The 55,907-nt window shown below is 63.6% G+C and carries 59 protein-coding genes (2 of these 59 running past the window's edge); 41 read left to right on the top strand and 18 right to left on the bottom strand.

Annotated features, from left to right (window positions below):
- On the bottom strand, positions 1-1,284 hold the 5' portion of the coding sequence (cckA, locus tag A3OO_RS0110645) for a cell cycle histidine kinase CckA (RefSeq protein ID WP_018407832.1). It extends 1,245 nt beyond the left edge of the window; the window shows 1,284 of its 2,529 coding nt (coding positions 1-1,284); the start codon lies at positions 1,282-1,284; the stop codon falls past the left edge of the window.
- A 252-nt stretch (positions 1,285-1,536) separates the two neighbouring features.
- Between cckA and A3OO_RS0110640 the strand changes: the two genes are divergently transcribed.
- Positions 1,537-2,418 (top strand): flagellar biosynthetic protein FliO, encoded by an 882-nt coding sequence (locus A3OO_RS0110640; protein ID WP_018407831.1) that lies wholly within the window; start codon positions 1,537-1,539, stop codon positions 2,416-2,418.
- A gap of 53 nt (positions 2,419-2,471) precedes the next feature.
- On the opposite strand, the gene dksA is transcribed toward A3OO_RS0110640, so the two are convergent.
- On the bottom strand, positions 2,472-2,888 hold the full coding sequence (gene dksA / locus A3OO_RS0110635; protein ID WP_014890379.1) for an RNA polymerase-binding protein DksA: 417 nt from the start codon (positions 2,886-2,888) through the stop codon (positions 2,472-2,474).
- An 82-nt stretch (positions 2,889-2,970) separates the two neighbouring features.
- On the bottom strand, positions 2,971-4,182 hold the full coding sequence (locus A3OO_RS0110630) for an NADP-dependent isocitrate dehydrogenase (RefSeq protein WP_018407830.1): 1,212 nt from the start codon (positions 4,180-4,182) through the stop codon (positions 2,971-2,973).
- A 148-nt stretch (positions 4,183-4,330) separates the two neighbouring features.
- Between A3OO_RS0110630 and A3OO_RS0110625 the strand changes: the two genes are divergently transcribed.
- Complete coding sequence (locus A3OO_RS0110625) at positions 4,331-5,161, top strand: RNA methyltransferase (protein WP_018407829.1); 831 nt, start codon at positions 4,331-4,333, stop codon at positions 5,159-5,161.
- A 29-nt stretch (positions 5,162-5,190) separates the two neighbouring features.
- On the opposite strand, the gene A3OO_RS0110620 is transcribed toward A3OO_RS0110625, so the two are convergent.
- Positions 5,191-5,583 (bottom strand): nuclear transport factor 2 family protein, encoded by a 393-nt coding sequence (locus A3OO_RS0110620; RefSeq protein ID WP_018407828.1) that lies wholly within the window; start codon positions 5,581-5,583, stop codon positions 5,191-5,193.
- Between the two features lie 81 nt (positions 5,584-5,664).
- On the opposite strand from A3OO_RS0110620, the gene A3OO_RS0110615 reads away from it, so the two are divergent.
- From A3OO_RS0110615 to A3OO_RS0110515, 20 genes are all read left to right on the top strand, one after another.
- On the top strand, positions 5,665-5,910 hold the full coding sequence (locus A3OO_RS0110615) for a hypothetical protein (RefSeq protein ID WP_018407827.1): 246 nt from the start codon (positions 5,665-5,667) through the stop codon (positions 5,908-5,910).
- Between the two features lie 83 nt (positions 5,911-5,993).
- Positions 5,994-6,551, top strand: coding sequence for a NifU family protein (locus tag A3OO_RS0110610; protein WP_018407826.1), 558 nt, complete (start codon positions 5,994-5,996; stop codon positions 6,549-6,551).
- A gap of 59 nt (positions 6,552-6,610) precedes the next feature.
- Positions 6,611-7,351: a tRNA (adenosine(37)-N6)-threonylcarbamoyltransferase complex dimerization subunit type 1 TsaB gene (gene tsaB, locus A3OO_RS0110605; protein ID WP_018407825.1), complete on the top strand. Its 741-nt coding sequence runs from the start codon at positions 6,611-6,613 to the stop codon at positions 7,349-7,351.
- A 10-nt stretch (positions 7,352-7,361) separates the two neighbouring features.
- Positions 7,362-7,850 (top strand): GNAT family N-acetyltransferase, encoded by a 489-nt coding sequence (locus tag A3OO_RS0110600; protein ID WP_026222884.1) that lies wholly within the window; start codon positions 7,362-7,364, stop codon positions 7,848-7,850.
- A 304-nt stretch (positions 7,851-8,154) separates the two neighbouring features.
- On the top strand, positions 8,155-9,576 hold the full coding sequence (gene miaB, locus A3OO_RS0110590; RefSeq protein WP_425338974.1) for a tRNA (N6-isopentenyl adenosine(37)-C2)-methylthiotransferase MiaB: 1,422 nt from the start codon (positions 8,155-8,157) through the stop codon (positions 9,574-9,576).
- Positions 9,573-10,616 (top strand): PhoH family protein, encoded by a 1,044-nt coding sequence (locus A3OO_RS0110585; protein ID WP_018407821.1) that lies wholly within the window; start codon positions 9,573-9,575, stop codon positions 10,614-10,616. Before miaB ends, A3OO_RS0110585 begins: the two co-directional genes overlap by 4 nt.
- Positions 10,617-10,618: 2 nt before the next feature.
- Complete coding sequence (ybeY, locus tag A3OO_RS0110580) at positions 10,619-11,110, top strand: rRNA maturation RNase YbeY (protein ID WP_018407820.1); 492 nt, start codon at positions 10,619-10,621, stop codon at positions 11,108-11,110.
- A 9-nt stretch (positions 11,111-11,119) separates the two neighbouring features.
- Positions 11,120-12,067, top strand: a complete 948-nt coding sequence (locus A3OO_RS0110575) for a hemolysin family protein (protein WP_018407819.1) — start codon at positions 11,120-11,122, stop codon at positions 12,065-12,067.
- Positions 12,068-12,148: 81 nt separating this feature from the next.
- Positions 12,149-13,792, top strand: coding sequence for an apolipoprotein N-acyltransferase (gene lnt / locus A3OO_RS0110570; protein ID WP_018407818.1), 1,644 nt, complete (start codon positions 12,149-12,151; stop codon positions 13,790-13,792).
- Between the two features lie 282 nt (positions 13,793-14,074).
- Positions 14,075-14,494: a helix-turn-helix domain-containing protein gene (locus A3OO_RS0110565; protein WP_040573812.1), complete on the top strand. Its 420-nt coding sequence runs from the start codon at positions 14,075-14,077 to the stop codon at positions 14,492-14,494.
- A gap of 127 nt (positions 14,495-14,621) precedes the next feature.
- A complete protein-coding gene (gene metK, locus A3OO_RS0110560; RefSeq protein WP_026222883.1) occupies positions 14,622-15,812 on the top strand; it encodes a methionine adenosyltransferase in 1,191 nt (396 codons plus the stop codon).
- A 149-nt stretch (positions 15,813-15,961) separates the two neighbouring features.
- Positions 15,962-16,645, top strand: a complete 684-nt coding sequence (gene trmB, locus A3OO_RS0110555) for a tRNA (guanosine(46)-N7)-methyltransferase TrmB (RefSeq protein WP_018407815.1) — start codon at positions 15,962-15,964, stop codon at positions 16,643-16,645.
- Positions 16,646-16,712: 67 nt separating this feature from the next.
- Complete coding sequence (locus A3OO_RS0110550; RefSeq protein WP_040573408.1) at positions 16,713-17,606, top strand: thioredoxin family protein; 894 nt, start codon at positions 16,713-16,715, stop codon at positions 17,604-17,606.
- 16 nt (positions 17,607-17,622) lie between these two features.
- Positions 17,623-18,291, top strand: coding sequence for an LON peptidase substrate-binding domain-containing protein (locus tag A3OO_RS0110545; RefSeq protein WP_018407813.1), 669 nt, complete (start codon positions 17,623-17,625; stop codon positions 18,289-18,291).
- Positions 18,292-18,305: 14 nt separating this feature from the next.
- The gene (locus A3OO_RS0110540; RefSeq protein ID WP_026222882.1) at positions 18,306-18,530 is read left to right on the top strand and encodes a Trm112 family protein; all 225 of its coding nucleotides are present in this window, start codon (positions 18,306-18,308) and stop codon (positions 18,528-18,530) included.
- Positions 18,531-18,544: 14 nt separating this feature from the next.
- Positions 18,545-19,420, top strand: coding sequence for an acyl-CoA thioesterase (locus A3OO_RS0110535; protein ID WP_018407811.1), 876 nt, complete (start codon positions 18,545-18,547; stop codon positions 19,418-19,420).
- A 351-nt stretch (positions 19,421-19,771) separates the two neighbouring features.
- Positions 19,772-20,110, top strand: coding sequence for a P-II family nitrogen regulator (locus A3OO_RS0110530; protein WP_026222881.1), 339 nt, complete (start codon positions 19,772-19,774; stop codon positions 20,108-20,110).
- 32 nt (positions 20,111-20,142) lie between these two features.
- A complete protein-coding gene (locus A3OO_RS0110525; RefSeq protein ID WP_018407809.1) occupies positions 20,143-21,618 on the top strand; it encodes an ammonium transporter in 1,476 nt (491 codons plus the stop codon).
- 160 nt (positions 21,619-21,778) lie between these two features.
- Complete coding sequence (locus A3OO_RS0110520) at positions 21,779-22,138, top strand: endonuclease domain-containing protein (protein ID WP_018407808.1); 360 nt, start codon at positions 21,779-21,781, stop codon at positions 22,136-22,138.
- Between the two features lie 138 nt (positions 22,139-22,276).
- Positions 22,277-23,776, top strand: coding sequence for a bifunctional metallophosphatase/5'-nucleotidase (locus tag A3OO_RS0110515; RefSeq protein ID WP_018407807.1), 1,500 nt, complete (start codon positions 22,277-22,279; stop codon positions 23,774-23,776).
- Here the strand turns inward: A3OO_RS0110515 and A3OO_RS0110510 are convergent, their stop codons facing one another.
- A complete protein-coding gene (locus A3OO_RS0110510; protein ID WP_018407806.1) occupies positions 23,777-25,225 on the bottom strand; it encodes an NAD-dependent succinate-semialdehyde dehydrogenase in 1,449 nt (482 codons plus the stop codon).
- Positions 25,226-25,372: 147 nt separating this feature from the next.
- Between A3OO_RS0110510 and A3OO_RS0110505 the strand changes: the two genes are divergently transcribed.
- From A3OO_RS0110505 to A3OO_RS0110490, 4 genes are all read left to right on the top strand, one after another.
- Positions 25,373-27,283, top strand: coding sequence for an extracellular solute-binding protein (locus A3OO_RS0110505; RefSeq protein ID WP_018407805.1), 1,911 nt, complete (start codon positions 25,373-25,375; stop codon positions 27,281-27,283).
- Between the two features lie 66 nt (positions 27,284-27,349).
- Complete coding sequence (locus A3OO_RS0110500; protein WP_018407804.1) at positions 27,350-28,462, top strand: microcin C ABC transporter permease YejB; 1,113 nt, start codon at positions 27,350-27,352, stop codon at positions 28,460-28,462.
- Positions 28,459-29,631 (top strand): ABC transporter permease, encoded by a 1,173-nt coding sequence (locus A3OO_RS0110495; protein ID WP_018407803.1) that lies wholly within the window; start codon positions 28,459-28,461, stop codon positions 29,629-29,631. Before A3OO_RS0110500 ends, A3OO_RS0110495 begins: the two co-directional genes overlap by 4 nt.
- Positions 29,628-31,277, top strand: coding sequence for an ABC transporter ATP-binding protein (locus A3OO_RS0110490; RefSeq protein WP_018407802.1), 1,650 nt, complete (start codon positions 29,628-29,630; stop codon positions 31,275-31,277). Before A3OO_RS0110495 ends, A3OO_RS0110490 begins: the two co-directional genes overlap by 4 nt.
- Here A3OO_RS0110490 and A3OO_RS0110485 read toward each other — a convergent pair.
- From A3OO_RS0110485 to A3OO_RS0110475, 3 genes are read right to left on the bottom strand one after another with little or no spacing between them, the layout of a single operon-like run.
- Complete coding sequence (locus A3OO_RS0110485) at positions 31,260-31,769, bottom strand: MaoC/PaaZ C-terminal domain-containing protein (RefSeq protein WP_018407801.1); 510 nt, start codon at positions 31,767-31,769, stop codon at positions 31,260-31,262. The genes A3OO_RS0110490 and A3OO_RS0110485 overlap by 18 nt on opposite strands.
- A complete protein-coding gene (locus tag A3OO_RS0110480; protein WP_018407800.1) occupies positions 31,766-32,629 on the bottom strand; it encodes a C40 family peptidase in 864 nt (287 codons plus the stop codon). The genes A3OO_RS0110485 and A3OO_RS0110480 overlap by 4 nt, the downstream gene beginning before the upstream one ends.
- Positions 32,626-34,014 carry a leucyl aminopeptidase family protein gene (locus A3OO_RS0110475; RefSeq protein WP_018407799.1) on the bottom strand — a complete coding sequence of 463 codons (1,389 nt, stop codon included), beginning with the start codon at positions 34,012-34,014 and terminating at the stop codon, positions 32,626-32,628. The genes A3OO_RS0110480 and A3OO_RS0110475 overlap by 4 nt, the downstream gene beginning before the upstream one ends.
- A 285-nt stretch (positions 34,015-34,299) precedes the next feature.
- On the opposite strand from A3OO_RS0110475, the gene A3OO_RS0110470 reads away from it, so the two are divergent.
- The 4 genes from A3OO_RS0110470 to rpsI all read left to right on the top strand — a co-directional run bounded on the left by A3OO_RS0110470 (position 34,300) and on the right by rpsI (position 37,402).
- Entirely contained in the window at positions 34,300-34,650 is a 351-nt protein-coding gene (locus A3OO_RS0110470; RefSeq protein ID WP_280642594.1) for a P-II family nitrogen regulator, read from the top strand.
- 31 nt (positions 34,651-34,681) lie between these two features.
- A complete protein-coding gene (locus tag A3OO_RS0110465) occupies positions 34,682-36,049 on the top strand; it encodes an ammonium transporter (RefSeq protein ID WP_018407797.1) in 1,368 nt (455 codons plus the stop codon).
- A 400-nt stretch (positions 36,050-36,449) separates the two neighbouring features.
- Positions 36,450-36,920, top strand: a complete 471-nt coding sequence (gene rplM / locus A3OO_RS0110460) for a 50S ribosomal protein L13 (RefSeq protein ID WP_018407796.1) — start codon at positions 36,450-36,452, stop codon at positions 36,918-36,920.
- Positions 36,921-36,922: 2 nt separating this feature from the next.
- Positions 36,923-37,402 carry a 30S ribosomal protein S9 gene (gene rpsI, locus A3OO_RS0110455; protein WP_018407795.1) on the top strand — a complete coding sequence of 160 codons (480 nt, stop codon included), beginning with the start codon at positions 36,923-36,925 and terminating at the stop codon, positions 37,400-37,402.
- A gap of 61 nt (positions 37,403-37,463) precedes the next feature.
- Here the strand turns inward: rpsI and A3OO_RS0110450 are convergent, their stop codons facing one another.
- The 6 genes from A3OO_RS0110450 to A3OO_RS21475 all read right to left on the bottom strand — a co-directional run bounded on the left by A3OO_RS0110450 (position 37,464) and on the right by A3OO_RS21475 (position 41,565).
- Positions 37,464-37,814, bottom strand: coding sequence for a hypothetical protein (locus tag A3OO_RS0110450; RefSeq protein ID WP_026222879.1), 351 nt, complete (start codon positions 37,812-37,814; stop codon positions 37,464-37,466).
- A 35-nt stretch (positions 37,815-37,849) separates the two neighbouring features.
- Positions 37,850-39,145: an MFS transporter gene (locus tag A3OO_RS0110445; protein ID WP_018407793.1), complete on the bottom strand. Its 1,296-nt coding sequence runs from the start codon at positions 39,143-39,145 to the stop codon at positions 37,850-37,852.
- A gap of 58 nt (positions 39,146-39,203) precedes the next feature.
- The gene (locus tag A3OO_RS0110440) at positions 39,204-40,553 is read right to left on the bottom strand and encodes a peptide MFS transporter (RefSeq protein WP_018407792.1); all 1,350 of its coding nucleotides are present in this window, start codon (positions 40,551-40,553) and stop codon (positions 39,204-39,206) included.
- Positions 40,554-40,623: 70 nt separating this feature from the next.
- Entirely contained in the window at positions 40,624-41,088 is a 465-nt protein-coding gene (locus A3OO_RS0110435) for a flavodoxin family protein (protein ID WP_018407791.1), read from the bottom strand.
- A 9-nt stretch (positions 41,089-41,097) separates the two neighbouring features.
- Complete coding sequence (locus A3OO_RS0110430) at positions 41,098-41,283, bottom strand: hypothetical protein (RefSeq protein ID WP_018407790.1); 186 nt, start codon at positions 41,281-41,283, stop codon at positions 41,098-41,100.
- 78 nt (positions 41,284-41,361) lie between these two features.
- Positions 41,362-41,565: a DUF1289 domain-containing protein gene (locus tag A3OO_RS21475; RefSeq protein WP_051080408.1), complete on the bottom strand. Its 204-nt coding sequence runs from the start codon at positions 41,563-41,565 to the stop codon at positions 41,362-41,364.
- 144 nt (positions 41,566-41,709) lie between these two features.
- Here A3OO_RS21475 and argC point away from each other — a divergent pair, with 144 nt between their 5' ends.
- On the top strand, positions 41,710-42,645 hold the full coding sequence (gene argC / locus A3OO_RS0110420; RefSeq protein ID WP_040573806.1) for an N-acetyl-gamma-glutamyl-phosphate reductase: 936 nt from the start codon (positions 41,710-41,712) through the stop codon (positions 42,643-42,645).
- Between the two features lie 27 nt (positions 42,646-42,672).
- Here argC and A3OO_RS0110415 read toward each other — a convergent pair whose 3' ends face one another.
- Together A3OO_RS0110415 and A3OO_RS21470 are read right to left on the bottom strand one after the other, a co-directional pair.
- Complete coding sequence (locus A3OO_RS0110415) at positions 42,673-43,749, bottom strand: transglycosylase SLT domain-containing protein (RefSeq protein ID WP_018407787.1); 1,077 nt, start codon at positions 43,747-43,749, stop codon at positions 42,673-42,675.
- Between the two features lie 249 nt (positions 43,750-43,998).
- Positions 43,999-44,445, bottom strand: a complete 447-nt coding sequence (locus A3OO_RS21470) for an outer membrane protein assembly factor BamE (RefSeq protein WP_040573805.1) — start codon at positions 44,443-44,445, stop codon at positions 43,999-44,001.
- 179 nt (positions 44,446-44,624) lie between these two features.
- Between A3OO_RS21470 and A3OO_RS0110405 the strand changes: the two genes are divergently transcribed.
- From A3OO_RS0110405 to A3OO_RS0110365, 9 genes are all read left to right on the top strand, one after another.
- Positions 44,625-45,182: a YceD family protein gene (locus tag A3OO_RS0110405; RefSeq protein ID WP_040573804.1), complete on the top strand. Its 558-nt coding sequence runs from the start codon at positions 44,625-44,627 to the stop codon at positions 45,180-45,182.
- 152 nt (positions 45,183-45,334) lie between these two features.
- The gene (plsX, locus tag A3OO_RS0110400) at positions 45,335-46,411 is read left to right on the top strand and encodes a phosphate acyltransferase PlsX (protein ID WP_018407784.1); all 1,077 of its coding nucleotides are present in this window, start codon (positions 45,335-45,337) and stop codon (positions 46,409-46,411) included.
- Positions 46,412-46,419: 8 nt separating this feature from the next.
- Positions 46,420-47,397 carry a beta-ketoacyl-ACP synthase III gene (locus A3OO_RS0110395; protein ID WP_026222876.1) on the top strand — a complete coding sequence of 326 codons (978 nt, stop codon included), beginning with the start codon at positions 46,420-46,422 and terminating at the stop codon, positions 47,395-47,397.
- A 244-nt stretch (positions 47,398-47,641) separates the two neighbouring features.
- Complete coding sequence (locus A3OO_RS0110390) at positions 47,642-47,995, top strand: integration host factor subunit alpha (protein WP_018407782.1); 354 nt, start codon at positions 47,642-47,644, stop codon at positions 47,993-47,995.
- Between the two features lie 64 nt (positions 47,996-48,059).
- On the top strand, positions 48,060-49,460 hold the full coding sequence (gene radA, locus A3OO_RS0110385; RefSeq protein ID WP_018407781.1) for a DNA repair protein RadA: 1,401 nt from the start codon (positions 48,060-48,062) through the stop codon (positions 49,458-49,460).
- A 215-nt stretch (positions 49,461-49,675) separates the two neighbouring features.
- Positions 49,676-50,311 carry a CvpA family protein gene (locus tag A3OO_RS0110380; protein WP_018407780.1) on the top strand — a complete coding sequence of 212 codons (636 nt, stop codon included), beginning with the start codon at positions 49,676-49,678 and terminating at the stop codon, positions 50,309-50,311.
- Between the two features lie 99 nt (positions 50,312-50,410).
- The gene (purF, locus tag A3OO_RS0110375; protein ID WP_018407779.1) at positions 50,411-51,907 is read left to right on the top strand and encodes an amidophosphoribosyltransferase; all 1,497 of its coding nucleotides are present in this window, start codon (positions 50,411-50,413) and stop codon (positions 51,905-51,907) included.
- A gap of 38 nt (positions 51,908-51,945) precedes the next feature.
- Positions 51,946-52,506, top strand: coding sequence for a Uma2 family endonuclease (locus A3OO_RS0110370; RefSeq protein ID WP_018407778.1), 561 nt, complete (start codon positions 51,946-51,948; stop codon positions 52,504-52,506).
- A 5-nt stretch (positions 52,507-52,511) separates the two neighbouring features.
- Positions 52,512-53,240 carry an SDR family NAD(P)-dependent oxidoreductase gene (locus tag A3OO_RS0110365; protein WP_018407777.1) on the top strand — a complete coding sequence of 243 codons (729 nt, stop codon included), beginning with the start codon at positions 52,512-52,514 and terminating at the stop codon, positions 53,238-53,240.
- Between the two features lie 21 nt (positions 53,241-53,261).
- Here the strand turns inward: A3OO_RS0110365 and A3OO_RS0110360 are convergent, their stop codons facing one another.
- Positions 53,262-53,813, bottom strand: a complete 552-nt coding sequence (locus A3OO_RS0110360) for a DUF992 domain-containing protein (protein WP_018407776.1) — start codon at positions 53,811-53,813, stop codon at positions 53,262-53,264.
- A 247-nt stretch (positions 53,814-54,060) separates the two neighbouring features.
- Between A3OO_RS0110360 and A3OO_RS0110355 the strand changes: the two genes are divergently transcribed.
- The gene (locus A3OO_RS0110355) at positions 54,061-54,915 is read left to right on the top strand and encodes an EcsC family protein (protein ID WP_018407775.1); all 855 of its coding nucleotides are present in this window, start codon (positions 54,061-54,063) and stop codon (positions 54,913-54,915) included.
- A 9-nt stretch (positions 54,916-54,924) separates the two neighbouring features.
- Here the strand turns inward: A3OO_RS0110355 and A3OO_RS0110350 are convergent, their stop codons facing one another.
- Positions 54,925-55,907, bottom strand: partial view of an alginate O-acetyltransferase AlgX-related protein gene (locus A3OO_RS0110350; RefSeq protein WP_018407774.1) — the 3' portion only. 325 nt of this gene lie beyond the right edge of the window; 983 of the gene's 1,308 nt are visible here — the last part of the coding sequence; its start codon lies beyond the right edge, outside the window — the gene reads right to left on this strand; the stop codon is at positions 54,925-54,927.

Below are 55,907 nucleotides of genomic sequence, written 5' to 3'. Positions count from 1 at the left end.
CGTCGCCGCGCCGGCGGCGTCTTCCTCGAAAACGACATTGATCGGCCGCACTTCGCCTTTGCCTTCGATTGCGTCTTCGATCGCGGCGCGCAGGGCGGCGCCGTCGCGTTCGCCGAGCCCCGTCAGAACCGACCATGGCGCCGCGGCTTGTCCCTGGCCCGACTTCAGCGCCTGCGGCAACAATTTCGCGAAGGCCGCGTTCGATGTCAGCACGCGGCCCTCGCCGTCCAGCGTCGCCATCGCCATCGGCGTCGAGTTGAAGAAGCGCGCGAAACGCACCTCGGCCGCGCGCAAATTCTCTTCCGGCTGTTCGCCAGAGGCGCGGTTGAGCACCAGGGTGCGCGAGGCGCCGGATTCGCCGTCCTGACCGAACGCGACCTGGTGCAGCAGCCTGACGGGCAGCGACTTGCCGTTGCGGCATCGCAGGTCGAGGTCGATCTGCTCAGTGCGCACGTCGCCAGGCGCGCCCGACATCGCGGCGAGAAGCGCCGCGCCGCTATGGGCGACGATGGAGGACAGCGTCGCGCCGCCAGATCCGACCTGCGTGAGATCGTAGCCCAGCCATCCGGCGAGCGTTTTGTTCATATAAGAGACGGCGCCGTCCGGACTCGCGGAAAAAAACCCCGCCGGCGCATGATCAAGAAAATCGATCGCGTGCTGGAGCTCCTGGAAGACGTTCTCCTGCCGCTGTCGATCGGCCGTCACGTCGGCCACCGCCCATAGACACAAGCGCCCGCCCGACGTCGTCGGCAGCGGCCGAACGCGGATTCGGTACCAGCCGACTGCGCCCTGCCCCGACAGCGGCGGCGAAAGCCGCAGATCTTCGCTATGCGAAACGCCGCCGCGCGCCGCCTGGACCAGTCTATAGATCGCCTCCGAGACCTCGGGCGGCCCTGAGAACAGCCGCTCGACCAGCTGAACGCCGGAAGCGTCCTTCGCGTCGCACATCGCCGTATAGGCTTCGTTGGCGTATACGATGCGCACATCGCCTCTGGTGACGAGCAGCCCTTCGCCGGATGTGTCGGCGATGAATTTCGTCACGTCGTTGCCCGCGACTCGGCCGGAGAAGTGAATCAATCCGACCGCATAGGCGAAGAGAAAAAAGATTCCGGCGACGCCGAAAACAGCGAGCGCCAAAATGGTGACGCGCGGCGCGAGGTCCGAAGGCGTCAGGTAATAGGCGGCGACGCCTGCGACCAACGCGATGACGAGGGCGAGCGTCAATCCAATATTCGCGGGCCGCTCGCTGCGTCCCAGGGCGGCCGCTTCGGTCCTGTCGCTCATTTCTTAACCACCCGCGTCATAAATCGCCGATCGCGACGGCCATGCTGACGCCGGCGCGCCGATTATTACTCTGCCGACGCTTACAGAATCATCTAAAACAATGGCTGTGAACGCCAATAATAGCAACGCCGGACGTCGGAAGGGCGCTGATTCATCAAACATTAACCATTCATTAACCTTTTTTCGGCGCTTGCCATGAAAGCTGTTAATTTGGCAAGGTTCACGCGCGTTCGAACGAGAGACTAGCCGTTCATGCCCGATAAATTCACTCAACTGCTGCCGGCGCTCGCGGCGCTCGTTGCGTTCCTCGTCGCTGCGGTGCTGCTGCTTTATATTTTCCGTCTGTTGTTCGGACGCCGCCTCCGTTCGCCCGGAGGCCGCAATCGCGCGCGCCGGCTGGACGTTGTCGATGTCTATGACCTCGACCGCGAGCGCCAGCTCGTCATTGTGCGGCGCGACAATATCGAACATCTGCTCCTGATCGGCGGCCCGAACGACATCCTCGTCGAAGCGACGATCAACCGGCTCGAAGGCGCTGTCAGCCGCGGACCCGAGCAGCGCCCCGGAGCGCCGGCCGCCGCGAACTGGCCTGCCGAGCCCTCGGCTCCGCCTCGAGAGCTAGAAGCGCCGCTGCCGAAACCCGCCGCGGCGGGCGCCGTCAATCTGCCGCCCGACCTCTTCGCGCCGGCGCCCACGCGGCCTGCAGCGCCGCCGCCTCCTCCGCCACCGCCGGCCGGACCAAGAGTTTCAAGTCCGGCCGCCCAGCCGCAGCGCCCGGCTCCGCCCCGCTCGCCGACGCCGCCTTTCCTCGCGCGCGCTCAGCAGCGGCTGGCGCCTAAGCCCGCGCCGGCGCCTGAAGCAGCGGCCCCGGCGCCGCCGCCTCCGCCCCCTGTGGCTCCTCCGAGGCCGGCAGAACCCCCGCCGGCGCCAAGGCCTGCAGCGCCGCCGCCGCCTCCCGCTCCGCCGCCGGCCGCCGCGAGGCCTGCAGCGCCTCCGCCTGCGCCCCCGCCGCCGCCCAAGCCCGCAGCGCCGCCGCCTCCCCCGCCGCCGGCGGCTCCGGCCGACGTGGATCCGCTGGACTCGCTTGAGGCGGAGATGGCGCGGCTGCTCGGCCGCTCGGATCAGAAGGAATGAAAAAGGGCGTCGCCAGCGGCGACGCCCTTCACTTTTCCCCCGAAGGTTTCGGACTAATCGTCTCGATATACTTTTTCGCGCCGTTCGTGACGCTCCTGCGCCTCAATCGACAGTGTCGCGATCGGACGGGCGTCGAGGCGCTTGAGGGAGATCGGCTCCCCAGTTTCCTCGCAATAGCCGTAACTGCCGTCGTCGAGGCGCGTCAGCGCCGCGTCGATTTTGGCGATGAGCTTGCGCTGCCGGTCGCGCGCGCGCAGTTCGATGGCGCGATCGGTTTCGGACGACGCGCGATCTGCAAGATCAGGATGGTTTTCGTTTTCATTCTGCAGAGTGGCCAGCGTTTCGCGACTCTCTTGCAGAATGTCCTCCTTCCAAGCCAGCAGTTTGCGCCGGAAATATTCGCGCTGCCGATCGCACATGAAGGGTTCGTCTTCGGAAGGCTTATACGTTTCTTCCAGATCCACCGCCATCTCGCGAATCCTTAATTGGCCTATAGGCGACGCCTATATAGCCGCGACGGGCGCCACATACAATCATTCCCCGCGCCGCCGCTCACTCCATGGCTCTGCGCAGATTTTCGTCGATCTTGTCCAGGAAGCCTGTCGTCGACAGCCATTTCTGATTGCAGCCGACAAGCAAGGCCAGATCCTTGGTCATGAAGCCCGACTCGACGGTCGCGACGCACACTTCTTCGAGCGTGCGGGCAAAACGGACCAGATCCTCGTTCCCATCGAGCTTGCCGCGATGCGCGAGCGCACGCGTCCAGGCAAAAATCGAAGCGATCGAATTCGTCGAGGTCTCGTGCCCCTTCTGATGCTCACGATAGTGGCGCGTGACCGTGCCGTGAGCGGCTTCGGCCTCGACGGTCTTGCCGTCGGGCGTCATGAGCACGCTCGTCATCAGGCCGAGCGAACCGAAGCCCTGCGCAACGGTGTCTGACTGCACGTCGCCGTCGTAATTCTTGCACGCCCAGATGTAGCCCCCCGACCATTTGAGCGCCGAGGCGACCATATCGTCGATCAGACGATGCTCGTAGGTGAGGCCGAGCCCCTGGAATTTCGATTTGAACTCGGCGTCGTAAATCTCCTGGAACAGATCTTTGAAACGGCCGTCATAGGCTTTCAGGATCGTGTTCTTGGTCGAGAGATAGACCGGATATCTGCGCGTGAGCCCGTAGTTGAACGTCGCGCGCGCGAATTCGCTGATTGACTCGTCAAGATTGTACATCGCCAGCGCGACGCCGGAGCCAGGAAAGTTGAAGACTTCCTTCTCGATAACGTCGCCGTCGACGCCTTCGAATTTGATCGTCAGGCGACCCTTGCCCGGCACTTTGAAGTCAGTGGCCTTATACTGATCGCCGAATGCATGGCGCCCCACGATGATCGGCTGCGTCCATCCCGGCACCAATCGCGGCACGTTCCTGCAGATGATCGGCTCGCGGAAGATGACGCCGCCCAAAATGTTGCGGATCGTGCCGTTCGGCGATTTCCACATCTCCTTGAGCTGGAATTCCTTCACGCGCGCCTCATCGGGCGTGATCGTCGCGCATTTCACCCCAACGCCATGCTCCTTGATGGCGTAGGCCGCGTCGACCGTCACCTGATCATTCGTGGCGTCGCGATTTTGGATCGAGAGATCGTAATAAAGGAGATCGATGTCGAGATACGGACGAACGAGCTTTTCTTTAATGGCGGCCCAGATGATGCGGGTCATTTCGTCGCCGTCGAGTTCGACGACAGGATTCGCAACCTTTATCTTCCGCATGCATCCGCTCCTCTGTGCCGCGCGCCTTATAGCCTCCGCTAAAGGTTTTGGGTAGCAATCCACGGGCCTTCGGGTAAGCGTCGAAGCGCCCTTCCCCCCGCACACTTTCCGCCCTAATTTGCCGGCCGCTTTGGGGCGAGGGGGCAAATTGGTCGGGGCCGGGACGGATCGCAGCAAGACGGACCTTTCCGGGGGGCCGGCGATTGTGCTCGTGCGTCCGCAGCTCGCCGTCAACATCGGCATGTGCGCCCGCGCCATGGCCAACTTCGGCCTCTCCGATTTGCGCCTCGTCTCGCCGCGTGAAGGCTGGCCGCGCACCGGCGCCTATCGCAAGGGCGCCTATGCGGCCGCCGCCGGCGCCGTGCATCTCCTCGAAAGCGCGAAACTTTACGAGAGCGTTCGCGACGCGATCGAGGATCTCTCCTTCGTCTACGCCGCCACGGCGCGCGGACGCGGCCAGATGAAGCCGGTGCTGACGCCCGCCCAGGCCATGCCAAGCACGGCGGCGCGCATGACGGCGGGCGAGAAACATGGCGTGCTGTTCGGGCCCGAGCGCACCGGCCTCGACAATGACGACGTCGCGCTCGCCGACGCCATCCTCACCTTTCCGGTCAATCCCGCCTACGCTTCGCTCAATCTCGCGCAGGCGGTGCTGCTCACGGGCTATGAATGGTTTCGCGCCGCGCATGGCGACGCCATTCCCTTTGAGATCGAAGAGCGCTCGCCCCCGGCGACGCGCGAGATGACCCTCGCTTTCTTCGATTTTCTCGAAGGAGAACTCGACAAGCGCGGCTTCTTCCGCCCGCTGACGAAGAAGCCCGTCATGTCGCGCAACCTGCGCAACATGTTCCACCGCATGGGCCTCACCCAGCAGGACGTGCGCACGCTGTGGGGCATGGTCGTGCGGCTGGTGGAAGGCCCGCGCCGAGAGCCGAAGAAGACGAGCCGGAAGAAGCAGGCGGAAGGCGCGGACTCCTGAGCTTCGTCAGCTGTGACGAGACAACCGTCCTAGTGAAGCGACCGCTTTCCTTCCCGCCGCGTGGGCGGCGGCGCGAGCGGGCTCGCCTGATGGTGCACGAGCCGCCAGCGATCCCCGTTCCAGCGAAACCAATTGGTCGCGAGCAGCAACCCGCCGCCGACCTCCTCGATGCAAAAGACCCGCCCGTCGGCGCCCTCGATGAGCGTCTTTGGATCTCGCGTCGCGACCGCTTCCTGCGCCGGGTTACGAAAAATATCGCGGTAGGAGGCGAGCACCGGCATGCGCCCGACGAGCGCCGGCCATCCTGGGTGAACGCAGGAACAGCCCTCCTCCGCCCAAAGATCGTTCAAAGCGCCAAGGTCACGTGCGGCGAAGGCCCGGTAATAAGCAGCGTTGGCGTCGAGCAGCGAGATTTCATCCATCGGGGGACACTGCGAGATTCGATTGGGCATGGCAAATGCAAGACAGGGCCCAGAGCAGGACGGCGCGAGAGAAATTGTTCGATGGATGCGCTGACCTGGTTCGGACTTTTCGCGGTAAGCGCAATGCTGCTGACTTATTCAATGGAAGAACGCAGCCATTGGTTCGTGCTGGGATTCGCCGCCGCCTGCGCTTTGGCGTCCGTCTACGGGTTCATTCAAGGCGCATGGCCCTTCGGCCTGGTCGAGGCGGTGTGGGCAGGGGTCGCGCTCAAGCGCTGGCGCTCGCGGCGAAGAGCCTCGCAAGACTGCGGCGAAGCGCTTAAGTAATCATGTCGAGATGTCACAGAGCGCCCGATTTGTGATATTCGCGCACTTCCGGCCGGCCTTGAACCGGACGCAGGAGTCTTCCGATGTTCATCCAGACTGAAGCTACCCCTAATCCCGCAACGCTCAAGTTTCTGCCCGGCCAGGACGTTCTGGGCCAAGGCGCCATGGAATTCCGCTCGCGCGACGACGCCATCCACGCGCCGCTCGCCGAGGCGCTGCTCTCCATCGACGGCGTCGAGGCGGTGATGTATGGCGCGGATTTCGTCTCGGTGACGAAGAACGGCGCCGAATGGCCGCATCTGAAGCCCGCCATTCTTGGCACGATCATGGAGCATTTCGCCTCCGGCGCGCCGCTCCTGACGGAAGGCGCGGCGCCAGCGCAGCCCGACGGGGAGTTCTATGACTCCGCCGACGCCGAGACGGTCGCCACGATCAAGGAGTTGATCGAGACGCGCGTGCGGCCGGCGGTCGCCGGCGACGGCGGCGACATCGTCTTCCGAGGCTTCAAAGACGGCGTCGTCTATCTCGCCATGAAGGGCGCTTGCTCCGGATGCCCGTCATCCACCGCTACTTTGCGAAACGGCATCGAGAACCTGCTCAAGCATTTCCTTCCGCAGGTGAAGGCGGTCGAGCCGGCGTAGGGGCGGCGTGTCGGAGGCGACGTTGATCGCGCTCCGAAAACCGTCATAATCAACGAATCATGCGAATCCTTGCGATTGACACTGCTCTGCCAGCCGTCTCGGCCTGCGTGCTGGACCACGACGGGGCGGAGCCGGTCGCCGCCGAGTCTATTGAGATGGAGCGCGGCCACGCCGAGGCGCTGCTGCCGCTGATCAAGCGCGTCATGAGCAAGGTCGAAGGGGGTTTCGCTTCGCTCGACCGGGTGGCGGTGACGGTCGGACCAGGCTCTTTTACCGGCATTCGCATCGGCCTCGCCGCCGGTCAGGCGATCGCGCTCGCCTGTAAGACCGAGATTGTCGGCGTTTCGACGCTCGCCGCGCTTGCGGCGCCGCTGATCATTGATCCCTTCGACGGCGTGGTCGCGGCGGCGATCGACGCCCGCCATGACAAGGTCTACATCGCCGCCTTCGGCCCGGACGGGCGCCCGCTCCTCTCGCCGCGCCGCATCAACGCGCATGAAGCGCTTCGCGCGCTCGGGACCGGCCCGCTGCTTCTGACCGGTTCCGGCGCGCCGCTGCTTGCGAAGGAGGCGCGCGCCCGCGGCGTACCGGTCAGGATCGCGAGCGAGCGGCCTGCCCCCGATATCGCCCTCGTGGCGCGTCTCGGCCTTGCCGCACAGCCTGATACTGCGCCGGCCCGGCCGCTTTATCTTAAAGAGCCCGACGTCACGATGCCGGCTGCGCGGCCCACCGCCCCAAAGGGCGCCGTGGGCTTGGGCGATGCGGCCGCGCGCGCCGCCGCCGCTGCGGCGCAGGCGTGAGCTTTGCGCCATGACGCTGCTTTCGTCCTTCTTCGCCAAGCCGACATTCGTCATCGAACCCATCGGGGCGGAGCGCGCCGATGACTGCGAACGTCTGCATGGGGCGTCCTTCGCTTTTGGCTGGTCGAAAATCGACTTTGAAAATTATTTGACGGACGCCCACATCATCGCCGATGGGGCGGTCCCCGAGGGCCGGAAAGGCGAGCTTGGGGGGTTCATCCTCTCGCGGCTGACGCCGCCCGACGCCGAAGTCCTCACTTTCGCCGTCGATCCCAGCAGACGCGGCGCGGGACTGGGCCGACGCATTCTTGAAAAACATCTCGAACATCTCGAGCGTGGCGGCGCCCGGCTTGTCTTTCTGGAGGTGGCCGACGACAATGAGGCCGCGCTGAAGCTCTACGCACGCGAGGGCTTCAAAGAGATCGGCAGGCGCGAGAACTACTATCAGCGTGCTAACGGCGAACGGCGCGCGGCGATCGCTCTGCGACTGGAGATCTGAGCGAGCGCGGCTTGCGGACGGCTATAATGAGTCGCCCAGGCGCGCTGTGCGCTGCTCCTGCGCTATGGCGGGTCAGTTCATAAAATATGAGTGCACGGCGTCTCTCGCGGCGGTAGAGCGTTTCCCGATCGCATGGACCCAAGTGATCGATAAGGAATCGCTCAAAATCAAAATGTTGGAGCAGGTTCTCATCGAAAAAGTCTGTCAACTTTTTCGGAACCTGCTCTAAGGCGCAAAAAAAGTCGTATAGTGCGTCCACTCGGATGGCGCGCCGAGTCGCCGGGGCGAGCGATGGAGCAGAAAAATAGTCACAGACGTCAAAGAACTGATTGAGGCGCGATCCAAATCTCAGCGGTCCGAAGCGGCACGACTCTCCAAAGTTCTGGTCAAGTCATACGGCTGCCAGATGAACGTCTATGACGCGACGCGCATGGCCGACCTGCTCAGCCGCGAGGGCTACGCCGAGACCCAGAGCGAAGAAGACGCCGATCTCGTCATTCTCAACACATGCCATATTCGCGAAAAGGCCGCCGAAAAAATCTATTCCGAACTCGGTAAGCTTGCGATCGCCAAACGCGCGCTGAACGCGCAAGGCCGCGACATGAAGATCGTCGTCGCCGGCTGCGTCGCCCAGGCTGAAGGCGAAGAGGTGCTCAAGCGCCAGCGCGCCGTCGATGTCGTCGTCGGTCCGCAGAGCTATCACCGACTGCCGGAGCTGCTGCGCCAGGCTAAAGACGGCGCAAGGGTCTCGGACACGGATTTCGCCGTCGAGGACAAATTTCGCGTCCTGCCCGCTCCCAGTGGCGCACAGATTCGTGCGCGCGGCGTTTCGGCTTTCGTCACCGTTCAGGAAGGGTGCGACAAGTTCTGCTCGTTTTGCGTCGTGCCCTATACACGCGGCGCCGAAGCATCGCGTCCCGTCGCCGAGATCATCGCCGAGACGATGCGCCTCGTCGACGCCGGCGTGCGCGAGATCACGCTGATTGGCCAAAACGTCAACGCTTATCTTGGTCCTGATGGCGACGGCCGGCAGGCAAGCCTTGCGCAGCTTCTCGATCGGCTGGCGCAGATCGAAGGCTTGGCGCGCCTGCGCTACACCACAAGTCATCCGGTCGACATGGCGCAGGAGCTTATTGACGCGCATGGCGCAAATCCAAAGCTCATGCCCTATGTGCATCTGCCGGTTCAATCGGGTTCGGACCGCATTCTGAAATCCATGAACCGCAAGCACGGCGCAGACGCATACCTCGCCATCGTCGAGCAGCTTCGAAAGGCCCGGCCAGACGTCGCGATGTCATCGGATTTCATCGTCGGCTTTCCGGGCGAAAGCGACGCCGATTTCGAGGCGACGATGGCGCTCGCCCGCGCTGTGGGCTTCGCTTCAAGCTTTTCTTTCAAATATTCGCCGCGGCCCGGCACGCCCGCCGCCGACCGTGACGATCAAATTGACGAGACCGTCAAGAGCGAACGCCTCGCGGCGCTACAGGTTTTGCTTGAAGAGCAGCGGCAAGGCTTCAACGCGGCGACGGTCGGCCGAGAATTCGACGTGCTCTTTGAAAAAGCCGGTCGGCATGAGGGCCAAATTGGGGGCAAGACTCCCTATATGCAGGCTGTGCATGTAGAAGGCCCGATGGCGTGCGTTGGCCGCGAAGTCAGAGTGAAGATCATCGCGGCGGGCTCGAATTCCTTGAGCGGACGGCTCATGAGCGAGGAGGCGAAGGCTTGACGACCATCGACGACCCGTTGCTCGCCGCACGGGGACCGGAGCCTGTTGACCCGGAAGCGGAAATCACGCTCGCCTTTGAAAACAACCGTCACGCCTCGCTCGTTTTCGGCCTCTACGACCAGAATCTCGCCAAGATCGAACGACGCTTGCGGGTCGCCTCCTTCGCCAATGGCAATCACGTCACGCTCAAAGGCAAGTCCGAGGCCTGCGAACATGCGCGACGCGTGCTGGAGGCGCTTTATGAGCGCGTCGCGATGGGTCAGACGATCACGCTGGGCGACGTCGACGGCGCCATAGAAGAATCAGCGCGCCAACGCAGCCTGTTTCCGGATTCGGAGCCGTCACGCGGCGCTTTCGAGCAGATCCTGACCCGCAAACGCGGGTCGGTGCGCGCGCGCAACGCCGCGCAGGACCAGTATTTGCGGGCGCTCAAGCGCTACGAGCTGGTTTTTGCGGAAGGTCCTGCGGGCACGGGCAAGACCTGGCTCGCGGTCGGCCACGCCGTGCAGCTAATGGAGCAAGGCGCGGTCGAACGGTTGATTCTGTCCCGCCCCGCCGTAGAGGCCGGCGAGCGTCTCGGCTTTTTGCCCGGCGACATGCGCGACAAGGTCGACCCCTATCTCCGCCCGATCTACGACGCGCTGCATGATTTCATGGATGCGCGGATGGTCGAGCGCGGCATGCAGACCGGACTCATCGAAGTCGCGCCGCTCGCGTTCATGCGCGGCCGTACGCTGACGCGAAGCTGCATCCTGCTCGATGAGGCGCAGAACGCCAGCTCGATGCAGATGAAGATGTTTCTCACCCGGCTCGGCGAAGGCTCGCGGATGATCGTCACCGGCGATCCATCGCAGACCGATCTGCCTCCCGGGCAGAAATCCGGCCTCTCGGAAGCCGTAAGCCTGCTCGCCAATCTCGACGTCGTCGGCCGCGTGAGATTTTCGGAAGGCGACGTGGTGCGCCACGATCTTGTTCGGCAAATCGTTGGAGCCTATGAGCGCGCCGCGCGCGCCAACAAGCAGACGCGCGGGGACCCCTGACTTTGGAGATCGACGTGAATGTCGCGGCGCCTGCATGGCGGCGCGTCGAGGATCTGGAAGATTTGACGAGAGAATGCGTTCGTCAGAGTCTCGCCCTAAGCGCGGCCACGCTCGCGCCGGAATGTGAAATCAGCGTCACATTTTGCGACGACGCGGCGATTCAGGAACTCAACGCCGAGTGGCGCGGCAAGGATCAGCCCACGAATGTGCTGTCTTTTCCGACGCCTGGCCTGCTCGAGCGCAAGCCTCTGCTTGGCGACGTTATCGTCGCCTTCGAAACCGTCGCCAGAGAGGCGGAGGAGCAGGGCACGCTTTTGCGCGCCCACACGGCGCATATGATCGCGCATGGATTTCTGCATCTAATCGGATATGATCACGAGACCGCCGCCGAGGCCGAGCGGATGGAAGCGCTGGAGCGTAAAATCGCGATGGCTCTTGGATTTCCCGACCCCTATGCGGAAGACGCAGACGGGCCGGCCGGCGGAGCGAATTGAACAAAGCGCATGTCGACGCCATACGATAACGCCGACGATCCAATTCCATTCAGACGAACTGGCGATGGACCACGCCTGAGCCTCGTCGACAGGCTGCGCGGGCTGCTCGGTCTGGCGCCGGCCTCGGTGCGCGAGGACATCGAGGACAGGCTTGAAGAGTCGGCGTGCGACGTGACCCCGCATGAGCGGGCGCTCTTGAAGAACGTCCTCGGCCTGCACGACATGCGCGTCGACGACGCGATGATCCCCCGCGCCGACATCGTCGCCATCTCGCTGGACGCGCCGCTGCGCGAAGCCTTGGAGCTGTTTCGCACCGCCGCCCATTCGCGCCTGCCGGTTTACGCCGATACGCTCGACGATCCGCGCGGGATGATCCATATCCGCGATTTCGTCAATCATATCGCGTGCTGCGCCGATCGGCCCCAAGGCGCCGACGCGACGACCGTTGAACCGAGAAAGATCGACTTCGATACGCCGCTATCGCAGGCGAATTTGCTCAAGCCGGTGCTCTTCGTGCCGCGCTCTATGCCGGCGCTGGATCTTTTGATCCGTATGCAGGCGACGCGCACGCATCTGGCGCTCGTCATCGACGAATATGGCGGCACCGACGGCCTCGTCACCATCGAAGACATCATGGAAATGATCGTCGGCGACATCGAGGACGAACATGACGTCATCGACGAGTCGGGCTTCGTCGAATTGGAGAACGGCGATTTCATCATCGACGGGCGCGCCGATCTTGATGAAGTGACGGCGCGGCTCGGCGTCGACTTCAGACTTGAAGACACGCCCGCCGAGGTGACGACGCTCGGCGGTCTGGTCGCGTGGCTGGCCGGCCGCGTGCCCATGCGTGGCGAGATCATCGCGACGCCGGTCGACTCCCACGAGTTTGAGATCGTCGACGCCGATCCGCGCCGCGTCGGCAAGCTGCGCGTGCGCTCGCGCCGGCCGGCGTGAGACATCCTTCGCACGCGCATAAATTTGTCTGCTAAATCCGCTGTAAAGTCGGCCTGCCGATTCGCGGCGGTTCGAGGATCGATGGCGCAGATAGCCGAAATCGCCAGCGCGCGCGCGTCGGCGCCGACTCTTTTGCAGCGCATTATCCTCGCCCGCGGCTGGACGCGCCGCGCGATCGCGTTCTGCGCCGGCGCGGCCGGCGCTCTCGCCCTCGCGCCTTTTGATTTCATCCCGGCCATGTTTGCGCCGCTCACCGTCGCCGTCTGGCTCATCGACGGCGCGGCCGACGGCGAGAACGCGCCGCGCTTCGCCCTTGCGCCGATTCTCTCGGCGGCCGGCGCAGGCTGGTGGCTGGGCTTCGGCTATTTCGTCGCGGGCCTCTGGTGGATGGGCGCCGCGATGCTCGTCGAAGCCGACCAATTCGCCTGGGCGCTGCCGCTCGCCGTATTCGGTTTGCCGGCGGTTCTCGCGCTCTTTCCCGCCGCGGGTTTCGCGCTCGCGCGCCTCTTGTGGTCGCCCGGCGGCGCCCGCGTCTTCGCGCTGGCCGCGGGACTGGGCGCCGCGGAGTGGCTGCGCGGGCATCTGTTCACGGGCTTTCCCTGGAACGATTTCGGCATGGCGCTCACAAGCGCCGGGCCAATGGCGCAGACGGCCTCTCTGGTCGGCCTGCATGGGCTCGACATCGTCGCGATCGTGATTTTCGCCGCGCCTGCGACGCTGATCGATCGCGCGCAGCGCGGCGCCCGCCGCATCGGCGGGACGATGTTCGCCGCGGCGGCGCTCGCCATGCTGATGTTCGCCTATGGCGTGTTTCGGCTGGGCGCCAATATGACGGAATATGTCGACGGCGTGGCGTTGCGCCTGATGCAGCCCAATCTCCCTCAGGATGCGAAATTTCGCCCCGAAAACGGCGCGAAAATCTTGCGTCACTATCTCGACCTCTCGGAACGCGCGACAAACGAGCGGCCGTCCGGGCTCGCCGAAATCACCCATCTCGTCTGGCCGGAATCGGCGTTTCCTTATGTCATTTCACGTCACCCGGAGGCGCTCGCGGCGATCGCCCGCGCGCTCAAGGGCGGCGTTCTTTTGACCGGCGCGGCGCGGGCTGAAAGCGATGGCGACGGACGGCCGGGCAAGATCTTCAATTCGATCGAGGCGCTAAAGGGAGAGTCGATCGTCGCCTTTTACGACAAGGTTCATCTCGTCCCCTTCGGAGAATATCTGCCGCTGGAGGATCTGCTGCGGCCTGTTGGAATCAGTCACCTCGTTCCCGGCATATGGGACCGCGGCGCGGGTCCGCGCCTTCTTGCGGCCCCCGGTCTGCCGCCCGTTGCGCCGCTCATCTGCTACGAAGCGATTTTTTCGGGCGAGACGATCCAGCGCGACGCCGCCGATCGCCCCCGGCTGTTTCTCAACGTCACCAATGACGGATGGTTCGGCCGCACGACCGGCCCCTATCAGCATCTGGCCCAGGCGCGCCTGCGCGCGATCGAAGAAGGGCTGCCAATGATCCGCGTCGCCAATACCGGCGTTTCGGCGATCATCGACGCCTACGGACGCATCCTTCAGTCGCTGCCGCTCGGCGAAGAAGGCCTCATCGACGGGCGTCTGCCGAGGGATGCGGCGCCCACCGTCTTCGCCGCTTACGGCGCGCTGGCGTTCCCGGCGCTCCTTGCCCTCGCGACGGCCATGGCCTTGTTCGGCGTCGCCAGGCGCCGGCCATAAATTCGCTCCCGCTTCGTCGGGCGTTCGATGATCCGCCCGCGGCGAAAAGACGCCGCTTACATGCTGGCCGAGCGCTTTCCTCGCTCCCTGAACCTTGCATTTTTTGCGGTTCCACGGGCCGCGCAGCTATCGGGCAAGCCGGGAAATGTAGACTGTCCTTGCCGGGAAGATCGCCGCCCCACCGCGCTTAACTGAAATCTTCTTGAAATTCATGCACCTAACTGCGATGTAGCTTGCGCGCCCGACGACAATTCGGCTACAACTGTGCAGGAGGCGGTAACGTTGAAGAAGGCGCCAGACCCGATCGATCGTCACGTCGGCAGCCGCGTTCGCATGCAGCGAATTCTCATGAAAATGAGTCAGGAGAAGCTTGGAGACGCGCTCGGACTCACTTTTCAGCAAGTTCAGAAATACGAGAAGGGCGCCAACCGTATCGGCGCGAGCCGCCTGCAGCAGATTTCGAAGACTCTGAACGTGCCGCCGTCTTTTTTCTTCGAGGGCGCGCCAACCAGCGGCGCGCCAGCGCCGTCCGACGGATTCGCGGAGGAGTCCTCGTCGCAATATGTCGTCGATTTTTTATCGACGACGGAAGGCCTGCATCTCAATCGCGCCTTCGCACGCATCCGCGATCCCAAGGTGCGAAAGCGCGTGCTGGATCTGGTGACGACGCTCGCAGAGCAGCCCGAGCCGCCAAGGGAATAAGAGAATGTCGTTCTCCAAAACGAACGATTTGGCCTTTTCGGCTTGACGCACCGAACGGGCGCTGGCAGATGACTCCCCCTGCTCCGCAGTTATGCAACTTTTCCTCAAAGCCAACGGAGATTTGGAAGTGACCCGGAAAAATTATCTTTTCACGAGCGAGTCCGTTTCCGAAGGCCATCCGGACAAGGTTTGCGACCGTATTTCAGATGAAATCGTTGATGAGTTTTTCCGTGAAGGCCCCAAGGCGGGCATCGACCCCTACGCCATTCGCGTCGCGGCGGAGACTCTCGCGACGACAAACCGCGTGGTCATCGCCGGAGAAGTGCGCGGGCCGCATGTTCCCTTCGATCGCATCATCGAGATCACGCGCGGCGCGATTCGCGCCATCGGCTACGAGCAGCGTGGGTTCCACTGGAACACCGCCAATGTGGAAGTGCTGCTGCACGAGCAGTCCGTCGACATTGCGCAGGGCGTGGACGCCGCCGGCAACAAGGACGAAGGCGCGGGCGACCAGGGCATCATGTTCGGCTACGCCGTGCGCGAAACGCCCGAACTGATGCCGGCGCCGATCTATTATTCGCATAAGATTCTGGAGCTGCTCGCCCAAGCGCGGCATAGCGGCAAGGAAAAAGGCCTCGGTCCCGACGCCAAGAGCCAGGTCACGGTTCGCTACGCCGACGGCAAGCCCGTCGAGGCGACCCAGATCGTGCTGTCGCATCAGCACGTCGACGAGACCCTGTCGCCCGCCGACATTCGCAGCATCGCCGAGCCCTATATTCGCAGCGCGCTGCCCGATGGCTGGATCACCAACACCACCGTCTGGCACGTCAACCCGACCGGCAAATTCTACATTGGCGGCCCCGACGGCGACGCCGGCCTGACCGGCCGCAAGATCATCGTCGACACTTATGGCGGCGCTGCGCCGCATGGCGGCGGCGCGTTCTCCGGCAAGGATCCGACCAAGGTGGATCGTTCGGCCGCTTACGCCGCCCGCTATCTCGCCAAGAACGTCGTCGCGGCCGGGCTCGCCGATCGTTGCACCCTGCAGCTGTCCTACGCGATCGGCGTCGCCGAGCCGCTCTCGATCTATGTCGATCTGCATGGCACCGGCCATGTGTGCGAGGAGAAGGTGGAAGAGCTGCTGCCTCAGCTCATTCGCCTTTCGCCGCGGGGGATTCGCGAGCATCTTCAGCTCAATCGGCCGATCTATGCGCGCACCTCCTCCTACGGCCATTTCGGCCGGACGCCTGACGCGGACGGCGGCTTCTCCTGGGAAAAGACCGATCTCGTCGACCAGCTGAAGTCGCATTTCGCGTAAGTTCGGCCGGTTCGGCGAGCGGCTCTGAAGTCGAACGCCGCAGCGGGGAAATGCTCTGTCCGTCGCGAGATGGCTCTGTTTGTGACGCGGGCGCAAGCCAGCGCCACAAACTGGACGACGTTCCAAATGATCGCGGCCAATTAGCGCTTATGAGCGAGACCTCTCAGCAACGCGGCGCTCACGCCCGTCTTTATGGCCGCTCGAAAGGCAAGGCGCTCCGAAAGCGTCAGGCGGCTCTGATCGACGAGCTCTTGCCGCGTCTGTCGCTCGACCTTGCGCAGCCGCCGGAGTCTACCGCCCGCGAAAGGCGCCTCGAGATCGGCTTTGGCGGCGGCGAACATCTGATCGCGGCGGCGAGCGACAGCCCCGAGGTTGAATTCATCGGCTGCGAGCCCTTCCTCAACGGCGTGGCGAAGCTCCTCGCCCGGATTGACGAGCGTGGACTGACGAATATCCGCCTGCATCAAGGCGACGCCGCAGATGTGCTCGACTGGCTGCCAGAGGACAGCCTGTCGCGCGTGTATCTGTTTTACCCAGATCCTTGGCCAAAGAGGCGCCAGCGCAAGAGGCGTTTCGTTGCGCGTGAAAATCTCGACCGTCTGGCGCGGGCGATGCATGCGGGCGCGGAGCTGCGCTTTGCGACGGATATCGACGATTACGCCGCCTGGACCTTGGCGCGGCTGCGCGCCCACCCAGCCTTCCGCTGGCGCGGGCAGCGCGCGGAGGACTGGCTAACGCCATGGCCAGGCTGGACCCGAACCAAATATGAAGCCAAAGCCATGGCCGAAGGCCGCAATCCGGTCTATCTGACCTTCGTCCGGGCGTTGCGCTAAGCCGCCTCCAAGCTGCAAAGACTTCACAAAATCACACGGCCGATGATGGCGACTAGGGGAGAAGCGCATGGTTGAGACGGCGGGAATGGCTAAGGCGCCGACGACGCCGGTCGAAACGACCACGGATCGTTTCCGCGCCGACGTTCTCGACGCTTCGATGCGGCAGATCGTGCTCGTCGATTTTTGGGCGCCATGGTGCGGCCCCTGTCGCCAGCTCGCGCCCATCATCGAGCGTCTGGTGGCCGCCTCGGGCGGCAAGATCGCGCTCGTCAAAATGAATATCGACGCCGATCCGCTGATCGCCGATCAGCTTGGCGTCAAGTCGATTCCAGCCGTCGTGGCGTTTCAGCGCGCACGACCGATCGATGGTTTCGTCGGCGCGCTGCCCGAAAGTCAGATCAAGGGCTTTCTGGAGCGGCTGATTGGCCCGATCGAGGACGAGGGCGATGCGCTCGAAGCGGCCCAGGCGATGGTCGCGGAGGGCGATCTCGCCGGCGCGGAATCGCTGCTGAGCGAACTCGCCGGCGGCGAACCGCCCAACGCCAATGCCGCCGCCGCCTTGCTGCGTCTTTATATCGATTCAGGACGCTTAGATGAGGCCGGGGCGCTGTTTGAAGCCCTCCCCGACGCCATCCGCCGCGACAGCGGCGTCGCGGCGGCTGGGGCGGCGCTTCAGAACGCCCAGCAGGCCCAGGATCTCGGCGAACTCGACGAACTGAGAAATCGCGTCAACGGCAATCCTAACGACATGCAGGCCTGTTTCGATCTGGCGCTCGCGCTTAACGCCAAAGGACTGCGCGATGAAGCGGTGGATGCGCTGCTTGACATCATCCGCCGCGACCGTAGTTGGAATGACGATGGCGCAAGAAAGCAGCTCATTCAGTTTTTTGAGGCGTGGGGACCGATGGATAAGGCGGCCGTGAACGCACGGCGGCGGCTGTCCACGCTGCTCTACTCCTAGGGAGGCGTTCGCCGATATGAGCCTGAACCGTCCCTACGCCGACATCGACGAATTGCCGAGGGTTCTGCCGCTCTTCCCGCTTTCGGGCGCCATATTGTTGCCGCGCGGCGAACTGCCGCTCAATGTTTTTGAGCCGCGCTATCTCGCAATGGTCGACGACGCGATCGCCGGCGCGCGCCTGATCGGCATGATCCAGCCGCTGCCGGGCGACGACACCGTCGGCGAAGCAATGCAGCTCTATGATGTCGGCTGCGCCGGACGGATCACGCGCCTCGCCGAGACCGGAGACGGCCGCTATCTCGTCACCCTCACCGGCGTGGCGCGGTTTCGCGTTCTCGAGGAGCTTAAAGTTCGAACGCAATACCGGCAGTGTCAGGTCGCATATGACGAATTCTTCGAGGATTTGACGACGGGCGCCGGCGCCGACGCGGTCGATCGCGAAAGCATGGTGTCAATGTTGCGCAACTTCGCCGAATGTTCGAAACTTGAAGTCGACTGGGCGAGCATAGACGCGGCGCCGACCGAAACGCTCGTCAACGCGCTCGCGATGATGTGTCCCTTCGGCGCCAACGACAAGCAGGCGCTGATCGAAGCCATCGATCTGAAAACCCGCGCGGAAACGCTTATCGCGCTCGCGAAGCTCGATCTCGCGCAACGAAACGGCGACCGCCCGCAATGGCATTGAAGGAAATTGACACCATGACTGACGAACGCGATTCCGGCGCCGAGAGATTTGAGTCCCCTGCGGAGCCGACGCGGATTGATCCGCGCCTGCTCGAAATCCTCGTCTGTCCGCTGACGAAGACGACTCTCGAATATGACAGCGCGCGCCAGGAACTCATTTCGCGCTCGGCGCGGCTCGCCTATCCGATTCGGGACGGCATTCCGATCATGCTGCCCGAAGAGGCGCGCCAGGTCGACTGACCGGCTCGTCCGCAATGGACGAAAACGCGCCATCAAAGCTTCCGGCGCTTCTCGATCTCGAGGAGCTCGGACCAGACCTCTTCCGCGGCCATAGCCCGGCCTCTTCCGGCCGTCAGGTCTATGGCGGACAGGCCGTGGCTCAGGCGCTCGTGGCCGCGACGCGGACGGCGCCCAAAGACCGCCCCGTTCATTCACTGCACGGCTATTTCGTCCTCGCCGGCGATCCCACGATTCCAATCGACTTCGCCGTCGAACGCGTGCGCGACGGCAAGAGCTTCACGACGCGGCGCTGTAACGCCACGCAGCGCGGACACACGATCTTTTCAATGGAGGCGTCGTTTCAGCGGCGAGAAGAAGGTCTTACCCACGCCGCCCCCATGCCCGACGCGCCGGACCCAGAGGGTCTCGACGACGTGCACGCGCTCGTCGAGCGTTTTCGGGCCTTCCTTCCGGAACAGGCCGAGAGCTGGCTGAAGCGGCGAAGCGCGCTCGACATGCGCGTTGTCGCGCCCGACGACGTATTTTTTCCCGAACGTCGCGCCGCCGGCCAGATGATCTGGTTTCGCGTGCGCGGCGCGGTCCCGGACGACCCCGCCATTCACACAGCGCTGCTCGCCTATCTTTCCGATATGACGCTGCTCAATACGGCGCTGCTCGTTCACGGCCTGACGATCTTCGATCCGAAGATCCAGGTGGCGAGCCTTGATCATGCCCTGTGGATTCACGGGCCGCTGCGCGTCGACGAATGGCTTCTCTACGCGCAGCAAAGCCCCTGGGCCGGCGGCGCGCGCGCCTTGACACGCGGGCAGATCTTCACCCGCGAGGGACGCCTTGTCGCCTCGGTGAGCCAGGAAGGCCTGGTGCGCCAGCGCGACTCGGCGCGATCCTGATGCCTGCGCACATTTTAGGCAACAGACCAATGTCTGCGTAATTTCTAGGCGCATAACCGGCCGGCGACGCCTTAAGCGAAAGCGCCCGGGCAAACCGCGGCCGCCACTGACTCTCGCGCATAGTCGAGGCGGACAAAGGCAATAGCCAACCCGCTGCAAGCCGCGGCACGGTCGGTGTCACAGCAGATACGCTTCCGGCCAGTAGATTTCAGGCGTCAGCGCGGCTGGCATGGCATTTGAAGGCGGTAGTCGCCGACGCGGCGGCGTCCTCCCCGCGAATTGCAATCAGGAGACGCCGCCGTCACGCGAGCGACGCTCGCCAACGAGGTCGATAACCAACAGGATTGGCAGATGAAAATCGTCACAGCGATCATCAAGCCGTTCAAGCTCGATGAGGTCCGCGACGCGCTGACCAACATCGGCGTGCACGGCCTTACCGTGACTGAGGTCAAGGGCTACGGACGTCAGAAGGGACATACGGAAATTTATCGCGGCGCAGAGTATGCGATCAGTTTCTTGCCAAAGCTAAAAATCGAAGTCGCCGTCGACGCCGCCCTCGTCGAACAGGTGATCCAGGCAATTTCCAACACCGCGCGCACCGGACAGATCGGCGACGGAAAGATTTTCGTCACGCCGCTCGAACGCGCCATCCGCATCCGCACCGGCGAAACCGACACGGACGCGCTTTGATCGCCTCCCCGCAACATCAGGAGCTCTTACACATGAAACTTCCTTCGCCTCGAAGCGCTTCTGTCGCTTCGGTCATCGCGGGAGCGGCGATTTCGGCATCATTGGCGTTTCCGGCCTTCGCCGCGAACGATCCGACCCCCAATCCCGGCGACACCGCCTGGTTGCTGACGTCTTCGCTCTTAGTGTTGATGATGTCGATCCCGGGCCTCGCGCTGTTCTATGGCGGCCTGGTGCGCGCCAAGAACATGCTGTCGATCCTGTCGCAGACCTTCGCGATCGTCGCGCTCGTCGGCGTGATCTACACGGTTTATGGCTACTCGCTCGCCTTCGGCGACGGCGGTTCGCTCAGCAACTATATCGGCGGCTTCAACAAGCTGTTTCTCAAGGGCGTGACGGCCGCCTCCAATGCGGCGACCTTCACCCCCGGCCACGTCATTCCGGAATATGCTTATTTCGTCTTCCAGATGACCTTCGCGATGATCACCCCGGCGCTGATCATCGGCGCCTTCGCCGAGCGCATGAAGTTTTCGGCCGTTCTGCTGTTCGTCGCCTTCTGGGTGACGGTCATCTACTTCCCCATCGCGCATTGGGTGTGGGGCGTCGCCGATCCGAACGCGCTCGTTGATGCTGCGACCCAACTCGCCGCGGCGGGCGACGAAGCGGCGAAAGCGGCCGCGCAGGCGAAGATCGACGAGATCAACGCCGCCGTGGGCTGGCTCGCCGGCAAGGGCGCGCTGGACTTCGCGGGCGGCACGGTGGTGCACATCAACGCCGGCATCGCGGGTCTCGTGGGCGCAATCATGGTTGGCAAGCGCATCGGCTACGGCAAAGAAGCCTTGCCGCCGCATTCGCTCACCCTGTCGATGGTCGGCGCCTCATTACTGTGGGTCGGCTGGTTCGGCTTTAACGCCGGCTCGAATCTCGAGGCGAACGGCACGACGGCGCTCGCCTTCGTCAACACCATGGTGGCGACGGCGGCTGCGGCGCTCTCCTGGATGATCGTCGAGTGGTTGGTGAAGGGCAAACCGTCAATGCTCGGCCTTATCACCGGCGCGGTCGCGGGCCTCGTCGCAGTGACGCCGGCGTCGGGTTATGCAGGTCCGGTCGGCGCCATCGTCCTTGGCCTCGCCGTTTCGCCGATCTGCCTCTTCTTCGTTGATTTCGTGAAGAAGATGGCGGGCTACGACGACGCGCTCGACGTCTTCGGCGTGCACTGCATCGGCGGCATCACCGGCGCCTTGGCGACCGGTATTCTGGTCAGTCCCGATCTCGGCGGCGTCGGCATCACCGACTACACCAATCTGGAAACCTTCGCCGGAACCTACGACATGATGGCGCAGATGAAGGCGCAGGGAATCGCCGTCATCGCGACTCTCCTGTGGTCCGGCATCGGTTCGGCGATCCTCTACAAGCTCGTCGACCTCATCGTCGGACTGCGGCCGACGCCCGATCAAGAGCGCGAAGGTCTCGACATCACCGATCACGGCGAGCGCGCTTACAACTACTAAGTTCAGTCTCCTGACACGATGCGAAGCGGCGCCTACGGGCGCCGTTTCTTTTTTATAGCGGACGCAAATTGTTATGGCGCAACGCTTGCCGCCCCTCTCCCCGCGGAGAGCGGGGAGAGGTAAGGTGAGGGGCCAGGGGATTTAGCGAAGCGAACGACGGATGAGAGGCCTGCGCATACTGGAAACGCGCCGCGCACGCGCCCTCCGGCGCGACGCCACAAGCGCCGAGCGCCTCCTATGGAAGCGCCTGCAGAACAGGGCGCTCGGCGGATTCAAATTCATAAGACAGGCGCCAGTCGGTCCCTACATTGCAGATTTCCTGTGTCGTCAGCGCAGCCTGATCGTGGAAATCGATGGCGAAACCCATTCGAGCGCCGCGGAGATCGCGCACGACACTATGCGGACAGATTTTCTTCAGTCTCAGGGCTATAGTGTCATCCGTTTCAACAATGCGCAGCTCTATGAAAATGCGGATGCTGTCGTTGAGGCCATCTTGGCGGCCCTGCATGAGAGCGGATAGTTTTCCGGCAATCACCAGGCCCCTCACCTCACCTCTCCCCGCAAGCGGGGAGAGGAAGCGGCAGGAGCCTCGCTCCATGAGCGGACATCGCCGCTTACCAAAATCGCGATCACACTTGTGTCATTCGAAGTGAGCAAAATGTTTCGAAAGCTTCAGCGCTCCGGCGTAATTCTCTTCCTCCTCGCGGCTTTCGCCTTCCCCGCCCGCGCAGCCGAGCGCGTCGTCAATCTCACCTTCGTCGTCTTCAGCGACATCTACGAGATGGCTGAGAGAGACGGACGCGGCGGCTTCGCCCGGATCGCCGGCGCGCTGAAAGCCGAGCGCGCGAAGGCGAAGAATATCATCGTCGCGCACGCCGGCGACACGCTGTCGCCCTCGCTCACCTCGAGCGTCGACAAGGGGGCGCATATCATCGATCTCCTCAACCGAATTGGCCTCGACGTGTTCACGCCCGGCAATCACGAGTTCGATTTCGGCGAAGCGGTTTTTCGCCAGCGCATGGGCGAAGCGAAATTCCCTCTGCTCGCCGCCAATCTACGCGACGCCTCCGGTCGCGCCCTGCCCGGCTTCGTGGACAGCAAGATCATCGATATCGACGGGGTGAAGGTCGGAATTTTCGGCCTGACCGACGACGAGTCGGCGAGACGGTCCAGCCCCGGAAGCCTGAAACTTCTGCCCGCGATCGAGACCGCGAAACGCGAGGCCCAGGCGCTTCGCGACGCCGGCGCGGATCTTGTCGTCGTCGTCACGCATTCCGAATGGCAGGACGATCTGCGTCTGGCGAAGCTTGGACCGATCGACATCGTTCTGTCCGGGCATGATCACAATCTTCTTGTCGCCTATGACGGCCGCGCCGCCATCGGCGAGACACAGGCCGACGGCGTCAATCTCGTCGCGATTGATGTCGAGATGCGGATCGCCGACGACGGCGTAAAGCGCTGGACGCCCAGGTTCCGCATCATCGACACGGCGGACGTGGCGCCAGACGCCGCGATTGCGGAGCGCGTCGCGCAATATGAAGCCGAGGTCGACAAGGCGCTCGACATCGACATCGGCGTCGCAAAGACGCCGCTCGACAGCCGAAAGGCGAGCGTGCGCGGTGAAGAGACCGCGATCGGCGACTTTTTCGCCGACGCGATGCGCGCCGCCGCTGGCGCTGACGTCGCGATCATCAACGGCGGCGGCATTCGCGGCAATCGCAGCTATGCTCCGGGGACAACGCTGACGCGCAAGGACATCGCCAAGGAGCTGCCGTTCAACAATCAGCTGGTGACTCTGGCGCTTACAGGCGCCGATCTTCGCGCGGCGCTGGAAAACGCCGTTTGGCTGATCGGCAAGGACGCGGGGCGATTCGCGCAGATTTCCGGCGCCCGCATTGTCGTGCGGCGCGACGCGGTTCCTGGCTCGCGGCTTGTTTCAATCGAGGTCGGCGGCAAGCCGCTCGACGACACGAAGCTCTACAAGGTTGCGACGATCGACTTCCTGGCGCGCGGCAAGGACGGCTATGTCGCGCTTGCGCGGGGGAAACCGCTGGTCAGCGACCTTGAGGGACCGCTGCTGACGAACGTTATCATCGACGCCATCGAAAAGACCCGCGTGATTGCGCCCGTGGTCGATGGCCGCATCAGGATCGAATGATCAAAGTCCGCCGAGGCAGACATATTTGATCTCGATGTAATCATCGACGCCGTAGCGCGATCCTTCGCGGCCGAGACCGGAGTGTTTGACGCCGCCGAAGGGTGCCACTTCGGTCGAGATCAAAGTCTCGTTGACGCCCACCATGCCGAACTCCAACTGCTCGGCGACGCGGATGACGCGCGCGACGTCGCGACTGTAGAAGTAAGCGGCGAGACCGTAAGGCGTGGCGTTGGCGAGACGCACCGCTTCAGCCTCGCTTTCAAAGGAAATCAGCGGCGCGACGGGACCGAAGGTCTCCTCGTTGAAGATGAGCGCGTCGGCCGGCACATTGGCGAGCACCGTGGGTTGAAAGAAGGAGCCGCCGAGCGCGTGGCGGGCGCCGCCGGTGAGAACCTTTGCGCCGCGGGCGACGGCGTCGGCGACGTGACGCTCGACCTTTTCGACCGCAGCTTCTTCAATCAGCGGACCGATGGCGACGCCCTCCTCCGTCCCTTCGCCGACCTTTAACTCGCCAGCCGCCGCCGCGAGCCTTTCGGCGAAGACGTCGACAATCGACGCATGCACGAGGATGCGGTTCGCCGAAACGCAGGTCTGACCGCTGTTGCGGTATTTGGTGGCGATCGCGCCCTCGACGGCGCGCTCGAGATCGGCGTCTTCAAAGATGATCAGCGGCGCGTTGCCGCCAAGCTCCATCGAGCATTTCTGGATGTTCTCGGCCGCCTGCCGCAGCAAGATTTTCCCGACCTCGGTCGAGCCGGTGAAGGTCAGCTTGCGCACGAGGGGATTTTGCGTGAATTCGAGTCCGACCGGCGCCGGATCCTTCGCCGTCACCACATTGATCACGCCGGCGGGCACGCCGGCGCGCTCGGCAAGCTCCGCCAGCGCCAGCGCGGAGAAGGGCGTCAGCTCAGCAGGCTTCACCACCATCGCGCAGCCGGCGCCGAGCGCCGCGCCGACCTTGCGCGCAAACATGGCGGACGGGAAGTTCCACGGCGTAATCGCCGCGGTGACGCCGATCGCCTGTTTGAACACGAGCAGCCGACGATCGGTCGGACCCGGTATCACGTCGCCGTAGATGCGCCGACCCTCCTCCGCGAACCACTCGATAAAGCTCGCTGCATAGGCGATTTCCCCGCGGGCTTCGGCGAGCGGCTTGCCCATTTCAGCGGTGATGATGCGCGCCAGCCGCTCCTGATCGGCCATGATCAATTCGAACCAGCGGCGCATGATATGCGCGCGCTCCTTGGCGGCGCGATCGCGCCAGCTTGGCAGCGCCCCCGCGCAGGACTCGATCGCCCTGCGCGTTTCGGCTGCGCCCATGTCGGGAACTTGGCCGAGGACCGCGCCTGACGCCGGATTATTGACGGCGAAGGTCACGCCGCTGTCGGCGCCGAGCCAAAGCCCGCCGATGAATGCTTGCTCGCGAAGGCCTAGGCTGACAGAGTTCATTCGACTTCCCCTGGGCGCGCGTCGCGCATTTTTGCTACAAAGGGCCAAAGCGGCGTGACGGTCCTTAACGGGCCGCTCGCGAACCCGCAAAAAAACCGACATAATCGCGGTTCATGGGCAAGCGCCCGCCGCCGCCTGAGGTCACATTTGGCTCATTCCACAATCGTCGATCTGACGCGCATTCGCCTGTCCCGTCGCTCTGTTATCGGCGCCGGCGCCGCCGCCTTGATCGCGCCGCGCGTGCTGGCCAAGCCCGGAGCGCCGACCGCCGCCTCCAATCGCTTCGGCCCGCTCGCGCAGGGCGAAGTCGAGAGCCACGGCCTTTCGACCTTTGGCGACCTTGGCGAGCCGGCCGACTTCAAATATTTCGGCTACGTAAATCCAAAAGCCCCCAAGGGAGGGACATTGGCGCTGTCGCCGGCAAGCTCGACCTACGACAGTTTCAACGCCTATGTGCTGCGGGGCAATCCGGCGACGGGCATGACGCTCGTCTTCGACAGTCTGATGAATCAGAGCCTCGACGAACGCGACGCCTACTACGGCCTCGTCGCCAAGAAGGTGCGCATCTCGCCCGACAAGCTCACTTACGCCTTTCTGTTGCGTAAAGAGGCGCGCTTCCACGACGGCTCGCCGCTCACGGCGCATGACGCCGCCTTTTCGCTCAACATTCTCAAGAGCAAGGGCCATCCGGTCATCAGCCAGATGCTGCGTGACCTCGAAAGCGCCGAAGCGGAGGCCGACGACGTTCTGGTGCTGCGCTTCGCGCCCGATCGCACGCGCGATCTGCCGCTCAGCGTCGTGGGTCAGCCGATCTTTTCGCGCGCCTATTACAAGGACCGCGACTTCGCAGCGACGACGATGGAGCCGCCGCTCGGCTCCGGGCCATACAAGGTCGGCGCCTTCGAGCAGGGTCGTTACATCGCCTATCATCGCATGCCTGACTATTGGGCGAAGGACCTGCCGATCACGACAGGTCAGGCCAATTTCGACGTCGTGCGCTTCGAATATTTCGGCGACAGCCAGGTCGCCTTCGAAGCCTTCAAGGCCGGCGCATTCACCGAGCGAGAGGAAAACATCGCGCGCGTTTGGGCGACGGGCTATGATTTTCCGGCGTTCAAGGAAGGGCGCGTCAAGCGAACGACGACGCCCAACTACAACATTCCGCAGATCCAGGGATGGTTCTTCAACACGCGCCGCAAGATTTTCAAAGATCCGCGGGTGCGCGAAGCGATCGGCTACGCCTTCGATTACGAATGGACAAGCCGCAACCTGATGTATGACGCCTACAAGCGCATCTCGTCTTATTTCGAGAACTCCGAGCTTGAAGCGAAAGGCTTGCCGAGCGAACAGGAAAAGGCGCTGCTGGAGCCCTTTCGCGCTGATCTGCCGGCGGAAGTTTTTGGCGAGCCCTTCGTCGCGCCGGTTTCCGACGGCACGGGTCAGGATCGCGTCCTGCTCAAAAAGGCGAATGATCTGTTCGTCGCGGCCGGCTGCACGCGCAAGGATGGCGTTCTATGCTTGCCCGACGGAACGCCGCTGGAATTCGAGTTTCTCGACAATTCCAACGTCTTCGAGCGGCACACGCAGCCCTTCATCAAGAATTTGAAGCTTCTCGGAGTGAGCGCCCACATCCGCGTCGTCGACGCCGCTCAATACAAGCAGCGACTTGAAAACTTTGACTTCGACGTCGTCCACGACGTGCTGATGATGAGCTGGAACCCCGGAGAGGAGCTTCGCGCTTATTTCAGTTCGAAGACCGCCAATGTGCCCGGCTCGCGAAACCTGCCGGGGGTCTCCAATCCGGCGATCGACTCGCTCGTTGAAAAAGCGCTCCAGGCGCAAACGCGCGAAGAGCTCGTCACCTGCAGCCGTGCGCTCGACCGCGCTTTGCGTGCGCAGCGCTACTGGGTCCCGCACTGGTATAATCCGGTGCATCGCTTCGCCTATTGGGATCTCTTCGGCCAGCCCGAGCGCCCGCCGAAGTTCGACACCGGCGTGCTGTGGACCTGGTGGTGGGACGAAGATAAGGCGAAAAAAATCAACTTCACGGGACGCTAAGGGGATCTCCCGGCGCAGTCCGTCGGGAGCCGAAATGCGGCCGATGCAAAAGAACGCGAGACGTTAATGGGAGCCTATATCGCCCGCCGCGTGCTGCTGATGATCCCGACGATCCTCGGCATCATGCTCATCTCTTTCGTCATCGTGCAGTTCGCGCCGGGCGGTCCAGTGGAACGCATCATCGCGCAACTGCAAGGCTTCGACGTCGGCGCAACCGGACGCTTTTCCGGCGGGGGCGGCGACGTCGGACAGGGCGGCGCGAGCCAGACCGGAACGATGGCCGCCGAAACCGCCTCTAAATATCGCGGCGCGCAGGGGCTCGACCCGAAATTCATCGCGGAGCTCGAAAAGCAGTTCGGCTTCGACAAGCCGGCGTGGGAGCGATTCCTGCTGATGGTGAAGAATTATGCGATGTTCGATTTCGGGCGCAGCTACTTTCGCGACGAGAGCGTCCTCAAGCTGATCGCAGAAAAGCTTCCCGTCTCGATTTCGCTCGGCTTGTGGATGACGCTTCTCTCCTATTCGATTTCGATTCCGCTCGGCATCGCCAAAGCGGTGCGCGATGGAACGAAATTCGACATGTGGACATCCAACGCCATCATCGTCGGCTACGCCATTCCGAGTTTTCTGTTTGCGATGCTGCTGATCGTGCTCTTCGCCGGCGGCTCCTTCTGGCAGATCTTCCCGCTGCGCGGCCTGACCTCGGACGATTTCTGGCAGCTGTCGCTGTTTGGCAAGGTGAAAGACTATCTCTGGCACATCATTCTGCCCGTCTCCGCGATGACGCTTGGCGCCTTCGCAACGCAGACGTTTCTGACAAAGAACTCTTTCCTCGACGAGATCCGCAAGCAATATGTTCAGACCGCGCGCATGAAGGGCCTGACGGAGCGGCGCGTGCTCTATGGACATGTGTTTCGCAACGCGATGCTGATCGTCATCGCCGGCTTTCCCGGCGCCTTCGTACACGCCTTTCTCACCGGCTCGGTGCTGATCGAGACGATCTTTTCGCTTGATGGACTGGGCTATTTGTCTTTCGAGAGCATCGTCAATCGCGACTATCCGGTGGTTTTCGCCAACCTCTACATCTTTGCGCTGCTCGGACTTGTGGTGAATCTCATTTCCGATCTCACCTATACCTGGATCGATCCGCGCATCGATTTCGAAACGCGCGAGGTATGACGGTGAGCGCAGCAGCCGACGCCGAAACGCATCTCGCCCCGCCCCTTCATCGCGAGGGCTGGCTGCGGCTCACGCCGCTCGACCGGCGACGCCTCGACAGTTTCAAGGCGAACAAGCGCGGCTATTGGTCGTTCTGGGTCTTCATGACGCTGTTCATCATGGCGCTCGGCTCGAATTTCCTGGCGAACGACCGGCCGATTCTGGCCTGGTACAAGGGCCAATTGCTGTTCCCCGCGTTCGTGTCCTATCCGGAAGATAAATTCGGCGGCTTCCTGGCCCGCACCGATTATCGCGACCCTGTGATCGCCGACGAAATCAAAGCGCATGGCTGGATGCTTTGGCCGCCGATTCGCTTTTCCTATGACACGCATAATCTGGAGTTGCCGACGCCCGCGCCCTCGCCGCCGACCTGGATGCTGACGCAGCAGCAATGCGAGATCGCCGCGGCGAAAGGGCTGCGACCGGGCGAGCCCAATCGCGGCTGCGCCGCGCTGGAATATAATTGGCTCGGCACCGACGATCAGGGCCGCGACGTCGTCGCGCGCCTCCTTTATGGATTCCGCATCTCGGTGCTGTTCGGACTGATCCTGGCGACGATCTCCTCGATCGTCGGCGTCGCCGCGGGCGCCATACAGGGCTACTTCGGCGGGCGCGTCGATCTCGTGTTCCAACGCTTCATCGAGGTTTGGTCGTCGCTGCCGCAGCTGTATCTGCTCATCATCATTTCATCCTTCTTGACGCCGGGCTTTTTCGTGCTGCTCGGCATCCTGCTGCTCTTTTCCTGGGTGTCGCTGGTGCATGTCGTTCGGGCCGAGTTCCTGCGCGCGCGCAACTTCGAATATGTCAACGCGGCGCGCGCGCTTGGGCTGAGCAATTTCAAGATTATCGTCAAGCACCTGCTGCCGAACGCCACCGTGGCGACGCTGACCTTCCTGCCCTTCATTCTCAACTCGTCAATCACCACGCTCACGGCGCTGGACTTTCTGGGGTTTGGCCTGCCGCCGGGCTCGCCCTCGCTCGGCGAACTGTTGCTGCAAGCAAAATCCAATCTCCAGGCGCCATGGCTGGGACTGACCGGCTTTGCGATCATCGCGCTGATGCTGTCGCTTCTGGTCTTTGTCGGCGAAGCGGTCCGCGACGCCTTCGACCCGAGGAAGAATTTCCGGTGACACCTCACAGCGCCGCAGCGTCTCCCCTCCTCAACATTCGCGATCTCTCGGTCACCTTTCGGCAAGGCGGGCACGAGACCAAGGCCGTCGACCGGGTCTCCTTCTCCCTTGAGCGGGGCAAGACGCTGGCGCTCGTCGGCGAATCCGGCTCCGGCAAGTCGATCAGCGCTCTATCGATCGTACGCCTGCTTCCCCCTGGCGCGATCGCGTCCGGCGAGGCGCTGTTCGACGGCGCGAATATGCTCACGATCGACGACAATCGTCTGCGCGCCATTCGTGGCGCGGGCATCACAATGGTGTTTCAGGAGCCGATGACCTCGCTCAATCCGCTGCACATGATCGAGCGGCAGATTGCGGAGATTCTCGAACTGCACGGCATGCGCGGCGAAGACGCGGTTCGGAACCGAGTCATTGAGCTTCTGGGTGAAGTCGGCATCCCTGATCCTCAGGCGCGACTGAGCGCCTATCCGCATCAGCTTTCGGGCGGCCAGCGTCAGCGCGTCATGATCGCCATGGCGCTCGCCAACAAGCCGGATCTGCTGATCGCCGACGAGCCGACGACGGCGCTTGACGTCACGGTTCAGGCGCAGATTCTCGCGCTGCTCGAGCGGCTTCAAAAAACCTACGGCATGGCGATGCTGTTCATCACGCACGACCTTAGGCTCGTGCGCCGTTTCGCCGACACGGTCTGCGTGATGCAGCAGGGCCGCATCGTCGAGCAGGGCGAGGTCGGAGAGGTCTTCACATCGCCGCAGCATCCCTACACCAAGGCGCTGCTCACGGCGGAGCCCAAGGGCGCGCCGATTATCGAAGACACGCAAGCGCCCGTCGTCGCATCGGCTGAGCAGCTGCGCGTCTGGTTTCCGATACGGCGCGGCTTCATGCGTCGCGTCGTCGGCCATGTGAAGGCGGTGGACGGCGTCACCCTTTCAGTGCGCGAGGGCGCGACCGTCGGCGTCGTCGGCGAGTCGGGCTCCGGCAAGACAACGCTGGCGCTGGCGATGCTGCGGCTCATTCGCTCGGAAGGTCCGATCGTCTTCCTCGGAGAGCGCATCGACGGCAAAAGCGTCGACGCCATGCGTCCGCTTCGCCGCGACATGCAAATCGTCTTCCAGGACCCTTACGGCTCTCTCTCGCCGCGCATGTCGGTCGCGGAAATCGTCGCCGAAGGACTGACCGTTCAGCGGCCCGAACTTACGCTCAATCAGCGCCGCGAAATCGTTGCGCGCGCGCTGCAGGAAACCGGGCTCGATCCATCGACGATGGATCGCTACCCGCACGAATTCTCGGGCGGCCAGCGGCAGCGGATCGCCATCGCCCGCGCCATCGTGCTTGAACCGAAATTCGTCGTGCTCGACGAGCCGACCTCAGCGCTCGACATGTCCGTGCAAGCGCAGATCATCGATCTCTTGCGCGACCTGCAGCGACGCCGCTCGCTCGCCTATCTCTTCATCAGTCACGATCTGCGCGTCGTGAAGGCGCTCGCCGCCCATCTCATAGTTATGCGCTATGGCAAGGTGGTCGAGGAAGGGCCGGCGAGCCAGGTGTTTTCCCAGCCCAAGAGCGAATATACGCGCGCGCTCTTTGCAGCGGCGTTTCGCAATGAGGCGGAGCCCATTCCGGGCAACTCAGTCGCCGGAAAATGATCCCGGAATCGCCGTGGCGCCGTTTGCAGTTTCACTTGCCCGCGCAGGGTCGCGGAAGGCGATCACTGTGACGCTCTGCGTGAGCACGACTTCGCCGCGCTGATTATAGGTCGCCATGTCCATCGAAACGAAGCCGCGATCGGCATAGCGGCGCGGATGAACAATCCGCGTGACTTCGGCTTCCACCCTCAGCGAATCGCCCGGCCGCACCGGGAGTTTCCAGGCGATATGCGCCTCAACGCCGACGAGCCCGCCAGCAAAAGGCGGGTCGGCTGAGTCGATCAGGAGTTTCACGCTCAGCGCGCCGGTTTGCCAACCGCTGGCGACGAGCCCGCTGAACATACTGTCTTTGGCCGCATCTTCGTCGAGATGAAAATACTGCGGATCGCTGTCGCGCGCGAAGCGGATAATGTCCTGCGCGGTGATCGTGACGCTCGCTGAACGTAACCGCTGCCCAACGCGAAGATCTTCCAGATAAAGCCTTTTCGTCATGCCGAAACGTCTTTCGCCAGGCGCTTCACGCTCGTGACCGGTCCAGCCCCCGCCGCTTCGTTGCGCGCGCGCACGACGTCGAGCGGCTCGCTGGTGACTTGCATATGCGTGGCGTTGGCGTGAAGCAGCGTCGCGGCGTCGCGCATGACGCCGACATGCCCCTTCCAAAAGACGATGTCGCCGCGCAGTAGCGGGGCGCCGGGATCGAGCCGCGCGCCGAGCGCAGCTTCCTGCATATCGGTGTCGCGCGGCGCTTTCACCCCCGCCATCAGCAGGGAAATTTGCACCAGTCCGGAGCAATCAACGCCCATCCAAGACTTGCCGCCCCAGAGATAGGGCGCGCCTAGAAGCGTCTCGGCGACCGCTACGAAATCTGGCGCCTGCGCCTCGCGTGGCGCGAGATGTTTGCGATAGATGAATCCGAGTTCCGGCGTCACGCCAAAGCCGCCGCGCTCCTCAGCGATGGCGACTTCGGCGCCGAGCGGCAGCGCGTTGAGCGGCGGCAATTTGATGTTCGGACCCGGATAAATGAAGGTCCGTGGAACGCAGATTCGATGCGTCGGCGCGCTCAATTCGCGCCATAGCGTATTCGCCGCGATCCAGCCGACATAATCGTCGCGCGCAAGCTGCGCCCACGCCCAACCTTCCTCCTCATCGTAAACGGTGACGCGCTCGCCATAGATCGCCTGAGTGTCGACGGCGGCGTCGGGACGTGGTTCACGCCGAAGGTCGACGACGCAGTCTCTGACCTCCATCGCGACGCCTTCGACATAGCGCTCCGCGCTCACGCGTCCCTTGAGATAGGCGGCCGCGACTTCTGGGCGCGCGGGCGTCAGCCGCCGATCGAAATCTTCGCTCACGGCTTCGCGTTCCTCTGCTCGGCGCGGGCCTCGATCAATTCATAAAGCAAACGCGCCGCCTGCACCTCGCCGCCTTCCGGGCGGCCGGGTTTCGTCGACGGATTCCAGCAATAAACATCGAAATGCGCCCAGCGCTTGGGATCCGCCACGAAGCGCCTCAGAAACAGCGCGGCGGTGATCGATCCGGCGAAGGGGCCGCTCGTGACATTGACCAGATCCGAGATCTTGCCGTCGAGACCGCTGTCGTAACTGTCCCATAGAGGCATCCGCCACACCGGATCGTTTACGGCGCCGGCCTGCCGCGCGATCTCTTGGGCAAGCGCGTCATCGCCGGTATAGAACGGCGGAATCTCCGGACCGAGCGCGACGCGCGCGGCGCCTGTCAGCGTCGCGAAATCGAACAGCAGATCAGGCGGCGTTTCGCTCGCATAGGCGAGCGCATCGGCGAGAATGAGTCTGCCCTCGGCGTCGGTATTGCCGATTTCGACGCTCAGCCCTTTGCGGCTGCGGTAAATGTCGCTGGTTCGAAACGCCGACGCCGAAATCGAATTCTCGACGATCGGAAGCAGCACGCGCAAACGGACCGGCGCATTCCCCTCAAGCAGCATCGCCGCAAGCGAGAGGGTTGTCGCGGCGCCGCCCATGTCCTTCTTCATCAGCGCCATCGCGCTCGAAGGCTTGATGTCGAGACCGCCGGTATCGAAACAAACGCCTTTGCCGACGAGCGTAACGCGCAGACCGTCGTCCGGGCCGTGCTCGAATTCGACGAGCCTCGGCGCCTGAGCGGCTGCGCGCCCGACGGCGTGAATCAAGGGGAAGTTTTCGGCAAGCAACGCGTCGCCGACAATGACGCGAGTCTTGGCGCCATGCTTCGCGCCGAGAGCGAGCGCCGCTTCGGCGAGCGCCTCCGGCCCCATGTCATTGGTCGGGGTGTTGACGAGATCGCGCCCGAGGCCGACGGCGCCGGCGATGCGCTCGATGCGCGCGCGGTCGACGCCTTGCGGCGCGCACAGACGCGGGGCTTCCCTCTTTGGGGCCTTGTAGCACGTGAAGGAATAGGTCGACAGAAGGAACGCCAGCGCCGCCTGCGCCGGCGCGTCGACGCCATCGCCAAACCGGTAGAGCCCCTTGGGCAGCGCAGTCGCGAGCTTTCCGGCAAAGAACGGATCGCGCGCCTTTGGCGCCCTGCCCTCCGCGCCGAAATAGACCCGCGGCGCGCCGTCGGCGTCCGGCGCGAAAAGAAGCGAGCCGGGCTTCGCCTCAAAGCCCGAAAGCTCCGCGAGACGCGCTGTAGGCTCAGGAAGCTTCGCGCGGCGTTCGGGCCAGTCTTCCTTATTAACGAAATCGATGGCGGTCGCCTCGGGCGACCAGTCTTCAAGCTTCATCCGCTTCCGCCGCTTTCTGCGCTCCCGACGATCGGCTTCTACCTCTACCGGGCGCCCGCATCACACAAAAGCGAAAGATCGCTCACCTCAAGCGGCGTGGCGGGCGAAGTCGGCGAGCCGCGCCCACACCAGCTGACAATGTACGCATAGTGTATAAAACTTAGCCGCCTGGCGCCTCACGACTGGCCAGACTTGAACTCGACGCCAGGATGCAAAACGATTATTTTATGCGCATAATGGCATGCCAATTGCTGAGACAATGTTCAATCCGCCATCCATGAGGGCATGTCTGCGCAAATGAAGATCATCACGGCGATTATTAAACCCTTCAAGCTCGACGAGGTGCGTGAGGCGCTGACGGAAATCGGCGTGCACGGAATGACCGCGACCGAGGTGAAAGGCTATGGCCGACAGAAGGGCCATGCCGAAATCTATCGCGGCGCCGAATATATCGTCGCGTTCCTGCCCAAGGTTAAGATCGACATCGCGCTTCCTGAAGCGCTCGTCGATCGCGCCGTCGAGGCGATCAGACTCGCCGCCTATACCGGCCATATCGGCGACGGCAAAATTTTCGTCTCGCCGCTGGAGCGCGCCATGCGCATCCGCACCGGAGAGACCGATTCCGACGCGCTCTAAGCGCCTTCCCAATCATCAATCAGGATTCACGATGCAGAGCTCGTTTGCGCGCGCGGCTATAACATTCGTCGGCGCGAGGATTCCGCGAGTCCGGTGGGATCGTTTTGGCGCGGCGCTCGGCGCAACCCTTGTGGCCGGCCCGGCTCTCGCGCAGGACGGCGGGGGCAAGATCGACGGCGCCGACACCGCCTTCATGATCGCCGCCACCGCGCTGGTGCTGATGATGACGCTGCCGGGGCTCGCGCTCTTTTACAGCGGCATGGTGCGCAAGAAGAATGTTCTCGCCACAATGGCGCAGAGCCTCATCGCCACCGCCCTCGTCTCATTGCTGTGGATCGGCGTCGCCTACAGCCTCGCCTTCAGCGGCGAGGGCGCTTTTATCGGCGACGCGTCGCGGTCGCTTCTCGCGGGGATCGGGATCGACACGGTGAGCCCATTCGCCAAGACGATCCCCGAAATCCTGTTCATGCTCTATCAGATGACCTTCGCGGTGATCACCTGCGCGCTGGTCGCCGGCTCGGTCGCCGAACGCATGAAGTTCTCCGCCTTCATGCTGTTTTGCGCGCTGTGGCTGTTCATCGTCTATGTGCCTTCCGCGCATTGGGTCTGGGGCGGCGGATTTTTGCAGAAGATGGGCCTCCTCGATTTCGCCGGCGGCACCGTCGTGCATATCAATGCCGGAATCGCCGGCCTCGTCTGCGCGCTCGTGCTCGGAAGCCGCGTCGGATTCGGGCGCGAAAATCTCTCGCCCTTCGATCTCTCACTCGCTGTCGTCGGAACCGGACTGCTCTGGGTCGGCTGGTTCGGCTTCAACGGCGGCTCGGCGCTCGCCGCCAATTCCCGCGCGGTCTTCGCGATTGTGGCGACGCATCTTGCCGCCTGCGCCGGCGCGCTGGTGTGGAGCGGCCTGGAATGGTTTCAGCGCGGCAAACCGTCGGTGCTCGGCGTCATCTCGGGCGCCGTCGCCGGCCTGGGCACGATCACGCCGGCCTCGGGCTATGTCCTGCCTTGGCACGGCGTCGTCATCGGGATGATCGCCGGCGGCGTCTGCTACTGGTTCTGCACCGTCGCCAAATATAAATTCCGTTACGACGACACGCTCGACGTTTTCGGCGTGCATGGCGTCGGCGGCATTATGGGCACGCTGCTCGCCGGAGTCTTCGCCACGCGCGCAATCACGGCTTCGGAAGGCGATCCGGGCGTCGCGGGTCTGTTGGAAGGCGATCCGCATCAGCTTTACGTGCAGGCGATCGGCGTCCTCGTCACGATCGTCTGGGGCGTGATCGGCACTATGGCGACGCTGAAAATTGTCTCGATGATCACGCCGCTTCGCGTGACGTACGACGACGAACGCGAGGGCCTCGACATCGCGCTGCACGGCGAAGCGCTGCATCAGTAGCGAGAGGGCTTCAAGAAAGGCGGCGGCTTGAAACCGCGTCATGGCCGGGCTTGTCCCGGCCATCCACGCCGTGGAGCTTATGCGGGTCCCTCATAGAGGTCTCCCAAAGGGAGGCGGGACTAGCCTAGCCATGACGGATGGTAGTTGAATTTGCCTAGATTTCTACGCCCGTGCGCTCGGCAATCTGTTTTTGATAAAGCCCTTCCTAGCTCTTTTAGTAAGTCGAACGTGAAGCCTGCGCCGCGAACGCACGTATACGGTATTATTTTACCACCACGCGCTACATACGAGTTTTTATAGATTCCCGGAAGCTCGTCGGCGCACAAACCGCTTGACCTCCCCTCGCCCATCCCCTATCCAACGGCCTCCGAACACACCGTTCACACGGAATTCCCATCCCATGTTTGGCAAGACCTATTCGGCGACTCCCGCCGACATCGAAAAGAAGTGGGTGCTGATCGACGCCTCCGGGCTCATCGTCGGCCGCGTCGCCTCCATCATCGCGCTGCGTCTTCGCGGCAAGCACAAGGCGACGTTCACGCCGCATATGGATGACGGCGACAACATCATCGTCATCAACGCCGAAAAGGTGGTCCTGACCGGCCGCAAGCGCGACCAGAAGGTCTATCACCACCACACGGGTTTCCCCGGCGGCATCAAGGAACGCTCGGCGAAGTTCCTTCTCGACGGGCGCTTCCCGGAGCGAGTCCTGGAGAAGGCCGTGCAGCGCATGCTGCCGCGAGGCCCCTTGGGCCGCAAGCAGTTCGGCAATCTGCGCGTCTATAAGGGCGCGGAACATCCGCACGAGGCGCAGAGCCCACAGACGCTCGACATCGCCGCCCTGAACGTCAAGAATAGCCGGAGCGCCTGATCATGGCCGAGTCCACTCTTTCCTCGCTTTCCGACCTTCAGGGAAGCGTCGCCACGGCGCCCGAGTCGCCGCGCTATGTGCAAAAGCTCGACAAGCAGGGCCGCGCCTATGCGACCGGCAAGCGCAAAAACGCCGTCGCCCGCGTCTGGATCAAGCCGGGTCCCGGCAAGATCACCGTTAACGGCCGCGACGTCGAAGTCTATTTCGCCCGTCCGGTGCTGCGCATGATTCTGGCTCAGCCGTTCGGCGTCACCAAGCGCGCGGGTCAGTATGACATCGTCGTTACGGTCGCCGGCGGCGGACTTTCGGGTCAGGCCGGCGCGGTGCGCCACGGCCTCGCCAAGGCGCTGACCGCTTACGAGCCGGACCTGCGTCCCGCGCTCAAGAAGGAAGGCTTCCTGACGCGAGATTCCCGCGTCGTCGAGCGCAAGAAATACGGCAAGCGGAAAGCCCGCCGCAGCTTCCAGTTCTCGAAGCGCTAAGCTTCGCGATCTTCAAGGCAAGCATTTGCAAAGCGGCGCTTCGGCGCCGCTTTTGTTTTGGTCAGTAGACGCAGATCTTGAAGTCGCTTCCGATCCAGCAGGCGGGGTCCTCCTTAGAGCGCTTCGCTTCTCCCCAGCGGGAGTTGATCCCGTCGCGGGTCAGTCCTCTCACTTCCGCCACTCCTGGCAATGTGACGGAGACGCTGATCACGGTCGCGCCGTCGAATGCGCTTTTTCCAACTGGCGTGATCGAAAAACTGCCGCCGGTTTCAGGCGAAAACTCGCATTTCCCGTTATATGGCGCCGCGCCGGCGCCATTGACGACGCATCTCGCGGGTCTGGCGAGCGCCTCCGCAATCAAGAACTGCTGCGTCATGATGAAAGACGCGATCCAAACAGCAATTTTTTTCATCAAATCCTCCGCTCGCATGACGCCCGGGTCCGGGCCTATTCGAGTCCCGGCTCATGTCGCCGCTCGTGTAGACCCGCGACGCCCATCAGTCCGACGACCGCCCCGAAGATCAGATAGAAGGCCGGCGCGATCGGCGTGGCGAGATAGTCGATCAGCCAGGCGACGATGAAGGGCGCGAAGCCGCCGAAGATCATCACCGCGACATTATAGGCGATTGCGAGCCCCACCGTGCGGACATGCGTCGGAAACTGCTCGGCGAGCGCCGTCGAGAGCGCGCCAAAGAGGCCCGAGAGAATGACGCAGAAGGCCGTCTGCGCCACTGTCAGCGCCAACAGCGTGCGCTCGGCCTGCAGCCAGACGAACAGCGGATAGACGCAAAGGAGAAGCATCCCATACGACGCCAGCAGCAAGGGACGCCTGCCGATGGCGTCGGAGAGCGCGCCGATGAGCGGGGTCAGCACGATGAGCAACAGAAGACCCGGCGCCTGGGCGATAAAGGACTGTGCGAGGCTCAGTCCCATCTCCGTCTTTCCGTAGGTCGGCATATAGACGAGGATCACGTAAAAGGAGATCGTCGCGCCGATCGTGGCGGCGAAACAGGCGAGAAGTCGATCGCCCCGCCGCCGAACGAGGTCGAGAAACGCGCGCGCGACGCCTTCTTCCTGCGACGACGCCTTGAAGGCTGGCGTTTCGTCGAGATGACGTCTGACATAGAGGCCGACTGGGCCGATCAGCAGGCCGGCGAAAAAGGGCAGTCGCCAGGCCCAGTCGTGCAGCGCTTCGACCGAAAATACGCCCGCGACGACCATGCCGGCAAGCGTCCCAAGCAGGATCGACAGGCCCTGCCCCACCATCTGCAGAGAGCCATAGACTCCGCGCCGACCGGCGGGCGCGACTTCGATCAGAAACGCGGTCGAACTGGCGAATTCTCCGCCGGTCGCAAAGCCCTGCAGCAACCGGCCGATCACGATGAGCATGGGCGCGAAGAGGCCGATCGTCGCATAGGTCGGGGCGAAGGCGATGACGGCGATCGCGACGGTCATCATGAACATGATGAGTTGCAGCGCCGCCTTTCGCCCTTTCCGATCCGCGTAAAATCCGAAGAAGAGGCCGCCGAGCGGGCGCGTGCAGAAGCCCGCGCCAAAGGTCGCGAGCGCCAGCAAGAGCGAGGCTGTTTCATCTCGGCTTGGAAAAAACGCCTGCGCCAGAACTGAAGCAAAAAAGCCGTAGACGACGAAATCATACCATTCCAGCGCATTCCCAATCACGGCGGCCGCGATCTGCTTGGGCGCTGGCGCTCTCACTTGGGGGAAGTTTTGGCGCACATGCATGCAAATTCTCGATTGTCCGCGCGCGTGGATTCTTCGCCTTCGCAGTCGCGAACCTGCTCTAGCGGGAAGACAGGAGGCCGCCAAGCGGTCGCCGCGCAGCCTCGACGATCAGCGCGCCGACGACGCCGAGCGCCCCCATGAGCAGGAAGAAATACACGTTGGCGACGCTCGACCACAAACTGCCGAGCCATCCCGCCAGGAGATTGCCGAGAAACATCGACGTGAACCACACGCCCATCAGCGCCGAGCGCGATCCTTCAGGCGCGACATGCGACACGAGCGAGAGGGCGATCGGCGAGAAATGCAGTTCCGAGACGGTGATGACGGCAAAAAAGGCGAGCAGCCAAAGCCAGCTCGCTGCGCCGCCGTCGCTCGTCCAGGCCGCAAGCGCCATGACGCCGTAGCTCACAGCGACGCCGAGACAGCCAAGCGACATTTTACTGATCGTCGAGGGCTCGCGCCCAGCCCGAGAAAGCCGGCTCCAAAAGGAGACGAGCGGCGGCGTGAAGAGAAAGATCATCAGCGGATTGAAAGCCTGAAACCAAGTCACCGGAATTTCGGCGCGCCATCCGAAAACATTGACGCTGCGGTCGGTGGACTGCGCCGCCCAAAGCGCGATCGTGTTGCCCTGCTGCTCGAAGGCGGCCCAGAACAGCGCAGAAGGCGCAAAAAGCAGCATCAGGATGGTGAATGACCGGCGAAACTGCGCGCGCGCCTGCGCCGTCGGGGCGCGCCATTGGCCGCGCATCGGCTCGGGCGGCAGGCTCGGAAGACCCATCACATACGTCGCGAGGCCGATCGCCATGCCGACGCCCGCGCAGGCGAAGCCATAATGCCAGCCGATCGTCTCCCCGACCGTTCCGCAAACCAGCGGCGCGAAGAACGCGCCGATATTGATGCCGACATAGAAAATCGAATAAGCGCGGTCGCGACGAACGTCCGTCGGCGCATAAAGCTCCCCGACCTGGACGGAGATGTTCGGCTTGAAGCCGCCGCAGCCCAGCGCGATGCAAAGCAGCGCGATCAGAAACAGGCGATCATACGCCATCATGAAATGGCCGATGGCCATCAACGCTGCGCCGATGACGATCGTGCGCGTGCGCCCTAACCAACGATCGGCGATCGCCCCGCCCAGAATCGGCGCGAGATAAACGAGGCCGGTGTAGAGCCCGTAGATTTGCGAGGCGAAAGGCTGCGGGCCGAGCGGACCTGAAATCGTCTCGAGCCCGCGCTTCAAGGCGTCTAGGCCGAGCGCCGCGTCCATGCGCGCCGGCGTCAGCAGATAGTCGACCATGTAGAGGACGAGAAGCGCCCGCATCCCGTAATAGGAAAACCGCTCCCACATTTCGGAAGCGAAGAGAAAACCGAGCCCACGCGGATGGCCGAGAAAATCGTCGCTTCGCTGCATTCGCCCTGCCGGACCATCGTCGCGCCGGCCTGCGGCCCGTGCGGTTGCTATAGACGATGGCTTGATCGGCTCAAATGGCCCCGACGTCGAGGCCTGCCGCGACAAGCATCCCTAGTTCGCGGCATTCATCGACGAAGTCTTCCCGCCATTCGCCCCGGCAAATGAGCGGCTCGCGAACCGCGCGCCAGCGCAGGCCGGTCACGATCGTCTCGACGCCGCGCCGCGTTCCTGTTCCGTCGTGGCCGGCGCGAATGTAGAGCGCGTAAGGCAGGCCCTGCGTGCGCTCCAACAAGGGATAGTAACAACGGTCGAAGAAGTCCTTTATCGCCCCGCTCATGTAGCCGAGATTTTCGGTGGTTCCGAGAATGACCGCCTGCGCGGCGACAACATGCTCGGGCGTCGCCGCGAAAGGGCTGAGGGTCTCGACCTCGACGCCCTCGATCTCGGGCGCGCGCGCGCCGGCCGCGACCGCGTCCCGCAGCCGCTCGGTATTGCGCGACGGCGCATGCGCGACGATGAGCAGGCGCTTGGGCAATCGAGCGGGCTACCAGGGATGAAATTCTGGCACGTAAATAATTTTCATGAAGATCGCCAGGCCGATGACTGCGAGCACAGCCAACAGCGCGCTGTATCCGATCACCGAATAGACCGAGACGTTGTAGACCGAATCCAAAAATCGCAGCGCGAATGCTCTCAGCGCGCCGTCTGTTTCCGTTACCTGTTTCGCCATAATCTCCCCTCCTCCTGGAGGCGGTCAAAACTCATTTCCTGAAAATCAATATAGAGCCCAGAACGTCGCCGTCAGGGCCTACTCGTTGGACGCGATAAGACAGTCGCCTTTGTGGCTGGCGCTCCAAGCGCGTTTGCGCCTTTCCGCCAACTCGACGACCTGGGCTTTTTGCGCCTCGGACATCGACATCCAGCCGGCGATCTCGGCGCGCGTGCGGCCGCAGCCGACGCACACGCCGTCGCCATTGAGTTCGCAGATCTTTATGCACGGACTGTCGACCATTGGCTCCACTTTTTGACTGCGCTGCGCCGGAAGTGCGGCGGATGCGTCCCGCCGCGCTATAGGATGGCGCGCCGCGCGCGTCAAAACGCCCATGGATTTCGCGACAATCTTTTTATCCTTGTCCAAATCGATTAGATGCGGGCCATGACGACGATAACGAAGATCTTCATCGACGGCGACGCCGGCACCACTGGGCTCGAAATCCGCGAGCGGCTCGCCGGACGCGAGGACATTTCTCTCGTCTCGCTCCCGACCGAGATGCGCAAGGACGCCGCCGCGAAACGCGACATTCTCGCTTCCGTCGACATCGCGGTTTTGTGTCTGCCGGACGACGCGGCCAGAGAAACCGTCGCGCTCTGCGACGCCCTCGGCGGGGGCGGACCACGGTTGCTCGACGCCTCCACCGCCCATCGCGTGGCGGAGGGTTGGGTCTACGGTTTCGCCGAGCTTTGCAAGGGACAGGCGGCGGCGATCGCCCGCGCGCGCCGCGTCGCCAACGTCGGCTGCTACGCCACGGGCGCGATCGCGCTCATTCGTCCGCTCGTCGACGCCGGGCTTATCCGGTCGGACCAGCCGCTGACGATCAACGCCATCTCGGGCTATTCGGGCGGCGGGCGGCAGATGATCGAAGCCTATGAGCGCGGCGAAGCGCCCGCGTTCGAGCTCTACGCGCTCGGGCTCGAGCACAAACATGTGCCGGAAATCATGGCCTATTCGCAGCTTTCCGAGCGGCCGCTTTTCGTGCCCTCCGTCGGCAATTTTAGGCAGGGCATGCTGGTTTCGATACCGCTCGCGCTCGACGCCTTGCCCGGCAAGCCCAAAGCCGAGGATATCGAAGGCGCCTATGCGGGTCACTACGCCGAGGCGAAACATGTTCGGCTCGCGGCCGCGCCAACAGGCGGCAAGCTCGACCCGCTCGCGCTGAACGGAACAGACGATATGGAGCTCTTTGTCGTCGCAAACGAAGCGCGCCGCCACGCCCTTCTCATCGCCCGGCTCGATAATCTCGGCAAGGGCGCGGCTGGCGCGGCGGTGCAAAATCTCGACCTGATGATGGGGAAGACCGCCGTCTCAGCCTAGACCGGCGGCGGACGCTCGGGCGCTCGCCTATTCGGCATAGGCGGTGGCGCCGCCCGGCAGTTTCGCCGCGACGTCCTCATAGCGGCTGGTGCGCATGTCCATCATCGTCTCGAAGGCTTCATGCACCTCCTGGACCGAGCGAACTTTGAGCCGGCGGCCCTGCTGCTCGTAGAAAATCGGCTTATTGGCGCGCGCCGGCCTCGGCAGTAGCGACGCCGCCGACGTGTGCGGCGCCTCGTCCATGGTCCGCATGAAGCGCTCGGCGTCGTCCGGACCCAGGAAGTGGATGAGGTAGGTTTCGCCGCGGGTCAGAGGACGGCCGATCTTCTCGGCGATCCTGGTGCTGTCCTTCTTAAGCATTTCGGCGGCGAGAACCGCGGAAAGATAGGGATCATTGCGCAAGCCCAGGATTTGCGCCCGCTTCTGTCCGCTGACGCGCGCCGAATCGTCGCTTGCGATCACCGCCGCCGTCTCGCCGTGCCCATGGCGCCAACCGAAGGTTTTCATCGCCTTAAGCCAGGTCTTCTCGACGAATTGGAAGAGCCCGCTGGCGGAAGACGTCCGCGCCTTTGCGGTGGAGGAGAAATTCGACTCCTTGTCGGCGATGGCCATGAGCAGCGCCGGGTCCATTTCGGTCGTTTGCGCAGCCTTGACGACGCGCTCGACAATCGACTGCTGCACCTTGACGGAACCGAACCGCATCACGCCCGGCGTATCGAAGGCGTCGTCACTCCCCAGCCGATGCGACCAGGTGAGCGCCGCCTGCTCCAAAGAAAAATCCGAGTCGAGCGCCGTATCGTCATCGGCGGATTGCGTCAGCGTCGCCAGCGTCGTCAGCGGAGATGCGGCGACGCGGGCGCGTGCAGCGCGCGCGGTCCGCTCCGGACGACGAGTCTCGTCGCGCTCGGCGGTCATCGCCAGGACGGCCAGCACCGAAAGCAGGGTCGCGACGCAAAGCGCGCGCAACAAAGGAGAACAGGATTGATCAAGCAGCAAGCCCGGCAGGGTCGCCTGGGGCGACGCCTTGGACTGCCGGCCTGAGCGAGGCGACGCGGCCTTCTCGTCCTTGGAAGGCGGCGGGGCGTTCGTCACCGTGACGGTCATGCTTCGCGGTTTCTCCACAATTACGCAAAGTTTGCGTAAACAGAAGGTTACCTGCGATGCGGGGCGAAAGATCGGCGGCCGAAGCCATGCTCACGCCATAATTAAGCTCGCGCCACGGGCGCGCTGCAGCTGAATAGCTTGTTAGTACAGGGCGTTACGCAGACAGGCCCTTCACTGTCGCCACAATGACGCCACTAGCCGAGACGCGTACTCGCTGCCACGGCGTCTCGAAACGAGAGGCGGGTGTCTCTAAAAGAGATTCGACACTTTGGAGAGCATGCCTTGGAGCAGATGATACTCGGGGCCGGCGCTGGGCGTCGTGCGGGTGATGAAGTCGATCGGCTTTCCGTCTTCCATGCCGTAATCCGCCACACGCTGAACCTTCTTCGACTTGTCGAAGTAAACCGCGTAGACGCGCTGATCAGTAATATTCTGAGGCATGAAGGCGAACTGACGCTCGATACGCTGACTGACGTAATACCAAGCGTCGCCGCCGACAGTCGACGTCGTCGAGGGGGTGCCAAGGACCGTCATCACCTGCTGCGCCGACATGCCAGGCTTGATTTGCCCGGTGCTGCGCGAATCGAGGACGGCGCCACGGTTGACGACGCCCTCGTACCCCAGACACCCTGCAAGCGAAACCGCGAGGCCGGCTACAGCCGCCAACCGAGAAAAGACGCGCAAAGCTTGCGCCATGAATATCTCCGAAATCTCCCGCCGCAGCGCGCCTGCGCCCGGTCGATCGTCCTTCGCCAAATCCGTAATCTTCGAACGCAGCGAAAGCAAGACGGCTGTTCTCGCGCTGCGCCGCGCTGGCGTCCGTGCGCCAACGCACATATTTGATTATTGAACGCGCGCGACCTGGAGACGACGCCATGAACAACACTTTCGACCCGCATCCGCCGCTTTCGCGCCGTCTCGCTGTCTCTGAAGTGCCGCCCGAAGGTCTCGACGTCGACATCCGGGCGACGCCGGCCGAGTGCGCCGCACTGGCGCAGCACAATGCGCTGCCCGCTGTCCATTCGCTCCAAGCAGAGCTGCGCGCGCGGCAACGGCGCGGCGACGGATTGGAGATCGAAGGCGAGTTGCGCGCCAGGCTTCGGCAAACCTGCGTCACGACCCTCGAGGAGTTCGACTCGGAGCTTGTCGAACCCATTCAGATGCGCTTTGCGCCGCCGCGGGGCGAGGCGCCGCGCGGTCGAAGGCGAAACGAAGAGACGACTGAAATCACGTTGGATGAGGATCCGCCTGACCCGTTGATCGGCGGCGTCGTCGATCTCGGCGCCGTCGTTTCCGAGTTCTTCACGCTGGCGCTTGATCCCTATCCACGCAAGCCGGGGGCGAATTTCGTCGAGCCGCAACCTGGGGACGGAGCTCAGGCAGTCTCGCCTTTCGCCACCTTGGGACGGCTCAAACCGCGCCGTGAGGCTTGAGGCGAGACAGAATAGGCACTTGCGCCTGTGGCCAGCAAATGGCAAGTCGCCCGCAAGGGCGGGAGCGCGAACGCGCTTCTCGGACGCGTCACAAAAGCCGGCCAAGAATTAAGGCGGCGGATCCAGGCGCGCAGTCGGGAGAAACGGGTTAAATGCCGCAAACTATCCGGATCGCGCTCGACGCGATGGGCGGCGATTTTGGTCCGAAGGTGACCATCGCGGGCGCCGCCAACGCCCTCGAACGGCGTCCCGAGAGCCGCTTTCTATTGATCGGCGACGAGCCGGCGATTCGCGCGCAGCTTCAGCGTCATCCGCGCCTCGCCGAATGCGCCGACGTGCGCCACTCTTCGGTGTCGATCCGCATGGACGACAAACCGAGCCAGGCGCTGCGCTACGGGCGGCGGGTCTCGTCGATGTGGCTCGCGATCGAAGCGGTCAAGAAAGGCGACGCCGACGTCGCCGTCTCCGCCGGCAACACCGGCGCGCTCATGGCCATGGCGAAAATTTGCCTGCATACGATGGCGCGCGTCGATCGTCCCGCGCTCGCCTGCCTTTGGCCGACGCTAAGGGGACAGTCCGTCGTGCTCGACGTCGGGGCCTCGATGGGCGCCAACGCCAGCCACCTCGTCGATCTTGCGATCATGGGCGCGGCGATGGCGCGGGTCATCCTGGGACTTGAGCGCCCGACCGTCGGCTTGCTCAACGTCGGCACCGAAGAAATTAAAGGCATAGAGGAAGTTAAGGCCGCATCGACCCTGCTGCGCGACCTCAACCTGCCAGGCTTCGATTATCGGGGCTTCATGGAGGGCGACGGCATCGGCAAAGGCGTCGTCGATGTCGTGGTCACCGAGGGCTTTACCGGAAACATCGCCCTTAAGACCGCCGAGGGAACCGCGGCGCAGGTCTCCGCCTATCTCAAAGAGGCGATGGGCGGATCGCTGCTCGCCAAGCTCGGCTATCTGCTGGCGCAGGGCGCCTTCCGCGAGCTTCGCGCCAAGGTGGACACGCGCGCGACAAATGGCGGCGTGTTCCTTGGGCTTGAGGGAATTGTCATGAAGAGCCACGGCGGCGCCGATCCAATCGGCTTTGCGCGCGCGATCGAGATCGGCCACGAGATGGCGGGCAGCGACCTTCTCAATCGCATCCGCGACACTGTCGCGCTGGCGCACCGCCTCGAGGGGCAGGACGGCGCCGATTCGACCAGTCCTCCCCGGGAAGCCGCTCAGTGACCACAAGCATGCCTCAACTGCGTTCCGTCGTTCTTGGCGTGGGCGCCTATTTGCCTGCGAAGACGCTCAGCAATGCCGAGCTGTCCAAGCTCGTCGACACGAGCGACGAGTGGATTGTGCAGCGAACGGGAATCAAGGAGCGCCATATCGCCGCGGAAGGCGAGACGACGTCGATGCTCGGGGAAATGGCCGCGCGCGATGCGCTCGCCAACGCGGGAATTACCGCCGCCGACATCGACCTGATCGTCGTGGCGACGTCGACCCCCGACTGGACCTTCCCGTCAACAGCGACGCAGATTCAAGCGGCTCTCGGCATTACGCATGGCGTGGCGTTTGATTTGCAGGCCGTCTGCTCGGGATTCGTTTTCGCCGTCGCCACGGCGGAGAAATTTTTGCGCTCGGGCTCGCACAAGCGCGCGCTTGTCATCGGCGCCGAGACCTTCTCCCGGATCATCGATTGGACCGACCGAACGACTTGCGTGCTGTTTGGCGACGGCGCCGGCGCGATGGTGCTCGAGGCGCGACCCTCGCAGGGCGGGTCAGAGGAGCGCGGCGTCCTGACCACTCACCTGCGCTCTGACGGACGCCATCGCGCGAAACTCCATGTCGACGGCGGCCCTTCCGCGACTCAAACCGTCGGTCATCTGCGTATGGAGGGGAAAGAGGTGTTCCGCTTCGCGGTTGGCCAAGTCACCGACGTCGTCAAGGACGCTTTCGCCGCAACGGGAATGACCCCCGAGGATCTCGACTGGTTCGTGCCGCATCAAGCCAATCGCCGAATCATCGACATGTCGGCGCAAAAGCTTGGAATTGCGCCGGAAAAGATCATCGCCACCGTGCATCTACACGGCAACACCTCGGCCGCGTCGGTGCCTCTGGCTTTGGCTGTCGCGGCGGCGGACGGACGAATCAAACAGGGCGATCTCGTCATGCTGGAGGCTGTCGGGGGCGGCTTTACCTGGGGATCTGCGCTGATACGCTGGTAAGCTGGCGTAATACAACAACTATTTCAATGTAAGCAAATATTCGAAAGAAAATTACACGCGCGGTTACAACCTGCGCTTGATTTCTGCATTCAATTCTGAAAAATTCCGACAATAGCCGGTGGCGAATACCCGCTGTGGGCGGGTTTCGGAGCGCTAACGCGCCGCCCCTGATCGCGCCCCGTCGTCCCCCGGCGCGCTCCGGACAGCCCACTACCGTTGTTTTTAATGTATTGTAGGGCAGAAAATGGCCAAGGGGGACGCGACCGCTAAGCCAATCGGCGAAGCGATAGAAGAGCGCATGGCGAGCAGGGGCACCGTAACCCGTTCGGACCTTGCAGACGCAATCCATCGGAAAGTCGGAATCCCGCGGGCGGAGTCCGCGAAATACGTCGAAATGGTGCTGGAAGAGATATTCGAGCGCATCGTCGCGCGCGAAGACGTCAAGCTCTCGTCCTTTGGCGCCTTTGTTGTGCGCTCTAAGAAGGAGCGGCTGGGACGCAATCCCAAGACTGGCGCAGGCGCCAAGATTTCGGCGCGGCTGGTCGTCTCCTTCAAGCCGTCCAACATCATGCGCGCAAGAATTAACGGCGACGAGTGACGCTTGCGCCGACGGGCGCGCGTACCCGCTTGACAAGCGTCGGCGCGTCATGCGCCAAGCATGCATGGCCAAAAGCCGTGCGGTCTACGTCTGTCAGAACTGCGGCGCCGTCGCGTCGCGGTGGCAAGGTCGCTGCGACTCCTGCGGCGAGTGGAACAGCCTCGTTGAAGAGTCGGAGGCGGGCGCGCCCGCCGTGTCCCGCCGCGCCGCGCGCGGCCGCGTCTTCGAACTCGAGGGGCTGGCTGGCGAAGGCCGGGCAGCGCCAAGAATCGCGACAGGAATCGACGAATTCGACCGCGTCACCGGCGGCGGCTTCGTGCCGGGCTCGGTGCTGCTGCTCGGCGGCGAACCGGGCATCGGCAAATCCACCCTGCTCATCCAGGCCTGCGCGACTCTGGCGCGCCGCGGCGCGCGCGTCGTCTATATTTCCGGTGAGGAAGCCGTCGCCCAGGTGCGCCTGCGCGCAACCAGGCTCAATCTCGCCGATGCGCCGGTGGAGCTGGCCGCCGCAACTCAGGTCGAGGACATTCTCGCCACCTGCGCGACAGGCGCCCGCCCGGCGTTGATCGTCATCGACTCGATACAGACGATGCACACCAACATGGCGGAGTCGGCGCCTGGAACGGTGACGCAGGTGCGCGCCAGCGCCCAGGCGCTTCTGCGTCACGCCAAGACGACCGGTTCGACGATCGTTCTCGTCGGCCATGTCACCAAGGACGGGCAGGTTGCAGGTCCGCGCGTCGTCGAACACATGGTCGACGCCGTCCTGTCCTTCGAGGGCGACGGCGCGCATCATTTCCGCATGCTGCGCGCCTCCAAGAATCGCTTTGGCGCCACAGGCGAAATCGGCGTCTTCGAGATGACCAGCCTCGGACTCGCCGAAGTCGCCAATCCGTCGGCGCTTTTTCTCGCCGGCCGCGATTCTGGCGCGCCGGGCGCGGCGGTCGTCGCCGGCATGGAGGGGCAGCGTCCACTGCTGATCGAAATCCAGGCGCTCGTCGCGCCGACATCGCTGGGCACGCCGCGACGCGCCGTGGTCGGGTTCGACCAGAATCGGCTGTCCATGATCCTGGCCGTGCTCGAAGCGCATGGCGGGCTGAAGCTTGGCATGCATGACGTCTATCTCAACGTCGCGGGGGGATTTCGAGCCCATGAGCCGGCCGCCGACCTCGCCGCGGCCGCCGCCCTCGTCTCGTCGCTTACCGGCGCCGTCCTGCCCCCCGACATGTGCTTTTTCGGCGAAATCGGGCTCTCCGGCGCCGTGCGGCCGGTCATTCACGCCGGCATGCGACTGCGCGAGTCGGGCAAACTCGGTTTCCATCACGCCGTCGTCCCGCAGTCCCAACAAATTTCCGATGACGGGCGCGGCTCCGGCGTGACGATCCGTCCCTGCGCGGACGTCGGCGGCCTCGTCGCCGCCATCGCCCGCATTTCGACGCGCGAAAGAACGATCGCGCGTGGCTAACGAGGTCGTGCATTAGTGTTTCCGGCTGGCCTCAAGATGCGTTAGAAGGCTGCCAGTGCGAAAGCGAGACGCCTGCAGGATCGACGCTTGCCTACCCGCGGCGGCGCAAAGTTGACACAGGTTCTGGAGAGGGTCGTGCGGATGCCGCTCGGAAGGCGGCCAACAGCCCATTCAGAAGCGATCAGAGCTCGGGGCGAACAAGCAAGGGGCTAGCGATGCCATCATATCTTGATTTGGCTGTGATTACCGTCGTTCTGATATCGGGGATGCTCGCTCTTTTGCGCGGCTTCACCCGTGAAGTCCTTGCAATCCTGTCCTGGGTTGCGGCCGCGGCTGCGGCGTATTTCTTTTATCCGCTCGCCCTGCCCTACATCAAACCATACGTCAGCAAGGACGAGATCGCTCTCGCGGCTTCCGTGGCCTCCGTGTTTTTCGTCGCTTTGATCGCCGTTTCTCTTGTCACGGTGAAGCTCTCGGACGTCATCCTCGATTCGAAGGTCGGCGCCCTTGATCGCACGCTCGGCTTCCTGTTCGGCGCCGTTCGCGGCGCCCTGCTCGCCGTGGTCGCCTTCGTCTTTTACAGCTGGCTCGTGCCCGAAACGAATCAGCCGGAATGGGTCAAGGACGCGCGCGCCAAGCCCTTCCTGACCGCTGGCGGCGAGAAGCTGCGCGAAATGCTGCCCGACGACATCGACAGCCTCGTCGCAAAGATCAAGGCCAAGAAAGGCGCTCCGACGAATGAGGAGCCGCCGGCCGACGTCGAACCGGACAAGATTCAGCCTGCGCCGACCGACGCAAGCTCCGAGGCGCCGGCCGAGGCGGCGCCAGCGTCGGGCAATAAGCCTGAATGATGGTCTTGCGGATGGGCCCCGCCGCTGGCACATATGACGGGAATGCGACGCCCGGACGTTTGGGAATGCTGAGCGGCGGCGCGTCACGGGGGACGAAGCATGACCGAGGCCGCCGAGGATCTTCAGCGATCCTCATCGCGCGAGATTAACGCGACAGACGATCTCGACGGCGACAGGCTTCGCGAATACTGCGGCGTTTTCGGCGTCTTCGATCTGCCGGACGCCGCAGCGATCGCCGCCTTGGGCTTGCACGCCCTGCAGCATCGCGGCCAAGAGGCGGCGGGCATCGTCAGCTTCGACGGCGGCCGCTTTCATGGCGAGCGCCGACTGGGCCTGGTCGGCGATCACTTTTCTCAAGAAAACACGATCAAGCGCCTGCCCGGCGCCGCCGCGATCGGCCATGTGCGCTACGCCACCACCGGCGAAACCATGCTGCGCAACGTGCAGCCGCTGTTCGCGGAGTTGAACACGGGCGGCTTCGCGGTCGCCCACAACGGCAACCTCACCAATGCTCAGACGCTGCGCCGCGAACTGATCCGCGAAGGCGCGATTTTCCAGTCGACTTCGGACACCGAGGTCATCCTTCATCTCGTGGCGCGCAGCCGCCGGCCGCTGCTCATCGACCGTTTCATCGAAGCGCTTCGCTCGATCGAAGGCGCCTATTCGCTTGTCGCGCTCACCAACAAGAAGCTGATCGGCGCGCGCGATCCGCTCGGCATCCGGCCGCTCGTCATCGGCGAATTCAATGGAAAATATATTCTCGCGTCGGAGACTTGCGCGCTCGACATTATCGGCGCGCGCTTCGTGCGCGACGTGATGAATGGCGAGATCGTCATTATTTCCGAGGACGGAATTCAGAGCTTGCGGCCGTTTCCGCCGCAGCCGATGCGCCCCTGCATCTTCGAATATATCTATTTCGCCCGTCCCGATTCCATCGTCCATGGCCGTCCGGTCTATGAGGTGCGCAAGGCGATGGGCGCCGAGCTGGCGCGCGAGCGCCTGATCGACGCTGACGTCGTGGTGCCCGTGCCGGACTCCGGGGTGCCGGCGGCGCTCGGCTATTCGCAGCAGTCGGGCGTGCCGTTCGAGCTCGGCATTATCCGCAATCACTATGTCGGGCGCACCTTCATCGAGCCGACGCAAATCGCCCGCGATTTCGGCGTGCGCATGAAACACAGCGCCAATCGCTGCGTCGTCGCCGGGAAGCGCGTGATCCTTATCGACGATTCCGTCGTGCGTGGCACGACCTCGGTGAAAATCGTGCAGATGATGCGCGACGCCGGCGCGACGGAAGTGCATTTCCTGATTTCATCGCCGCCGATCACCAATCCGGACTACTACGGGATCGATACGCCGCAGAAGGAGAATCTGCTCGCCGCGACGCATACGCTCGATGAGATGCGCGAGTATATCGGCTGCGACTCGCTGGGCTTCCTGTCGGTCGACGGCATTTATCGCGCCATGGGCTACGAACGCCGCGATCCCATCCGGCCGCAGTTCACCGACCACTGCTTCACCGGGGATTATCCAACGTCGCTGACCGACCTTGTCGGCGAAAACCGCGCGCAACTGTCGCTGTTGGCGGAGGCGAGCTGATAGGCGGCCGACGCGAGATCCGCGTGCTATGAGAGGCCATGAGCGCAACGGCCCAGAGACGCATCAACGCAACCGAATTTCTCGCCTGGGCGCAATCTCAGGAGAGTGGCCGCTATGAGCTGTTTCGCGGCGAAACCTTCGCTATGGCGCCGGAACGCGCGGAGCATGTCGCCGCTAAGGCCCGAATTTGGCGCGCGCTGGCCGATGCAATCGCGCGCGTAGGGGCGCCGTGCGAAGCATTTGTCGACGGGCTCGGCGTAAAGATCGACGATCACACCGTTTACGAACCCGACGCATTGGTCAATTGCGGCGATCCTGTGCCCGCGGATTCGCTCCTGGCGCCTACGCCCATCGTCATCGTCGAAGTCATCTCGCCCTCTTCTCGGAGCTTCGACAAGAATTCAAAGCTCAGCGATTATTTTCGGCTCGCGAGCGTCATGCATTATCTCGTCGTAGATCTTAGCCGACGGCTGATCTTGCACTATCGCCGGCAAGCCGATCAGATCGTCGTCGCCATCGTCAAGGAAGGCCGCATGACGCTCGATCCTCCAGGCCTGGATGTCGCTGTTGACGAGATGATTCCCGAGATCCCTGCGTGAGGCCCATGCGCATCGCACTTGTCACCGGCGCCTCCCGCGGCATTGGACGCGCGCTCTCTTTGGAACTCGCGCGCGACGGCGCGCATGTCATCGCCCTGGCGAGAACGCAGGGCGCGCTGGAAGAACTCGACGATGAAATCCGCGCGCAGGGCGGGCAAGCGACGCTCGTTCCCTGCGATCTGGCCGACTTCGACGCGCTTGACCGTCTCGGCGCGGCGCTGTTCGAACGCTGGGGCAAGCTCGACGTCTTCGTCGGCATTGCCGGCGTTCTCGGACCTCTGTCGCCGCTCGCGCACGTCGACCCGAAGGACTGGAACCGCGTCATGGCGGTCAACGTCACCGCGAACTGGCGTCTGATCCGTTCACTTGATCCGCTCCTGCGCGCATCCGGCGCCGGACGCGTCCTCTTCATCACCTCAGGGGCGGCGCATCGCGAGACCATGAAGCCGTTCTGGGGCCCTTATGCGATCTCGAAGGCGGCGCTCGAAGCGATGGCCCGCACTTATGCATCCGAGGCCGCCGGCGATGGCGTGACCGTCATGCTCGCCAATCCGGGTCCGCTGCGCACGCGCATGCGCGCTCAGGCGATGCCCGGCGAAGATCCGATGACGCTCAAAACGCCTGAAGAATTCGCACAAAAAAGCCTCGCGCTGCTGGCACCGGAATGGCGCGAGAGCGCGAGGCTTTACGATTTCCCCACCGACCGGCTGCTGAGTTTCTCCGCGCCTGCCTAATGGCGAGGTTTACGCGAAGACTTAGCCGTGATGGTGGTGATAATGGTGATGATGGTGGACGTGATGGCGGCGCGGCATGGGCAGGGGCGGCGGCGGGACATAGGCGAGAGTCAGGCGCTGGACGCCCGCTGTCCATCCCACGCCAGAGCCGGCTTCAATGCTAAATGGCTGCAGCGAGAAAGTGTCGTTGGATCCGCCGACGAGCGCCGCGCCGCCGCCGCCGACCACAACCTTGGCTGAGAAGCCCGGGCCATAATAGGCGCCCGCGAGCGCGCCCGGTCCGATATGGCTGGTGGCGGAGACGACGCCCCAGGCAAGCTCGCCAGCACCGTTGATCGTCACATTGGCGCCGACCTTGGTGAGCGCGCCGACGTAATGAGCAGGAACAGCGCCTTCAGCGTCATCGCGATACATGCAGTCGATCTGCTGATTTTCGACCAAGACGCTGATGCCGTTGCCAAGCAGCCGGCACTGCAAGGAGCCGATGCGGTCGCCCGCGAAAGCGCTCGCCGGCGCCAGCAGGGCCAGAGCGAAAACGCCGCTCAGCGCGCGACCCAATCCAAACTTCCGCATTTAAATCTCCTCTTCCTGATCTGCGCGCTCCGTCTGAAGCGAAGCCGCAGAAGCACGTCTGCAGTACATCACGACCGGCGAAATGCAACAGCGCCGCTCCAGCCACGGTGATATAGCGTCTGGAGGGCGGATCATGTGCGCGGACGCATGAGCGTGCGCGCCTGCTGCTTCGCCACACCTTTGCCGCGCTTGCAAACGACGTGGAAGAGTCCGATTTCTAAAGGTGAGCTAAAGAACCGAGGATTCCGTGGCGAACTCCTATCCGCTTCCCGTTCTCGTGGACCAGGGCCTGTCCCAGTCCGACGTCGAGGCGCTGCGCGCCGCCGTCGCGGCGCTGGAAAGACAGAGTTTTGCAACGCGGCTTGCCGGATTGGCGAGCCGGCAATTGAGTTTTGGCGCGATGACGCTGCCGCCGCGACTGCAGGCGGCGGTCGCCTCTGCGACCCAAAAGGCGCTCTCCGCGGCGATGAAGTTGGCCTTGGCCAGTCTCGACGCGCAGCCGGCGAAGGACACCATACGCATTCACCGTCGTCTCGCGGCCCTGTCGGGAGGCGTCGGCGGCGCCGTTGGACTGGCGAGCCTGCCGATCGAATTGCCGGTGTCGACGACGATCATGCTGCGCTCGATCGCGGAAATTGCGCAGGCCGAGGGAGAGGACCTGCGCCACCCGGGCGCCGCCCTCGCCTGTCTCGAAGTTTTTGCGCTGGGCGGCCCTTCCGCCGAAGGCGCCGTTCTAGAGGGCGGCTATCTCGCGCTCCGCGCGCTTCTCGCGAAATCCGTGTCCGACGCTGCACGTTTTATGACTGTCCATCAGATCTCCAGCGAAGCGGCGCCCGCCCTGGCGCGGCTGATCGGCGCGATCGGGGCGCGCTTCGGCATGGTCGTGTCGCAAAAAACCGCCGCCCAGGCCATCCCGGTGATCGGCGCAATCAGCGGCGCGGCGATCAACGTGGCTTTCACAGAGCACTTCCAAAGCCTCGCGCGCGGCCATTTCGTCGTGCGCCGACTCGAGCGGCTCTACACCCCGGCCGTGGTGCATGCCGAATACGCCAAAATCGCCCGTTCCGAGGGATATTGGGATGATCCGTCGCAGGCGGCGTGAGCGGCGCGACTAATGTGAGCGGCGCAGCGCCTCGGCGAGATGCCCGACCTGCTTCGTCGTGGCGATGCTCGATTCATTTTCTTCGAGCAGGATAAAATCAGCGCCCGCGAGGTTCTCGTCGAGTTCCTCTGTCGTGGCCGGTAGCCGTTCGCCGTTCGAAGCGTCGCCGGGCGCGCGCCGGTAATGGCCGAGTTCGACAGCGTTGTCCTCGGTCCGCATGTAGAACCAATAATCGATCTGGGGCGGACAGGGCGCGAGGGTCGCCGCCGCCAGAACTTCATGCAGAAAGCTGCCGCCCAGCGCGAGCAGCCGCGGCGGGTGCGCGCAGTCGCCCTTCTCCCCTGCCCGGCCGATCGCCGCCGTGGGGTAATGCGCGTCCGGCGATAAGAGATTGAGGAGATCCAGCAGGTCGCGGTCGGTGCCCAGGGCCTCTGGCGCCGGCGCAGACGCAAAGGCCAGCACGCCGATGGGAGAAGCGGGAAGCGCGCGTGTCGCTTCACGCATGGCGAGCGCGCCGCCGACGCTGTTCCAATGCGTGCCGCCGCGCGGAAACAGCGGTATCGGTTGTTTGGGCTTTTCCGTCGCAATGAGCGCCGCGCCGTCCACATAGCGCAGCTGAGCTTCATGGAGAGCCGCGCGGTAAGGCGCAAGCTTTTCGGGCATCGCCGTCGCGCGCAGGGCGCAAGGCGCGGACTTTGGCAGATCTTCCGGGTAGCGCGCCGCCTTCGAGGGCGAAATGAGATAGACGAAGCTCTTGCCGCGCGCCTGCGCGCTCTCCTGAATTTCGCGCAGCGTTGAAGACCACGCGCCGAGCCGCGCGGAATCGAAGGCGCCGTCGCGTGCGCAAAATTCGTCGATGTAGAACTGCTCATAGAGCTGGCCATTGCGGCCGATCACGACTCCGGGCGCGGCCGAGCCGCCGAAAAGCGAATAGACGAGCTGATTTTTCGCGCGAACGGAGATCGGAAACACCGGCGACATTCGGCCAAGAT

This window comes from Methylocystis rosea SV97, assembly GCF_000372845.1.
GTDB lineage: Bacteria > Pseudomonadota > Alphaproteobacteria > Rhizobiales > Beijerinckiaceae > Methylocystis > Methylocystis rosea.
The sequence above is the reverse complement of the archived record's forward strand: the minus strand, read 5'-3'. Positions and strand labels throughout refer to the sequence as shown.

Coding starts and splice junctions, on each gene's coding strand:
- A3OO_RS0110610 (WP_018407826.1), top strand. CDS start 5,994: ATGTTCATCCAGACTGAAGCTACCCCTAATCCCGCAACGCTCAAGTTT.
- A3OO_RS0110510 (WP_018407806.1), bottom strand. CDS start 25,225: ATGAACTCTGTCAGCCTAGGCCTTCGCGAGCAAGCATTCATCGGCGGG.
- A3OO_RS0110380 (WP_018407780.1), top strand. CDS start 49,676: ATGCCATCATATCTTGATTTGGCTGTGATTACCGTCGTTCTGATATCG.
- A3OO_RS0110575 (WP_018407819.1), top strand. CDS start 11,120: ATGTCGACGCCATACGATAACGCCGACGATCCAATTCCATTCAGACGA.
- A3OO_RS0110360 (WP_018407776.1), bottom strand. CDS start 53,813: ATGCGGAAGTTTGGATTGGGTCGCGCGCTGAGCGGCGTTTTCGCTCTG.
- A3OO_RS0110500 (WP_018407804.1), top strand. CDS start 27,350: ATGGGAGCCTATATCGCCCGCCGCGTGCTGCTGATGATCCCGACGATC.
- A3OO_RS0110465 (WP_018407797.1), top strand. CDS start 34,682: ATGCAGAGCTCGTTTGCGCGCGCGGCTATAACATTCGTCGGCGCGAGG.
- argC (WP_040573806.1), top strand. CDS start 41,710: ATGACGACGATAACGAAGATCTTCATCGACGGCGACGCCGGCACCACT.
- A3OO_RS0110540 (WP_026222882.1), top strand. CDS start 18,306: ATGACTGACGAACGCGATTCCGGCGCCGAGAGATTTGAGTCCCCTGCG.
- A3OO_RS0110445 (WP_018407793.1), bottom strand. CDS start 39,145: ATGCATGTGCGCCAAAACTTCCCCCAAGTGAGAGCGCCAGCGCCCAAG.
- A3OO_RS0110615 (WP_018407827.1), top strand. CDS start 5,665: ATGGATGCGCTGACCTGGTTCGGACTTTTCGCGGTAAGCGCAATGCTG.
- rpsI (WP_018407795.1), top strand. CDS start 36,923: ATGGCCGAGTCCACTCTTTCCTCGCTTTCCGACCTTCAGGGAAGCGTC.
- plsX (WP_018407784.1), top strand. CDS start 45,335: ATGCCGCAAACTATCCGGATCGCGCTCGACGCGATGGGCGGCGATTTT.
- A3OO_RS0110365 (WP_018407777.1), top strand. CDS start 52,512: ATGCGCATCGCACTTGTCACCGGCGCCTCCCGCGGCATTGGACGCGCG.
- A3OO_RS0110495 (WP_018407803.1), top strand. CDS start 28,459: ATGACGGTGAGCGCAGCAGCCGACGCCGAAACGCATCTCGCCCCGCCC.
- A3OO_RS0110470 (WP_280642594.1), top strand. CDS start 34,300: ATGTCTGCGCAAATGAAGATCATCACGGCGATTATTAAACCCTTCAAG.
- rplM (WP_018407796.1), top strand. CDS start 36,450: ATGTTTGGCAAGACCTATTCGGCGACTCCCGCCGACATCGAAAAGAAG.
- A3OO_RS0110620 (WP_018407828.1), bottom strand. CDS start 5,583: ATGGATGAAATCTCGCTGCTCGACGCCAACGCTGCTTATTACCGGGCC.
- lnt (WP_018407818.1), top strand. CDS start 12,149: ATGGCGCAGATAGCCGAAATCGCCAGCGCGCGCGCGTCGGCGCCGACT.
- A3OO_RS0110395 (WP_026222876.1), top strand. CDS start 46,420: ATGCCTCAACTGCGTTCCGTCGTTCTTGGCGTGGGCGCCTATTTGCCT.
- A3OO_RS0110525 (WP_018407809.1), top strand. CDS start 20,143: ATGAAACTTCCTTCGCCTCGAAGCGCTTCTGTCGCTTCGGTCATCGCG.
- dksA (WP_014890379.1), bottom strand. CDS start 2,888: ATGGCGGTGGATCTGGAAGAAACGTATAAGCCTTCCGAAGACGAACCC.
- A3OO_RS0110440 (WP_018407792.1), bottom strand. CDS start 40,553: ATGCAGCGAAGCGACGATTTTCTCGGCCATCCGCGTGGGCTCGGTTTT.
- A3OO_RS0110405 (WP_040573804.1), top strand. CDS start 44,625: ATGAACAACACTTTCGACCCGCATCCGCCGCTTTCGCGCCGTCTCGCT.
- A3OO_RS21475 (WP_051080408.1), bottom strand. CDS start 41,565: ATGGTCGACAGTCCGTGCATAAAGATCTGCGAACTCAATGGCGACGGC.
- A3OO_RS0110390 (WP_018407782.1), top strand. CDS start 47,642: ATGGCCAAGGGGGACGCGACCGCTAAGCCAATCGGCGAAGCGATAGAA.
- A3OO_RS0110475 (WP_018407799.1), bottom strand. CDS start 34,014: ATGAAGCTTGAAGACTGGTCGCCCGAGGCGACCGCCATCGATTTCGTT.
- A3OO_RS0110370 (WP_018407778.1), top strand. CDS start 51,946: ATGAGCGCAACGGCCCAGAGACGCATCAACGCAACCGAATTTCTCGCC.
- A3OO_RS0110600 (WP_026222884.1), top strand. CDS start 7,362: ATGACGCTGCTTTCGTCCTTCTTCGCCAAGCCGACATTCGTCATCGAA.
- purF (WP_018407779.1), top strand. CDS start 50,411: ATGACCGAGGCCGCCGAGGATCTTCAGCGATCCTCATCGCGCGAGATT.
- A3OO_RS0110485 (WP_018407801.1), bottom strand. CDS start 31,769: ATGACGAAAAGGCTTTATCTGGAAGATCTTCGCGTTGGGCAGCGGTTA.
- A3OO_RS0110545 (WP_018407813.1), top strand. CDS start 17,623: ATGAGCCTGAACCGTCCCTACGCCGACATCGACGAATTGCCGAGGGTT.
- A3OO_RS21470 (WP_040573805.1), bottom strand. CDS start 44,445: ATGGCGCAAGCTTTGCGCGTCTTTTCTCGGTTGGCGGCTGTAGCCGGC.
- A3OO_RS0110450 (WP_026222879.1), bottom strand. CDS start 37,814: ATGAAAAAAATTGCTGTTTGGATCGCGTCTTTCATCATGACGCAGCAG.
- A3OO_RS0110530 (WP_026222881.1), top strand. CDS start 19,772: ATGAAAATCGTCACAGCGATCATCAAGCCGTTCAAGCTCGATGAGGTC.
- A3OO_RS0110415 (WP_018407787.1), bottom strand. CDS start 43,749: ATGACCGTCACGGTGACGAACGCCCCGCCGCCTTCCAAGGACGAGAAG.
- A3OO_RS0110520 (WP_018407808.1), top strand. CDS start 21,779: ATGAGAGGCCTGCGCATACTGGAAACGCGCCGCGCACGCGCCCTCCGG.
- A3OO_RS0110630 (WP_018407830.1), bottom strand. CDS start 4,182: ATGCGGAAGATAAAGGTTGCGAATCCTGTCGTCGAACTCGACGGCGAC.
- A3OO_RS0110515 (WP_018407807.1), top strand. CDS start 22,277: ATGTTTCGAAAGCTTCAGCGCTCCGGCGTAATTCTCTTCCTCCTCGCG.
- trmB (WP_018407815.1), top strand. CDS start 15,962: ATGAGCGAGACCTCTCAGCAACGCGGCGCTCACGCCCGTCTTTATGGC.
- A3OO_RS0110535 (WP_018407811.1), top strand. CDS start 18,545: ATGGACGAAAACGCGCCATCAAAGCTTCCGGCGCTTCTCGATCTCGAG.
- A3OO_RS0110430 (WP_018407790.1), bottom strand. CDS start 41,283: ATGGCGAAACAGGTAACGGAAACAGACGGCGCGCTGAGAGCATTCGCG.
- tsaB (WP_018407825.1), top strand. CDS start 6,611: ATGCGAATCCTTGCGATTGACACTGCTCTGCCAGCCGTCTCGGCCTGC.
- A3OO_RS0110640 (WP_018407831.1), top strand. CDS start 1,537: ATGCCCGATAAATTCACTCAACTGCTGCCGGCGCTCGCGGCGCTCGTT.
- A3OO_RS0110550 (WP_040573408.1), top strand. CDS start 16,713: ATGGTTGAGACGGCGGGAATGGCTAAGGCGCCGACGACGCCGGTCGAA.
- radA (WP_018407781.1), top strand. CDS start 48,060: ATGGCCAAAAGCCGTGCGGTCTACGTCTGTCAGAACTGCGGCGCCGTC.